A 56,345-nucleotide genomic window follows, 5' to 3' on the forward strand; every position below is an offset into this window, starting at 1 on the left:
GGCCTGCCGCTAGTGAGTGTGGGGGGCCAGGCCCTTTCAATTCTCCCACAATTCAATTATATAAATGTAGTTTTTTACTTATTTATCCATTTATCTGGTGGAGTTTGGCGATAAAGATGAAGAATAGGAGCTGTGTAAAGATCAGCATAAGTGGGGAGCGTCCTGTCATTTCCCCAAGCATTGGGGCCATGATGCCCATCATAACTCCACTCATCGCGCCGCTCATGGCATAGTGGTAATGAAAGAGGCTCCCAAACATTAATCCTGAGGCTGCTCCGATACCAGCTGTGGCAATACTTGTTTCTATTAAAAATCCAGAGTACATATTAGTCCATATCAATCCAGTGCAAAGTGCAAATAAACTTGCCGGAGTCATTGCTATATTCATGTGAGATCCAGGTAGATTTTGAGTTGTCCTATGTTCCGCCATTCGAATGTACAAGCTCGCAATCAATATCGTATTACCGGTAAAAACGATCCATAGCATCATCCGGCGTACCCCCTGTATTTTTTTCTTTGTATTATTTATTCTATGCAGAGAGGAGAGGATGTACCACTTTTAGAAAACAAGCATGACCTACAGCCCCCGGACATATAATTCAGCAGGTAAAGAATGTTTCGAAAGCGGGGAAACTCAAATGAAAAAACCAACTGAAAAACCAGTAAAAGAACCTTTATACTATATTGAACAGCCTGCATTTGAACCGAAACCAGGGCCAAATCAAAGTATTGCTGTTTCCAAAGTGAGTTCAAAACAGAGAAAACCAAAGAGAGAAAAGCAAGGCACCTCTGCTTCACAGAAATTTGACAAAAAGAGCGCACCTCCTGTCTCGGAATCGGCCGTTTCTGCCAGTGAAGAAAAAAACATAAAGGAAGCTGCGGTTATTGAGCCGCCGAATACCAATGTCAAAGAAATGCTCCGTTACGTTCAGTCCCTGCCTCATTTCATCCAGCCGGTTATTGCATGCGAAACCGAGGAAAAGTCGTATCAGGGTTACTTCATTGCGGTTGAGAACGGAGAATTAAAACTGCGCAACCGCCGCAACCGCAATCACGTTTCCATTAAAATTGAAGAAGTCATTGATATCTATGTAGTTAGTCTTTAATATTTTCACAAAAAAAGGTCTTTCGGATGGTGTCCGAAAGACCTGTCATGATTAGCGGCAGCCTCTATTATTGTCGCCACTGACGAGGTTAGGATTCAGGCACTGAATCGCGCAGAAGCAAGTAAGATCTACCTCAATGCAGTGTCTGGTCCGTTCAAGCTCATCTACATCACAAAGTGATTTTGGATCAACGCAGCATTTATCAAAATCAAGATGATGGTCTGGTTTTAATAATGACAGCGTAGCGCAGCATTTATCCTCGTGAATTTCCTCAACGCGGAAAAATACAGTTTGGAAACAGTGATCCTTTCCGATTCCTCCCGTAGCAAAGAAGTAGTTACCGTCTTTGCCTTGCAGTGTAAAAGGAATAGTATCAAGAGGAGAAGTTCCTTCCGGGCTTAAAAGGTCTTCAAAACAACTATTCTTACAATTCCTGTTGTTATTGTCCACTCGATCCTGAGCTTCTTTTATTTCTTCGACCGCCTTGCAGACGCAGTGGCTGCTGAAGTCTTGAATATCATCATCGCGTTTTCCACAACCCATGTGTGTCACTCCTTTAGCATTTATTCTTTACTATCATATAGAAACAGGACGGAAATGGTGTTACTTAATAAGCCGAAAGTTTCGAATTGGGCACTTTGCCTATAAAAATTGGTTTAGCGACGCGGTTCAAGGGTATGAAAGCATTAATATACTAATGATAAAGGGTGGTAATCATGGGCTATGTCCCTCCAGTCAAAAACGAAACGGCACTTAACTACGGAAGCCGAATCGTTGCAGAGGCAACAGGGATACAACGGATAACCAGAGTGCAGCCTCCTTCGTTGTATAAATTAAGTGAAAATGACAGCTGGAATACTTCTAAATCTGAAGAAGAACTGCTTTTGCAGTCCAAACGCAGAGAAATAGAACAAAAGCTTTACGGAAAAGGGAAGCGTTTTGACGCGCAGGCATAAAAAAGCATCGCTAAGCAGTCCGGGTAATGTAACCCAGGCTGTTTTTTTGTGAGACATATAAATTAAGAAACAGAAAATTCCACCTGATTTAATCTGGCCGCATACAATATTTCTATATGGTGATTTCTGGGACAATTACGTAAACTAAAGATAAATACAGTGAAAATGAGGGTTCATTTTATGGAATGGAAAAAAATAAAAGATGGATGTTTTTATTTTGACGCACCGGTCAACATTGGGTATATCGTTAAAGGAAAAACGGGCATGCTGGTCGATGCCGGCATCGATAAAGGAACAGCAAAAAAAGTAATGAAAGCCTTGGCAGAAAAAGAACTCCCTCTCACAGATATATTCATCACTCATGCTCATGCAGATCACTTTGGCGGTGCAGCCTGGCTAAAGAAACAGCAGAATGTCAAAGTTCACGCCCCGGAGCTCGAATCCGCCGTCTTAGAAAATCCACGGCTTGAGCCGATCTATTTATTTCACGGGGCAGAGCCGCCTGAGGGTATGCGAAGTAAATTTCTGGAGGGTCCGCCTGTCATGGTGGATCAGATCGTATCAGAAGGCGTATTTCAGGCAGGGGAAATCCAGGGGGAACTGCTCCGCGTCCCAGGTCACAGTCATAATCAGCTTGCGTTTATTTCCTATGGAGTACTTTATGGCGGAGACAGCTATTTCGCGCACGAATACTTACGGAAGCACCGGATTCCTTTTATGGTAGATGTAAGAGCAGCGGTCCAATCGCTGGAAAGACTTCTGGAGCTGGAGGCTGAAGGAGCAGTGCCTGGTCACGGGACCTACGAAGAGAATTTTAAAGAAACAGTTTCTGAAAATTTAAAATTCCACAATTCTCTGCTTAATGACCTTGCCCTTTTCATTAAAAAAGAAATGAACGGGATGAACATTGAAGCGCTGACGGCTCAATATTGCACCAACAATGGAGTTCAATTACAGAATATTGGCAGCTGGGCATTATACCGGACCGCGGTAACGGCCTATGTAATGGCACTGGTTCAAGAAAAAAGAGCAGCCCTTACGATCATGAACAATGAGCTGACCGTCAAAGAAAGTGATCTTCACCAGCAATGAAAAAAGATAGAATCGGTCGATGTGAGCTTTGCTGCAGGGAAGAAATTGAGCTTACAGCCCATCATCTCGTGCCGAAGGATAAAGGCGGAGTGCACGGGGCGACTGCGTTGCTCTGCCGGGCCTGCCACCGCCAGATACATGCCATGTACTCAAACAGTGAACTTGCTCTCCAGTTTTTTCCATTTAGCGGCTGCTCGCAGATGAGAAGCTAAATAAATTTCTGACATGGGTGCGAAAACAGCCGCCTGGAAAAAGGATTAGTGTCAGAAGAGCCAATAATAGAAAATAAAAAAGCCACGCTCTGCGTGACTGGAGAATCGATAATCGCTACAGCTTTTTTTTCATTTCTACATGGGGGATGCCGGCATCCAAAAATTCATCGGATGTAACGGAATATCCAAGTTTTTCATAAAAGCCTGCGGCCTGTATTTGTGCATTTAATTTCATCAAAGCATACCCTTGTCTTTTTGCTTCCAATTCAATTTCGTCCATTATAAATCGGCCGGACCCAGTGTGGCGGTGAGAAGCAAGTACGCATATCCGCTCTACTTTTGCATACCCATCTGCATCACGAAATCTTCCTGCTCCAATCGGAGTATTGTCATCGTACATTACGTAATGAATGGCAGTTTCTTCATATTGATCGAGTTCTTCCTCTTCCGGAACCTGCTGCTCGCGGACAAACACATCATACCGGACTTTATAGGCATCATGCAATTGCTGTTGTGAATCAACTTTTTTAACTTCTGGCACGTCTTTTAAACTTCCTTTCCGAGCCGGAATGTTTCGTAAACTGTCCAGGAACCATTATCGAGCTGATAAAGGAGCTGGATCCTGTCAATGATTTCTTCATGATGAATATCCTTCATCTGCAGCCGCCCGAGAACATCGAAGTGTTCGTCATCGGTTAAATCCTGGGCAATCGTTAAGTGCGGAGTGAATTCGTGCTGTTTTCCCAGGCTTGTTTTCGGTTCGTCATTCAGAGCGCTGTATAAATTCATTAACGTCTCATTCGGCTTGATTTTAAAAAATATTTTGTTTTCCTTTGGGTGAAAGGTATCTGCTTTATAAATAGTCATCGGAAATGGAGCCGCCGCAGCAGCGATCTCCTGGATATTGGTTATTGTTTCCTCTATACTCTCAGAAGCTTCGAATGGATAGCGAAGCGTAATATGAGGAGGTATCCAGGAATAGTGAGTGTCATAGCGCATGCGGTAGGAATTTGCTAAATCCTGAATTTCCTTTGAAGGGAAAAATGCGACACCATATTTCATAACTCATTCCTTCTTTCCGGCAATTTGAACAGATTTTTTAATTTTTTACCCGTTTTTATTCAGTATCAAACATAAAAGACAGGGATATTAAAAGATCCTTCTCCCAGTATTTCCAAAAATGACCGCCCTCAAATTCTACATAGCGGTAGCGTGCATTTCCCTGCTGAAATAATTGATGAAGCCTGCGGTTCGGTGTTAAAAAATCCTCCACTTTTCCCGTTGTTGTCTTCACTTTCGTTTCTTCTAAGCCGATAGTATGGTAAATATCAAAACTATTCCATACCTTCGACTGCCGGACTGCATTCAGCACCGTTTCATTTACAAACGGAGAATGCATCATCACCCTTGAAAAAATATTCGGATATTCAAGTGCTGTCATAAGGGAGACAGTAGCGGCAAGGGAGTCTCCCATCAATAAACGCCCGTGTGAAAGGTGGGAGACTGAGAATTCCTCCTCGAGAAATGGCAGCAGTTCATTTACAAGAAACTGAACATAATTTTTCTGTTGGTCACTGTCCGGGTGATACCAAACTCTTCTTGTATCGACATCCGGATAAGGGACGCCGACGACAATGGTTTCTTCGGCCCCGTCTTCAATTGCCGCTTCCATCTTTCTTCCAATGCGGCCGAATTGGAAATAATCCCTTCCGTCCTGGGCAATGGCAAGGTGGTATGTGTACAGCGGACTGTAGTTTTCAGGCATATATACATGCAGGTCAAACGTTTCTTTTAAAAGAGAACTTTGGAAAGTAATTGACCTCATCGTTCCTTTCATCAAAGACTTCCTTTCATATTCATCATGTATCGACATTTTCAGCTCAAAGGATATTGTAACATAAGCTGTAAAGAAACGAGTTTTTCCAGCATATGATAAAATAGAGGAGATAGGAGGCGTTATTCATGAAAAAACCTGTACCCTGCAATGAAGTAGAGCAAGCGGCACGAAAGGCGCTGCGCGATCGAGGTGTCAAGATAGAAGATATCGCCGAAATCGTTTATGAAATGCAGGCCCAATATGCACCCAACCTCACGAAGGAAGATTGCTACGAGAGTGCAGACGCAGTCCTTTGTAAAAGAGAAATTCAACACGCGATTCTCGTCGGGGTAGAGCTCGATAAGCTCGCGGAAAAAAATATGCTGTCTGAACCATTACAATCGCTCGTAGATACAGATGAAGGCTTGTTCGGCGTAGACGAAACGATTGCTTTAGGATCAGTTTTTGGATTTGGCAGCATTGCTGTAACAACTTTTGGTTACCTGGATAAAGAAAAAAAGGGTGTTATAAAAAGGCTGGATGAAAGAAAAGATCAGGTGCACACCTTCCTTGATGATCTCGTCGCAAGCATTGCATCAAGCGCTTCGGCAAGGCTGGCACACCGCATGCGTGACAGAGAAGAAAACCGGAGAAAAGATGAGATTAAGAAACGGGAAGACGAAGAACTCATTGGATAATATGATGAGGCTGAGTCACAGCGGTCTCTGAAAAAAAGCTATGGCTTGTCGTCAGGTCCGAAGGGCGAAAGCTATAGCTTTTATTATTTATTTTTCTTTTAGGGAGTGTAAAACTCGTAAGATTATATATAATGATAGTGAATTGCTCCTGAGCTGGTGGCGGAAGTGAGATCCGTTATTCTATCAATTGCCGCTGGTTGGCGGACATCAGCTACACTATTTGCCTGAATGGCACTGAAATCGGCTTTCTTTTTGAGTTATAGCGGAACCAATGTCCGGCTGAACCTGCCGGAATAACAAGTAGACTACTGAAAAAGAGTTGATGTTTCGTCTGTGCAGCTGATTTTCTTCTCAAAAAAGTGATTTTTTTCCGTAAATCGGATAAAATAAAATAGATAATCTGATAAAGGAGCTTGAGAGATCGATGGCAAGAAGAAGACCTCGCTGGATATACTGGAAACAGACATATCGCTCCAAGTTTCAAGCCGGCTGTCTAAAGGCGAAGCTGGAGGAAAACTGGCGTGAAGGCTATGAAGTCGGCCCGCTTGTGGAAATTCGCAAGTTAAAAACAAATAAATACGTCGTACGATATACATACGACGAATAGAACCCCTCTATACTTGGGGAGGAGAAAATATATTCATGAAAAAAAGCTGACAACGGACGGTTCCGCTGTCAGTTTTTTTATATTATTCCTTCGGAGTGACCATTTTGGCCGGGTCCACAATTTCATGGAACTGTTTTTCATCAAGCAGGCCACTTTCCAAAACGGCTTCTTTCAAGGTCTGCCCTTTTTCATGAGCGGTTTTTGCAATTTTTGCTGCATTTTCATAACCGATATGAGGGTTAAGGGCGGTAACAAGCATTAACGAGTTACGAAGATGCTCGTCAATTTTCTCCTGGTTCGGCTCAATGCCGACCGCACATTTGTCATTAAAGGAAATCATGGAATCAGACAGCAGGTAGGCAGACTGCAGGAAATTATAGATGATTACCGGTTTAAAGACATTCAATTCAAAATTACCCTGGCTGGCTGCAAATCCGATGGTTGCATCATTGCCGATTACCTGGGAAGCGACCATTGTCATTGCTTCACTCTGCGTCGGATTAACTTTTCCGGGCATAATTGAACTTCCCGGTTCGTTTGCCGGGATGGAGATTTCACCAATGCCGCAGCGGGGGCCGCTTGCAAGCCAACGGACATCATTTGCAATTTTCATTAAATCAGCTGCAAGACCCTTCAGGGCGCCATGAGCATAATTAATTTCATCATGACTCGTCAGAGAATGAAATTTATTCGGAGCGGAACGGAACGTTTTACCCGTAATTTTACTGATTTCTTCAGCAACGTAGTCCCCGAATTTTGGATGGGCATTAATTCCGGTACCTACCGCGGTTCCGCCGATTGCCAAGTCTTTCACGTGATCAATACTCTCGCTGATCATTTCACTGCTTTTTTCCAGCATGCGCTCCCAGCCGCTGATCTCCTGGCCGAGGGTGAGCGGAGTGGCGTCCTGCAGGTGTGTTCTGCCGATCTTAATGACATCTTCAAAATCATTTTTCTTCTGGGAAAATGTTTTCTTCAGTACCTCGATGGCCGGAAGTACATCGTTTTGCACCTTTTCTACAGCCGCAATGTGCATGGCGGTAGGAAAGGTATCATTAGAGCTCTGAGAGCGGTTAACATCATCGTTCGGGTGAACAGAAAGCTCGTCCCGGCCTTTTTCTTTTAAAATTTCTGTTGCACGGCGGGCGAGAACCTCATTCATGTTCATATTGGACTGAGTGCCGCTTCCGGTCTGCCAAACGACTAATGGAAAATGATCATCCAGTTCGCCGCTTAATACTTCATCTGCAGCGGAAGAGATCGCATCAGCTTTCTCTGCTTCAATTTTTCCAAGCCGTTTATTGGCCAGAGCAGCAGATTTTTTTAAAATAGCAAACGCGTGAACGACTTCAAGCGGCATCGTCTCTTTGCCGATCTTAAAATTTTCAAGACTTCTCTGGGTTTGTGCACCCCAGTGCTTATCCTCCGGCACCTGCATTTCTCCGAGTGTATCTTTTTCAATTCTGTAATTCATCACAATTCCTCCTGCGCGTTTGTCTTTAACATATTTGTCCCACTTCTAGAGTAGAAAAAAAAATCGAGAAAAGGAAGGGCTGTGGTTTTCTTTTTTCATTTTCTTTGTATTTTATTGAGCATTTAGTCTGATGAACAAGGTTTTGAAATAATTGATAAATAGTTAAAAATTTCGTAAATTCAACCGATATTAAGAAAAAGGACTTGCTTAATTTCATAAACAATCCAAGTAACAGCTGCTAAAAATGAGCAATAAGTCCTTAAAAAATGAAAAATGAGGTGGAGTTTTTGAAAACAATTCGTGCAAAGCTTCTTGGAGGATTTGCTGTCATTATTTCTCTTTTACTTGTTTTCACCGGGGTGGTTTATTATTTTTCCCGTGATATTAACGATACTATTACTACGGTGACCCAGGAAGATCTCAAAAAAATTTCTGCCTATGAAGACCTTGCTTATAATATAGCAGAGCGGAACTCCCACGTGAATTTTTATGTTCTATCGAGCCAGTATGAATACAGACAGCGGTTTGATGAATTAACCGAACAGTCGTTAGAGATTGAGGAATCATTGCAGAGCATGGTAAATGATGAGCGGCTCGATCAAATTATTGAAGCATCAGCCGGGTGGAGAGAACAGGTAGAAACTGACGTATTGGAGAATTTTGAAATGGGAGTGGTTGCTACGGCTGAACAGTCACTTGAAAGCGAAGCAGGTCCGCGGGCCGATGAAATTAAAACAAGCCTGCAGGAATTAATTGAAGAGGAACGGGCGGTAGTGAATGCCGATGCCTCCGATTTGGATACAAAAGGGGCGGCGCTTGAGGTGACGACAATCATCACAGGAGTTGTTATAGCAGTACTTGGCCTGATTATTGCGATGGTAATTTCAAGAAGAATGTCAAAACCGATCCGGGAGGTTTCAAGAAAAGCAAGGCAGATTGCGTCAGGGGATTTAACAGTAGAAGCGATACAGGTGAAATCAAAGGATGAAATCGGTGAACTTGCCGAAAATTTTAATGTAATGGCTGAAAACCTCCGCTCGCTTCTTGGCAAGACGAGAGAAGCTGCAGAGCAGGTAGCCTCTACCTCAGAGCAGCTGTCCGCCAGCTCCCAGGAAACCTCTGCGTCTACAAACGAAATTGCCTCTACGATTCAGGAAGTGTCAGAATCCTCGGATCGGACGAAGATAAGCTCCAGTGAAAGCCTTCGAGCTATGAATCAGCTTTCAAGCAATATTGAGCGTGTCGCAGATGCTTCCGTGCAGGTGTCTAACAAGGCGAAAGATACAGAAAACGCAGCTCAGAACGGGAATCAGGAAATCATTCGTTCCTCTGAACAGATGACAGTCATCAACTCACAGGTTCAGGATGCAGCAGGAATTGTGGAGGTTCTCGGAGAACGATCCAATGAAATCGGGACTATTATAGAAACGATCACAAATATTTCAGAACAGACGAACCTGCTTGCTTTAAATGCGGCCATTGAGGCAGCACGGGCCGGAGAACACGGAAAAGGCTTTGCCGTAGTAGCTGATGAAGTCCGCAAGCTTGCCGAAGAATCGAAATCCTCAGCAGATAAAATTACCAGGCTGATTCAAACGATTCAGGAGGAAACGGAAAAAGCCGTGGTTAAAATGAATCAGGGCCAGCAGGAGGCGGAAGAAGGGGTGGCCGTCATAAAGCGGGCAGGAAGTGCTTTTGAAATAATTCTAACCTCGATAAATGATGTAACCTCACAGGCTGAAACGGTTTCGAGCATTGCCGAGGAAATGACCGCAGATTCTACACAGGTAACAGCAGCAGTGGAAGAAATGAGCAGTGTCGCTGCTGCTACGGCAGAAAATACACAAAATGTTGCTGCAGGGGCAGAAGAACAGCTTGCGGCGATGGAAGAAATATCAAGCTCCTCCGAAGAACTGAGCAGAATGGCACAGGATCTTCAAGAGGAAGTGGGAAAATTCAAACTTTCCTAATAATTACTCAGCCGTCTCTGCAAAAGAGACGGCTTTTTATGTCAGCATATGATAAACTAACAGAAAAATGAAAGAAGGGGAGGACTATGTGGAAAATTAAAATTCCGAATGGAATGGAAGAAGAATGGACGCTGCGCCTTTATGAAAAAGGGTGGTTTTCTTTTTACATAGAAGAGGCGATTGAGCAGATTACAACAGACGAGGGTTACAGCTATCAGAAAAATCCAGCCGAATCATCTCTGTTGTTTCTATCTGCAGAAGAAGGGCAGCGTGCAGAAGATGCAGCTGCACTGCTTGAAATATTTGTCTCCGATGTCGAAGAAGCAGAGCCGCCCGCTCCTCCTGCCCCTTATGAAAACGTCGAACTAGGCAGCGGCTGGACGCTCGTATATCCCCCCTTTCAAGGGGAAAAACAAAAAAAAGAAATTCGAATTGATCCTCAAGGAGCATTTGGCACAGGCGTCCACATGACTACGAGAGATGCCCTGTCACTGCTGGCCGGACGGGATTTCACCGGTATGGCTGCTGCTGACATAGGGACAGGCTCAGGCATATTAGCGGTCACTGCCGCATTGAAGGGGGCAGCGGTGGATGCTTTCGACATTCAGCCGGTATCGCGCGAGGTAAGTCTTCAGGCAGATCTGAATGGGGTGAAAGACCGTATCAGAGTCTTTGAACAAAATATTCTCGAAACTTCTCTGCCCGAAAAAGCTTATGATTTGTATATTATTAATATTGGAGCCGCCGCCACGAAGAAATGGTTGAAATCTGCAGGGGTCCTGCCCGGCCGCCCGGACAGCGTACTTCTTGTATCCGGTATCGTCGACTGGGCTGAAGCGGAAATACGCCGGATCTTCGGAGAATATGGATTTTATCCAATGGAACACAAACAGACAAAGGAATGGCATACGTTTTTATTTGCAAAAGGAGAGAGACACGAATGAAGCCGTACGTGTTTATTACAAGAAGAATGCCGGACGAAATCATAGAAAAGCTGGAGGAGACGTGCACCGTTTCTATGTGGGAAAAACAGGAGGAACCGGTGCCGCAGGAACGGCTTGAAGAAGAAATCAAACAGGCGGACGGGTTGTTCTGTACTGTGACAGAGCCGATAGACAGACCATTAATAGAATCAGCAGAAAATCTAAAGGTGATTGCGACCATGGCCGTAGGATATAACAACATTGATGTGGAGGCTGCAGCTGAAAAAGACATCACCATTGCTCATACTCCCGGCGTCCTCTCGGAAACTACAGCTGATCTGACATTTGCACTGCTCATGGCGGCAGCAAGACGTCTGCCTGAGGGCATAGAGACTATTAAGAATAATGAATGGAAGACATGGTCTCCGTTTTTTTTGACAGGCCAGGACATTCATCACGCGACTCTTGGTATTATCGGGATGGGACGAATCGGAGAAGCGGTGGCAAAGCGCGGGACAGGCTTTGACATGGAAATTATTTATCATAACCGCACGCGTAAGCAGGAAGCGGAAGAAAAACTTGGTGCCCGATATGTGGAAATGGATGAGCTTCTTAAAACATCAGATTTTATTTGCGTCATGACCCCTTATACGAAAGATACGCACCATTTAATCGACAGGGAAGCTTTTAAGAAAATGAAGAATACAGCCATCTTTATTAACTCCTCCCGCGGTGGTATCGTTGATGAGGAAGCTTTATATGAAGCGCTTAAAAACGGGGAAATCCGCGGAGCAGGCCTTGATGTTTTCGAAGGGGAGCCTGTCGGTGCTGACCATCCGTTATTATCTTTACCACAGGTGACAGCGCTGCCGCATATTGGCAGTGCAAGTGAAAGTACACGGATGGCGATGGCGGACATGACTGCGAACCATATTTTACAGGTGCTGAGTGGAAAAGAAGCTGATCATGAGGTGAAGCTGTAAAAAAAGTAATTTCTAAACGATGCCTGCTCGAGCATCTGAAAATGAATAAAAGCATCAGCCCCAGAAATTCTGGAAGCTGATGCTTTTCTTGTGAATCACTGTGGCCGATTGAGAAGGATCAGGAAAGCCCCTGCTGTTTTTCTTCTCGCATTTTCTTCAGGAAGAGGGTCGTTTCAGCCACTACAACTCCGGACAAGCCGAGAAGAGCAATTAAGTTCGGAGCGGCCATTAAACCGTTCATAATATCAGCGATGGCCCAGACTGTATCAATTTCAAGGATGGCTCCGATAAACACCGCTCCTACAAATACGAGCCGATAAATGAGGATAGAAGTTTGATTTTTAAATAAATAATAAACACAACGCTCGCCGTAGTAGGACCAGCCGAGCATCGTGGAATACGCGAATAAAATCATCCCCAGAGCTACGATAAATGCTCCCACCGGTCCGATAAAGTGGGAAAAGGAAGCGGAAGTAAGAGCAGCTCCATCAAGCTCACCAGTATACATATCAGCCATGACGAGCGTGATACCTGTAATCGAGCAGATAATAATCGTATCGATAAATACCTGTGTCATTGAAACAAGCGCCTGACGGCCAGGATAGTCTGTCTTAGCAGCAGCAGCCGCAATCGGTGCAGAGCCGAGACCAGCCTCATTCGAGAATACGCCGCGGGCCACCCCGTATTGAATGACCACGCCGATGGCACCACCAGCTACAGCCTGTCCGGTAAAAGCATCCGTAAAAATAAGTCCGACTGCCGCAGGCACAAGATTAAAGTTAGTAATAATAATCGTAAGCCCGCCTAAAACGTAGAAAACGGCCATGATAGGTACTAGAAAAGCAACTACCCTCCCGATGGACTTAATTCCACCCAGGATAACGACAGCCGTTAACAGTGCCAGCACAATTCCAGTAATCAGTTCTAAATATGGAATATTCAAGTTTTCAGTAAGTACGCTTGATACTGAGTTGGACTGAACGGTACTGCCGATTCCAAATGATGCAACGAAGGCAAAGACGGCGAAGATAACGGCGAGCCATTTCCAGCCCAAACCTTTTTCAATATAATACATAGGACCGCCGGCCATTTTTCCTTTTTCATCCTTGATTCGGTATTTAACGGCGAGAATGGCCTCCGCATATTTTGTTGCCATCCCAAATAGGGCAGAAATCCACATCCAGAAGACGGCACCAGGACCCCCGATGACCACAGCGGTTGCAACCCCGGCAATGTTACCGGTTCCTACCGTCGCAGCTAGCGCGGTCATCAACGATTGAAAGTGGGAGATATCCCCTTCTGACTTCTTATCCTGCCTTTTTGTAAAGGCAAGCTTCAATGCATACGGAAGCATAGAAAATTGTAAAAATGAGAGCCTGACAGTTAAAAAGATCCCCGTTCCCACTAACAGGATTAAAAACGGCGGACCCCACACAAAACCGCTGATCTCTGCTAGTAATTCATTAAAAGCTTCCATACTTTTCCCCCTTTTCTAGTTCAGCCTCGAAAAAATTCCCATTTTTCTGATAAAATGGGAATATACACATTAGTATAGCAGAACAAAAACTAGTATAACAAAATATTTTTTAAGAAATGTTTCGCTTTGTCAGTTTTTCTTTCAAAGATTTTTTTGCACCATAGTCCACAGTAAAGGAGAGAATAAAATGAACCAATCACCGATCCATATTCTCGGTATCGCAGGGAGTCTCAGAAAAGAATCCTTTAATCGAAAAATCATAAGAAATGTGGCAGACCAGGCTGCTCCAGAAATGGAATGCAGTATTTTTGATTTGCAGTCCATCCCGTTATTTAATGGGGATTTAGAAGCAGGGGGAGACCCAGCAGAGGTTGCCGAATTTAAAGAAGCCATCCGCAGGGCTGACGGTCTCTACATTGTTACGCCTGAATACAGCCACGGAATTCCAGGTGTTTTAAAAAATGCACTTGATTGGGCAGGAAGCATGACGAATGAAAATGCCCTGGACGGCAAGCCTGCATTTGTTATCGGTGCCTCTCCATCCATACTTGGAACTGCCTTCGCTCAGGTTCAGGTCAAACAAACACTCGCTGCAGCTGGTGCCATCGTCCTGCAGCAGCCGGAGGTCTACATCGGCCAGGTGCCGAAAAAATTAAATGACCACGGCCGGCTTACAGATGAAAGAACAATACGAGCCGTGGATAAGTCACTTGCGGCTTTTTCAGATTGGATTAAGCTGCACGGAAACAACCGCTAATATATAGAGAAGAGCCTGTTGGGCCTGTGTGATCTCCCAACAGGTTTTTGTTCTCTTAAAACTTCCATTTGTTCAGACACTGCTTTTATCACGCTGACGCAGTTCGACCCGGCGGATTTTTCCGGATGTCGTTTTTGGCAGCTCTTCGATAAACTCAATACTGCGCGGATATTTATAAGGAGCTGTTAAATCTTTCGTATGCTCCTGCAGCTCTTTCACAAGACGTTCCTTTTCTAAAATGCTGTCTGGATCCTTTAGTACAATATAGGCTTTGACGATATTTCCTCTCACCTTATCGGGACTGGCGACCACAGCACATTCTTTGACGGCATCATGCTGAGTCAGCGCATCTTCCACTTCGAATGGTCCAATCGTATAGCCGGAGCTGATAATAATGTCGTCACTTCTTCCTTCAAACCAAAAGTAGCCGTCGTTGTCCTTTGAAGCAAGGTCGCCGGTTAAGTACCAGTCCCCGCGGTAAGCAGCCTGATAGCGCTCCGGATCACGATAGTATTCTCTAAACAGGGCAGGGCAGTCTTTATGAACGGCAATTGCGCCGACTTCACCGATGGCTGCAGGTTCGCCCTCATCATTAATAATATCTACTTCGTTCCCTGGAGTCGGGCGTCCCATCGAGCCTGGTTTAATTTCCATATCGAGCATGGTGCCGACAAGGAGGGTATTTTCTGTCTGGCCATAGCCGTCGCGGACGTCCACCTCAAAGGCTTGTTTGAATGCTTCAATGACCGGGCTGTTTAACGGCTCTCCTGCAGACACCGTGCTTCTCAGGGCAGGGAGGTCATAGGAGCCAAGCTCGTCCACCTTGGACATAAGCCTGTATTCTGTCGGCGTGCAGCACAAGACGTTTATTTTTTCCTTCTCCAGCAGGCCAAGATAAGTATGTGGTTCAAATTTCCCTTGATAGACAAACGCCGTAGCTCCAAGAGTAATCGTTGATAAAAAAGGACTCCAGATCCATTTCTGCCAGCCTGGAGCGGCCGTTGCCCAGACAACATCTCCGTCGCGGACATCGAGCCACTTCTTCGCCGCGGTGCGGACGTGGGCAAAAGCCCAGCCATGGGTATGCACTACTCCTTTTGGATTACCGGTAGTGCCGGAAGTATAAGAGAGAAAGGCAACGTCGTCCCGGGTCGTCTGTTCCCCTGCATAATTCGTGCTCTGTGTTTGGGCAAGGTCCTCAAAAGAGTGCCAGCCATCTTTTTCCCCTCCAACAATCAGCTTTAATTGAAGAGAAGGAATGCTTTCTGTTATTTTGTCCGTTTCTTCCGTAGCCTGATGAAAAGCAATCACCGCTCTGGCTTCTGAATGGTTGATCCGGTATGTTAAATCCTTGGCCCGCAGCATTTCCGAGCATGGAACAGCAATAATTCCGGCTTTTAAGCAGGCGAGGTGTGTCATATAAGCTTCAGGGATCTTTGGAAGAATTACGAGCACGCGGTCCCCTTTATTAAGGCCGGAAGCAAGCAGAGCCTGTGCATATTGATTCGTGCGGCGGAGCAGTTCAGCATATCCTACTTCCCGGCGGTGTCCATCCTCACTCAGCCAGCGGACTGCCACTCTTTCTTCATCATCTGTAAACGCTTTCAATTCATCAGCGATATTATATTTCTCTGGTGCGATTAAATCCTCTCGATTCATATCGGTCCCTCCCAAAAATTCAGCAATCTGTCACTATTATACTAAAAATCAAGAAGTCTTTGAAAGTTTTTATGAAAAGCTTTCATGATCAGACAGAAGAAATTTCCTTGTGAAGCATCCGCTGCAACGTATTCTCCGCTATCGCGTCTTCCAGAACAAAAATATAAATAATTGCAACGAAATGGAAATGGCTCTCGTATAAATGTATAACGACGACGAATGGCGGGAGGAAATGAGAAGATGGGTCTGATGCTTGATGGTGTGACAAAAACATTCGGTGAAAATATGGCCGTAAAGCGGCTGTCGCTTGAAATACCGGAAGGGGAAATATTCGGTCTGCTCGGAGCAAATGGCGCAGGAAAAACCACGACGTTTCGAATTATTATTGGTCTCCTCGATGCAACGGCCGGGGAAGTCAGCTGGAATGGAAGCAGAGTGGAAAGTAAAAATAGTGATGAAATCGGCTATCTGCCGGAGGAACGCGGGCTGTATCCAAAGCTCAAAGTAAAGGAGCAGATTATTTACCTTGGCAGGCTGCGCGGGATGAAAAAAGAACATATACTTACAGAGCTTGACATGTGGCTCGATCGTTTTCATGCCACTCAATATCTCAATACAAAAGTAGAAGAACTATCCAAAGGAAACCAGCAGAAAATACAATTCATTTCTGCCGTTCTCCATAAGCCAAAGCTGCTGATTCTTGATGAGCCGTTTTCCGGGCTTGATCCGGTAAATGTAGAGCTTTTAAAGAAAGCAGTGCTTGATTTGAAAAATGATGGGACTTCGATCGTATTTTCCTCCCACCGGATGGAACATGTAGAGGAGCTGTGTGAGCATCTCTGCATCCTTCAGCACGGCGCTCCGATCGTGCAGGGAGAGCTGAAAGAAATCAAGCGGTCCTTTGGACGTAAAAATATTACCATCTTCGCTGATTTTAACCTGGAGTATTTGAAGGACATTCCGGGGGTCCTCTCTTTTAAGAAAATGACGGAGGGATGTAAATTACAAATTTCAGAGGAAGGTGTGTCCCAAACAGTATTTGATGCTGTAAAGGACCGTGGGTTTATCCGGAAATTTGAGTTAGAAGAGCCGTCTTTGCATGACATTTTCGTAGAGAAAGCGGGGAGCTCCCTATGAATAAATTCTGGATCATATTAGCTCATACATTCATAACGCGGGTGAAGACGAAATCCTTTTTCTTTACGACCTTTCTCACGATTGTGCTCATAGTGGCGGCTGGTAATTTTCAATCCATTTCCAATCTGTTCGGAGGAGGGGGAGAGGGTGCTTCTGTTGCCGTATATGATGAAAGCGGAGAAGTTCTTGGTCCGCTGAACCAATCCCTGGCTTCTATCGATGCGGATATTTCGCTGGAATCCTTTTCCGGCCCGCCGGATCGTGCAGAAGAACAGGTTCAGGACGGTACATTTGACGGCTATCTTGAAATTCTTTCGAATGAAGAGACTACGATCGAAGCTGCCTATTATTCGGAACAGGGGAATGCAACAAATACGACAAGAACGATTGCCCAGGCCCTGCAGCCTGTGAAGACTGAGCTTGCTGCTGAGCAGGCCGAGGTCGATCCGGCTGCTGCCCAGGCAATCACCTCACCTGTTGCCTTTGAAACCATTGCTCTGGAGGAAAATGCGATCAGCGAGGCGGAGCGGAGCAGTGCTGCAGGTCTCGTCTACGGGATACTGTTTTTGCTTTATTTGTCCGTCATTATATACGGCAACATGCTCGCGATGGATGTGGCCACCGAGAAATCCTCGCGCGTGATGGAAATTCTCGTCTCCAGCGCTTCGCCGGTTTTGCAGATGTTTGCGAAGATCTTTGGAATCGCGCTGCTTGGGTTGACTCAGCTGCTTGCGATTTTAATTACTGTGCTGGTTGTTATTCAAACCAATCAGAATGAAACGTCGCTGTTTCATACCTTTGGGTGGCAGGACGCGAGCTTTTCAATTTATGTATATGCGGTTATTTTCTTTCTGCTCGGTTATTTATTGTATGCAACACTTGCCGCCATGCTAGGCTCGATCGTCAGCAGATCGGAAGATGTTAATCAGCTGATTGCGCCGATGATTTACCTGATTATGATCGCGTTTTTTATCGCTATTTATGGGTTGAGTGCTCCTGATTCAACGATCGTCACGGTCACCTCGTTTATTCCATTTTTCACTCCTATGCTGATGTTTCTGCGGGTCAGCCTGCTTTCCATCCCGGCCTGGGAAATCGGGATCGCCATAGCGCTGATGGTCATGGCCATTGTGCTGCTTGGGATTATTGGCGCGCGTGTTTACCGCGGCGGGGTGTTAATGTATGGAAAGTCCAATTCGTTAAAGGATATGAAGGAGGCCGTGCAGCTTTCAAAAAAAGAGTGAAGTCTGCATCTGCATGAGTAAGGGGCTGTATCATAAATGATACTCGCCCCTTTTGCACATGGTAAAAAAAGCAGGGGACAAGTCCTTCGCTTTCCGTGGGAAGCGCTTCAGCTAACCGGGCGAAACCCGCGCCCGGCGGATCTTCAGCCGCTGCTCTTCCACTGGAGCCTTCGGACTTGTCCCCTGCTATTTAGGATATTACTTTTTCTATAAACAGGGGCTTTTGCTGCAGCCCCTGTTTGTTAATTATGAGTTTCATATTTGCTCCGTCAAAACGCTTCGCTTTCCCAGGGCACGGCTCAAGCCTCCCCGGCAGAAAGAGCACTGCCTGGGGAGTCTTGAGACTCGTGCTGTTCCTCGACGCACAGGACGTGCTAGTGTCGATGTTGGCCACAGGACGTGGCCAACATCGACTAGGAGTCTCGCATTTTGACTACGCAAATGACCTGATTTCTCCTTCAAAGAAAATATTATTCGTCTATCAAGCAGCTATTATTGATTTGTCCCATCCACTTCGTAAGGTCATTCTTTGACTTGTATAATGTCAACACGAGAAATAAATGCAAAGTCACGCTTTTTGTGTATATTCTTCGATTGAAGAACGGAAGGCGGCGACTCCGTCGGGATCAGCGAAGTCTGAAAATCCATTCTGACGAAGCTTCGCTGAGACAGAATTAGTTGAAGACAAGCCCCGCGGAAAGCGCCCGCCTGCAGGGATGAAATCAACAAAACCCATACTTTCTCTGTTTTAAAAAAGTGGATGGGACAAAAGTAAATTATTTATAATGGCCGCCGATTTTTTTAGCGCGCAGCTGCGCCTGGCCAGCCGCTGTCAGAGAAGAAGCACGCAGCAGCGTGTCATTGCCGTAGCGCTTTTTCAACTCATCCATAGTCCGGTTTAACGTATCACGATCCTGCACAGGATGAAACAAATTCAGCTGCCGAAACGCATCCGATGTCAGTTGATCAATGGCAATGCCGACACTGCGGAGTGGATATCCACCCCAGTGCTCCTGAAATAAGGCGGCCGCCGCCTCGTAAATAACCGCCCCGTCATTCGTGTAATCCTCCAGCTTACGCTGACGGTGAAATCCGGCAGGATGGTCGAAATCATGACCGCCTGCCCCGGTGGAAACCGTCATCCCCATATAGCCATTTGCGCGGGCGCGGCGTGCCACCTCCTCGCTCAGTTCAAGCAGAACGACCTTCACTTCATTCCATGTGTAGTAATCGCGCGGCAGCGTCATATGATGTCCTATCGCTTTGCGGCGGATATGGGTATTAACTGTAACCGGCGCCGGATCCCAGCCGTAAGCTGTCCGCCAGAGCAGCTCGCCGTTTATGCCCCAGCGTTTCTTCAGCGGATCGAGCGGGAAAGCCGCTAATTGACCGATCGTGCGGATGCCCATGTTCCGAAAGTGGTCATTCATCCGCCTGCCGACCCCAAACATGCTTCCGACCGGGAGCCTCCACAGCGTCTCTCGGAGATTCGCTTCAGTCAGTTCAAAAAAACCATCCGGATTCTTTTTGGCAAAATGGTCACATGCCATTTTAGCAAGCACCTTTGAAGGGCCGATCCCGACGCGGGCATTGACCCCGAGCATCCGCTTGATCGTCCGCTGAATGCAGCGGGCACCGCCGGCTGCATCGATGCCGAGAAGCTTGAGGGTATGCGTCATTTCCACAAAAATTTCGTCGACACTGTACGGTTCCACTTCATCACTGAAATCCTCAAGGGATTGGGCGATTTGTACAGAAGCGTCCAGATAAAACTGCATCCGTGGCCGCACTACAATCAAGTCCGGGCATTTTCCCTCCGCCTGCCAGAGAGGCTCAGCTGTCTGAACACCCCACTTCTTTGCGACAGGACAGGCAGCAAGAATAACCCCGCTGCGGATTTTCGGATCTCCCGCCACGACCACTGGCTTTTCAGCAAGCTCAGGCCGGTACACTTTCTCGAGGCTGGCATAAAAAGACTGCATATCCACTAAAAAAATCGTGCGGTCCATCGATCATCTCTCCGTTGCTGAGCCGGGTTTGGTACTTTTAGTATAATCGAACATAAGTTCTTTTATCAATAGTTATTGTTTTCCAAAAGAGAAAAACGTATACAAGATGACCATCTAAAAAATACTACGAAAAAAGGAGCGATACGATGAAAAAAACAGATCCCGCCGATTCGCACAGAAATCAGGAAGACTCCCTGGAGCAGCAGAGGAAAAAGCAGGAGCACCAGGACATAGACCCGCAGACCCAGCCTGATCAAAAGGTTCACGAAAAGGGCCCGGATGATTTTGAAGAAGGATAAAACTTTTTACAGAAAAACCAATGTGGAGGCGAAACGAATGAATGTAGCAATTATGGGGGCTGGCCTGGCCGGTTTATCCTGCGCGCTTATGCTCGAACGGCATGGTATTTCACCGGCTATTTTTGAAAAACGCAGCATGCCGGGAGATCGGTTTATTAACGGAGAAGCTTTTATATCCTTACTTACCTCCCCGGTTACGGACTGTTTTCGTTACTTCTCAGAAGAATTCAACCTTCATTTAAGACCGAGCAGTCATATAAACAAAATCTCTTTCTTATCGGAAAATAACCAAGCGGTTATTAAAGAACCGGCAGGAACTATGAATCTTCGGGGAAGGCACCGCCTTGCACTGGAGAATCAATTAGCGGAACAAATTTCTTCAAAAATTACATTTCATTCAGAAGTATCTTATGAAGAGTTAATGAAGAACTTTACACACGTGATTCTTGCGACAGGTGATGCTTCATACGCGCTTCAAATGGAAAATTACACGAAAGATTTTTCTGTCTCGTTGAAGGGCGCCACCGTGGAGGGAGAGTTTGAACCAAACGGGGTAATGGTCTGGCTGAATAATGATTTTGCACCAAAGGGATACGCGTACCTGATGCCTTTTTCTAAAAGAGAGGCAAACATTGTGATTGCTTTTCCGGACTCCCCGCAGCTTTCACAAGAAAAGGTGGCAGTGCAGTGGGACAAATTTTACAAGGCGGTCTGCACGGAGCTGCGGCAGGATTTAAAGATTACTGATCAATTTCACATTCATGACTATGAAATCGGAATATGTAAGTCACCGCGTCTCGGTAATACATTTATGACAGGAAATTGCTTTGGCGCTGTAATGCCGTTTTTAGGATTTGGACAATTCGCCGCTCTCTTAACTGGTATTTACGCCGCCTATGATATTTGCGGATTTGGGAAATACGAAGAATATACAAAACCACTGCGAAAAAGCTACTTTGATTCGCTGACGCTGCGGCGTGGCATGGAAAAGCTCGACAACCATTCTTTTGATCTAGTCGTTCACCAGCTCAATGGCTGGCTAGGGAAAAAATTATTTCAGACGGATAAGAATGTGGTAAAAATGATGAGTATGCTGCTCAATCCGTTCGTCCGGGATTAAGCTGAATTCTCTTCATTTTTGTTCCCTCCAGTCTCCCGGATCCAATTCACTTTTACATGGTTCCCATTATTCCCCTTCTAAATCCCGATGTTGACTTTAACATGCAAGTGGAAAAACAACTATAAATTAAATTTATTTTTACCAGAACAGAAGTGGTTTAAAGAAATAGGGAGAGGGGAACGTGTCAGATGTGAAAATGATAGATAACAGGAGGATGTAAATAATGAAAGTTGATCAATTATTTAATGAGCAAAAGGAAAAAATTCGTTTTGATACAGGAGAATTGAATGTTACAAATGACGATCCTGAACAGTGGCATGTGAAGCTGTACGGTGTTGAAAATCAGCGTTACTTTCAAGAAGCGCTTCGTGATAACCGCAAGGAGCATTTTACCTTTGAAACGAGTGAAGGCACAGTGAACGGCCTTGCGGATGTGGAAACTTTTGATTCAGCAAATGCCGAGGAAAATGTAATTACACTGATCGGTTCAAGCACGTTGAACGGATACAGCGGCGGATAACTTTCCTTCCCCCGGAGACTAAGCGTCCCGGGGGTTTTTTTAAGAAAAAGTTACCAGAAGGCTCTGAAGAAAAATTCTGGCCGGCGACCGCAGTCGGTTCTCCGGACACTGGTTCCGCTATCTGCTTCACACAGCCCGGTTTTATGAGTCTGCCGGACATGGGTTCCGTTATCAGCCAAAAAGAATGCTGAATTCCCCGTCATTCAGGCAAATAGCGTACCTGATGTCCGCGAGTCCTTCAAAAAAACAGATTTTTACTCAAATAACGGATCTCATGTCCGCGTCCAGTTTACGGCGAAGCAGTTCTACGCTCCATTGGCAGCTGAAAAGCTGCAGCGTCGACAGGGAAAATCGAATGATATGGATAAAATATATATTGTAAACAAAAAAGCCCGGCATCTGCTCCGGGCTTTCAGTCTGTATAAGCTTGCTTTTCTATTTACCCGCAGTGGGCCTTCACCGGCACTTCCCTGCCTTCATCCTGCAGCACAGTAAATCCAGTTACTTTAAAACCATTCTTGCGTAGCAGGCGGATGCTGAGATTGCGCGAAACCTTATCAGGTGCCACTAAAAAAACCTGTTTCGCCTTCACCGTGCTGATGTGGCGCTTCAAGTACGGATAAGGAAGTGTCTGGGCGTGCTGGACTGGACGACGGTCCGCATCCTGATAATCACGGATGTCAAGGACGACTGTATCCTGAGGCAGCGGTTGTTCGGGTACAGGAGAGCATCGTATACCTAGGACGGGGAACCAGCGATTATAGCTGCTGAGAAACACGATAACCCCGAGTAAAGCAATAAGCCACGTCAATATGAGTCCCTCCTGCACTTCTTCATTTTCTTTGTTTATTGTATTATATAGAGTACGTTTCATGAATACAATTGATTTGCCTGAAATACACAAAGAAAAGTATACTATAGAGACAAGGGGTTTGAACACCAGAAATGTAAATATATAAAAACCTCTTCCCATTCATAATTGAAAAAGGAGGATGTCATATGACCGATGAAACACAAGAATTAATCGACCGGATATATGCGGAATTAGAAACGGTGATTGACCCGGAGCTTGGTGTAGATATCGTAAACCTCGGACTTATCTACGGGGTCGACCTTGATAACGAGAAAAATGTTCAGGTGACGATGACGTTAACCGCAATGGGCTGCCCACTCGCCGGCACAATAGTGAATGATATCAAAGGGGCGTTAAAGGATCTTCAGGAATTCGGCGAAATAAAGGAAGTCGATGTAGAAATTGTCTGGAATCCACCGTGGGACAAAAGTAAAATGTCCCGGTACGCGAAAATTGCCCTCGGTGTTCATGAATCATAAGGAAAAGTAAAACCTGGAGCAGGAGCGCTTCAGGTTTTTTTCACGTATGAATAGCTTTTGATTGTATGTTTAGTGAAATCAAAAATAAGGAAATATATAAATATATTACGAACACAGGAGGATACTAATTAAATGTCAGATCATGACAAAGAAACCACCGAAAATATTGAGAAATCGATGCAAGAATCTCACGGGGTTTCCAAGGAAGAATATGAAAGAAGCGTTGATAAGAAAATTGAAGTAGAAAAGAAGCGCGAGAAGGATCACAAAGAAAATAAAGATCTTACAAATGAAATAAATACGAAAATAAAAAAATAACGGAAGCAGGTGAGCGTGAATGATAAAAAAGCTCATAAAAACTGCCGTCGTCGGATATTTATTTAAACAGGGAAAACGAATGCTCAGCCGCCGGATGACCAGCAGACGATAAAGAAGATAATAAAACCGTTCTCCAATATGTAGGGAGAGCGGTTTTATTATGGCATGGATTTATGCTTCTTAAAAAGGATACCGACACCGAGAATCGTAATAAATATCACATACGCCGTCAGCCAGTACAACGTCCAGTTTATTGCGACAAAGTCTGTGAAATCAACGAGATCAGGATGCAGGTGCTCGCTCATTGTCCAGACCAGGATAGCTACAGGCAGCACATAGCGTGTATAATCCGCTCCCTTCGTATAATGAGAGAGACCGAATTGAATGGCAAGAAAGCAGACGGTAATTTTCACAAATAAAGCCACAATCCATAGTATACCAATGACTGCTTCCAGACGCTGAAGTATAATTCCTAATTGGATGCTTCGTGCCATGCTGTAGGCAGCGTAAACCTCTCGGTCAACTACAGACGGACCTTCCACTCCTATGGTCACGAATATTGCGATACTTAATAAGACTCCTCCGACCGCGGTTCCGATTAAATAGAAACGGTAAATTTTTGTTTTATTAGTTATGAATGAAAGTAAAGCTGTGAATACCAGCATTTCTATAAAGGGAAAACCGATAATTGGATAGGCTCCTTCCATAATGCTTTTCCAGGATTCATCGGTAACAGGTGTCACATTCTCTAATTTGAAATTATTTGAAACCAGCAGTAATGCAAGAGATATTAATATTATCAAAAAAGGGGCAAACAGTTGACTTATGCGCGCTAAGTTCTGTAACCCTTTACTCGCAGAGAAAATAACTAATATCATCATCATTACCACAAACACATCGCTGTTTATCTCCGGAATTGCAACACTGATCATGAAATTGCTATAGTTTCGCATGACTAAGGCAGCCAAATGGAGCGTTATAAACATAAATAGGAAGCTAAAGAAAGCACCGCCAATTTTTCCTAAAATTCTGTCATAAATATCATAAACAGAGGCATAGTTGTACATCGATAACAGCTTCAGCATCAGTAGATTTAACAGAAGACCAACGAATGTAGCAAGCAGCATTGAAATCCAGCCATCCTGGTCAGCCGCTGCGGCAGTTATATTCGGTGCCATCAGCAGTGAACTGCCAACCGTAAAGCTGATAACAATGGCGGTCAGCTGCCAGCGACTAATAGAATGATTCATAGTCAGCCTCCTCCGAACAAAATATTGTAACATGGTTCATAGATAACCTTGAGCATAGCTGTAAGCGGAAACCACTGCTGATTAAAATAATAGCTCCCCGCATAAAAGGCAGTAAATGACCACACAGAAGCAAGTAATAGAACAGAGGATTTATCTTTGCGTTTTTGCACTGTTATACCTCATTCCAGGAGTTTCAATAGTGAGTTCACTCTTAATATGAAGGGTGGAATCTTCTATGTGCTCATACCAATTTTTCTTCCATTTCTTCCATTTATCGGGGTGCTGGCGGTGAAAACGAGCTGCGAGACCATTATAATTCGTTTTCAATTCAACCGTTTCATAAACTGCTTTTTTTACTTCCTGTTCAACAATTTTTCTCAGTGTTTGTTCCAACTCATTAATTCCTTCCGGTGATGCAATGTCAGCCTTACAGCTACTTGATACAAGACTGGAGGTCCCTTGTATTGTAATATCAATAAGCAATTGATTGTTTTTAACATCTGTATTTATATCTGAAGAGACACCTTTAAGCATAATTCCAAAGGTCCCTCCTTCACATTCCACCGTATGAAGTGTTCGTTCTTCTACATAATCATTCATAAAGAGCCAGCCTGTCGCCGTTTCTTCATTTAACCATTTTAAAAATTTACCATTTTTAAATACACCCATGCTGTCTAGTTTAAATGCATATGCCTCTATGTCCTGCAGGGCGCCAGTATTTTTATTTTTATCCTTGGCCATAACTTCAAGTCCTAGAATGATAGGAGTCCGATCTTCTTCCCCTTCCCAATTAATAAGATCATTGATACGTACCGTTTTTTTAACCCCAATGTAACCAGAAGAAAGCTCTACAATATCAAGGATTGCTTTTGTAGGAAATTGATCTAACGGCGTAACCACGGTGAGTGCCTCTTTTCCGGTCGAATCTTTTATAACAAATAAGGGAAATTGAGACCTTAATTCCTGGTCTCTCTCCACATACGAAAAGATTTCAGACACTCCTTCTTTTCTTGCATATTTTTCGCCAAGCATCATGACGTTAATGTGAGAGAAAAATAACTCTCTTGGAACAACGTTCTTTACTCTATTAATAGCGTCCGTAACGCTGTCGCCTTTCGCAGAAAACGTAAAAACCGGTGAAGAGCCATCACCACTTCCTCCACTCACTACATTTGGAGAGGATCGTGGATTTGCCACCTGCACTGTGACTTCTGTTTTATTATCATTCGTTATATCAACACCCATCCCAAGCACAATAGCAATTTCATCAAGTTCAGATTTCGCTGCACAGCCGCTTAGTATAAAAATTAAAAAAAGAAGCCACACCCATTTATTCATTCCACATTCTCCCTATATTTATTAGTTTTCCCTTTGAAAATAGGTGCATTACGTAACCAAAAAGGAAGTCGTAATAATGTATCCTTTTGCCCTTTCAGGTCAAATGGAGCTAGTGGAGACATATAAGGTTTTCCCATGGAATCAAGAGAAACTAAATGAATCAGCAAAATTAATGAAAAAAATAGTATACCAAACAGCCCGTATGAAGCAGCGAATAACATCATGAAAAACCTCAGCATTCTTGCAGAAATAGAAAAATCATACGAAGGTGCGACAAAGCTCGAAATCGCTGTTAATGAAACGACAATTACGACAGCCGGCGAGACAAGACCCGCCATAACGGCTGATTCTCCAAGAACAATTGCTCCCACAATGGATATCGCAGGACCAATCGTACGCGGCATGCGAATACCGCCTTCACGCAGGATTTCAAAGGTTATTTCCATCAGCAGTGCTTCGATAAAAGCAGGAAATGGAATCCCTTCCCTCTGTGTACTTAAGCTGACAAGCAGGTCAGTAGCAATAAGTTCTGGATTAAAAGTAGTAATTGCTACATATAGAGATGGCAGGTACAGGGAAATAAAATAAGCTAAAAAGCGCAGCATTCGAATCAAAGTCGAAAAGTCAAACCGCTGATAGTAATCTTCGGCCGATTGAAAAAATTGGAAAAAAGTGGAAGGATAAATAAGCACAAATGGAGTGTTATCCACAAGAACCGCAATTCTGCCCTCCTGGATAGCAGATGCTACGGCATCCGGCCTTTCCACTGATTGTGCTAGTGGAAAAGGGCTGTACCAGCTGCCTTTGCGCCCAAAGGTTCCTAAATATTCTTCCAGCATGCCACTTTCATATATTTCTTCGGCTCGAATAGCATGGAGCCGTTTATACAATTCTTTTAGTACATTTTCATCGACCTTCCCAGTAAGATAACTGATCTGCACTTCTGTCTGTGTGTCACTGCCGATGTACATCGATTGAAAACGCAGGTTTGTATTTCGAATTTGTCTTCTCAGCAGGGCCGTATTAATTTGCAGCGATTCGACGAAGCCCAGCCTTGGACCGCGAATCACCGTTTGACTGCTTGGCTCCGTAATTTCTCGTGTGGGAGAACCCAGTCCGGAAATGCAATAAGCTGTTTTGTCTCCTTCAAGCCAGACGATCACATGACCGTGGATCAGGGATTCTGCTGCTTCTTCAATAGAATCGGTTATTTTATGGTAAGGAGCGCTGATACTGTCCGCCAATTCGACAGGTGATTTATTTTCTTTATCGGAATCTGTATTATTAACGAGTGGGTGAATCACCGATTCATTCACTTTTTGATTATCCACGATTTCCAAGAGCCAGCAGATCGCAAAAGGTACAGGCAGATCGAGAAAGTAGCTGACCTTGACATCGCTGCTGTGGTGCAGTACGTTCAGCGTCTTTTTAATATTTTCCTCACAGCTTGCTTCAATGGCTGTTTTTGGCTGCTGCTTACTCTCCGCAGATGATGAAGGCGGAGTAGTAAGAGCTCTTTTCTTCCAGCGTTTTCTTCTCATAGCCTTTTCACCCTCTTTCTTCTAGTATTGCTGAAGAAAGCCAGGTTATTCACACGAGAAGAATGTTAAGGTAAGTAAGGAAATTCGAGAGAAATGTGATACAATCGGAGAGGAAAGATGTGGAAGCTACAGTCTTTTTAATGTCCGCCGTTCTGCGTATTCGAGGCATTTTTCGCATACATAAACTTTTTCATTCTTGTCATTAAGGTATGGGCGCATGTACGGCGTTTTGGACCTGCAGAAAACACAGCGTTTTTTATGTAAAAAGGAAAACATGCTGAGTAGCACGATGATGCCTCCTTCGTGATGTTTTTGCTTTACTTTATCATATTGAAATGAATTTTTTCGAGAAGGAGGATGGTGATGAAGCTTGTGAATCTGGCTGTCGGTACACCGCAGCATCTCTCTTATCATGGAACGAAGAAAATGAAAACCGGCATTCAAAAAGAGTCTGTACAGGAAGTATACCTGTCTGTGGATGGATTTGAACTGGATGATGTCGCTGATAAGCAGCACCACGGGGGCCGGGACCGGGCGGTATGTGTTTATCCTCACGAGCACTATGCGTTTTGGGAGAAGGAATTCGGAAAAAAATTGGAGAAAGCAGCCTTTGGTGAGAATGTAACAGCTGCAGGAATGACAGAAAAGGATGTCTGCATCGGTGACCAGTTTCAGATTGGGGATGCGGTAATAGAGGTGACCCAGAGCAGAATACCGTGTGACACGGTTAATAAAAGAAATAAGCTGCCTCAGCTTTTGAAGCGTATGATCGAAACCGGGTATACCGGTTTTTTATGCCGCGTTTTAAAGGAAGGATATGTCCGGGAGGAGTCTGAAATAGAGAAGGTGTTTACACACCCGGACGATATCAAGCTTTCGTTTACACATTCTGTTTATTTTGAGCACCCTGGAGCAGTCGAAGCCATGAAAGAAATAACAGCAGTGGATGCGCTGGCAGCTAATTGGCGCACAAAGCTGCAAAACCGGATTGAAAAAGCCGGGATGAAGTAATAAATAAGACTTCACCTTTGAAAATCCCCACTTTTTCCGCCGGTTTTTTTCAACAGCATCGTCTCCTTAATGATGATCCCTTTGTCAACAGACTTGCACATATCATAAAACGTGAGGGCGGCCGTAGTTACCGCAGTTAAAGCTTCCATTTCCACCCCGGTACTGCCTTTACAGGTGACTGAAGCTTGAATAACGAGCTCATAGCCGTCGTCTGCTTCTTTATAATCGAACTGAAAATCAGTACCCTGCAGGGGTATCGGGTGACACATCGGGATAATGTCCGGTGTGTTTTTTGCACCCATAATACCGGCAATCTGAGCGACCTGGAGCGGATCTCCTTTTTTCAGGCGCTGCTGCTGGATGGCTTCATACAAGTCCGAACTGATGGACAATGTGCTTTGGGCGACGGCTGTGCGTGTTGTTTCCTGCTTCGAGGAAATATCCACCATACGTGGTCGTCCTTCTTTGTTCCAATGGGAAAATCCACTCATTCTTCCTGCTCCTTTTCTGCTGGCGGCCAGTCCTCGGGCCGGTTAATATTAATAAAGTCTTTTTGTTCGTCCGGGAATGGTACATAGGAGGTGCGGACTTTCTGCAGCAGCGGATACATACCTGCTTTTCCTTCCCCGATAAGCATGAGTGCAGAAGAAAGGCAGCACTGATGGTACAGGCCGTGAAGTGGATGTACCCGGCCGCCGCTGACAGGTATGACGGCATCTATTTCACCACTATCTGCATTTTCAATTAGCTTCTTAACAAATTCAGCGCTTATAAACGGAATGTCTGCAGCGAGAAGAAAGACCCAGCTATCCTTCTGCAGCTGCTTCAGTGCCAAAGCTAAGGCAGGAAGCGGTCCCTGGTATGGAGTGTCCTCGAGTAATATCTCTCCTTCATTTTCGGCAAAGCGGGGGGCGAGCTTTCGATTGGTAACAATATAAATGGAATCCGCTCCACCCTGCTTCAAAGCCTGGACACTGTATTGATATAACGGAAGCCCGTGGTAGGCTTCAAACATTTTCTGCCTGCCATAGCGTGAAGACTTCCCTCCGGCAAGAACGGCTCCGTGAATGTTCATTGTTTTTTCAGCTCTTCTGTAAAGTGGGAGATTGTCGGCAGAATTAATTTTTCCATCCCAAGCCTCACTGCATTGGACGAGCCTGGCAGGGCATAGATGGCAGTCGCATCCGAGCTTCCGGCAGCGGCACGGCTGAACATTGCCTTTGCCCCGATTTCGTCGTAGCTCAGCATGCGGAATAATTCACCAAAACCATCCATCTTTTTATGTAGTAGGCCGGCCACAGCTTCATACGTGACATCGCGGGGAGAAAAACCGGTGCCGCCGTTTATGATCACCGCATCAATAGAGGCATTATCACGCCATTGAATGATGTATTTCTGAATGCTTTCTACTTCGTCACGGACAATCGCATAGCCAGCGGTCTCGTGCCGGCTCTGCTGTAAGGAAGTCTTGATTATACGTCCGCTTTTATCCTCAGCTTCAGTCCGAGTATCCGATACAGTAAGAACCGCGGCACGTACGGACAGGCTGTCATTTGTAAGATGCATTTTTTTCCTTCCCCTTCTTTCCTGTGTTAGAATGAAAACCTATATAGAGTTTCCGGAACCAGCTAATATTAGTGTAACAAGGATGACCGTCATCATGCCAGAGAACACCGACGAAGAACCAGGAGGGAAGAAGATGAAACAATCTGCCGTGCAGGATGTATATCAGCGTCCACTTCAGGATCTGCGGATTTCGATCATGGACAAATGTAATTTCCGCTGTTCGTACTGCATGCCTGCAGAGATTTTTGGCGATGATTACGCCTTCCTGCCAGAACACGAGCTTTTAACTTTTGATGAGATAGAAAGAACGGCCAGGCAGTTTGTGAAGCTGGGCGTGAAAAAAATACGTCTGACGGGGGGAGAGCCCCTGCTGCGGAAAAACGTTCCTGAGCTGGTGGAGCGGCTCTCTCATATAAAACAGATTGAAGATATCGCGCTGACGACAAATGGAGTTTATCTCGTGAAGCAGGCAGAAAGCTTAAAAGCTGCCGGGCTGGATCGAGTCAATATCAGCCTCGATGCACTGGACGAAGAAATCTTTCAACAAATGAACGGACGCCGGGTGAAGCCTCAGATCGTTTTAAACGGCATTGAAGCAGCTATTGAAGCAGGTCTTGGTGTGAAAGTGAATATGGTCGTGAAAAAAGATGTCAATGATAATCAAGTTGAAAAGCTTGCAGACTATTGCAGGAAGCTTGGTGTGACGCTGCGCTGTATCGAATTTATGGATGTCGGGCAGACAAATGGCTGGGATTTTTCGCAGGTTGTTCCGAAAAAGGAACTATTGAAAAAATTTGAGGCGGTAGCCCCGGTAGAAGCAATGGAAAAGAATTATTTTGGAGAAGTGGCCTCACGATATCGATATGCAGGCAGCGATACGGAATTTGGAATCATATCGTCCGTTTCCGATACGTTCTGCGGGAGCTGCACACGGGCCAGAATTTCGGCGGACGGCAAGCTGTTCACATGTTTGTTTGCAGAAAGCGGACATGATTTGAAGGAGATTCTTCGAACCGGTGCCACTGATAAAGATATAGAGGATGTAATCTGTGGAATTTGGAAAAATCGGACGGATCGGTACTCGGAGGAACGTACCGAGGAAACGGTGAAAAATAGAAAAAAAATCGAAATGTCCTACATCGGTGGATAGAAGGAGAAAGCCATGAACGAAAGGTATTCGAGACAGCTGCTGTTTCCGGGAATCGGCAGAGAAGGACAACGACAAATAAATAAAAGCCATGCCTTTATTCTCGGAGTCGGTGCTCTCGGCAGTGCAATAGCGGAAACACTTGTCAGAGCGGGTATTGGCAGGCTGACGATTGTGGACCGCGATTATGTGGAATGGAGCAACCTTCACCGCCAGCAGTTATATGGCGAACGCGAGGCAGAAGAAAGTATACCCAAAGCCATCGCCGCCAAAAGCAGGCTGTCACAGATAAACTCTGAAACAGATATTGACGCACTGGTAATGGATGCCGTGGCAGAAGATATTGATCCATATATTTCACAAGCAGATGTAATTCTCGATGGGACAGATAACTTTGATATTCGTTTTATACTCAACGATTTTTCGCAAAAATATGAAATTCCATGGATATTCGGAGCATGTGCAGGAAGCTACGGAATGTCCTATACGATTATGCCGCCGGAAACACCTTGTCTCTCCTGCATTATGCCGGCTATTCCAGCGGAAAGTATGACGTGCGAAACGTCCGGTGTGATTGCACCGGCCATCCAGGCAACGGCGGCCCACCAAACTACGGAAGCTTTGAAAATACTGACAGGAAATACGCAGAGTCTTCGAAAAAAACTTGTACTATTTGATATGTGGCAGAACCAGCAGCAGGCACTTGATGTACAGGGAATCAAAAAAGATGGCTGTCCTTCCTGCGGAAGCTCTGCTGATTTTCCTTATCTGACCTCGGCAAATGAAGCGAAGCTCGAAGTACTGTGCGGCAGAGAAACTGTGCAAATCAGGCCGGCATCGAAAAAATCCTATGATTTTACTTCACTCGAGCAGAAGCTTAAGGAGTACGGAGCTGTCAAAAAAAATTCGTATCTCCTTTCCTGCACAACAGAGGAATACAGGCTGGCTGTATTTAAGGACGGCCGCGTCCTCGTGCATGGCACGAAAGAAATTGAGAAAGCAAAATCAGTATATGAGCGATTTTTTGCATAAGGAGGCATTCCTACAGTGGTAGAAAAACGTGATCCAATTCCGGTAGCACAAGCAGTAGAAGCAGTAATAAAACAGGCTGCACCAGGTGCTGCCACTCAGATAAACATTAAAGATGCACCAGGACAGTTTCTTGCGGAGGATATCATTGCAGATCATGATGTGCCTGGCTTTGACAGGTCCCCTTATGACGGATTTGCCATCAGGGCAGAAGACAGCGCCGGCGCTGCCAATGAGAACCCATTAACATTTTCCGTTATTGGTGAGATAGGAGCAGGATCTGTTTTTGAAAAGCCGGTCGGCAGCATGGAAGCGGTCCGTATCATGACGGGGGCAAAAATCCCGGAGGACTGTGATGCGGTAGTGATGCTCGAGCTTGTACAAGAAAAGCACGACCACGGACAGCCGCTTTTCGAATTGAAAAGGTCATTTCAGTCGGGAGATAACATTTCCAAACAGGGCGAGGACACGACAAAAGGCAGCGTACTCGTCGAGAAGGGCTCAAAGATCAACCCCGGAGTAAGCGCGCTGCTTGCAACCTTTGGCTATGATCGTGTAAAGGTTACTAAAAAGCCGGTCGTTGGAGTTATAGCGACCGGCAGTGAGCTGCTTGAAGCAGGCGAAGCTCTGCAGCCAGGTAAAATCCGCAACAGCAATGCCTATATGGTGATGGCACAAATTGAGCGGGCTGGCGCAGAAGGGCGTTATTTTGGAAAATTCAATGATGAACTTGAATCATGCTTTGCAATCACGAAAGAAGCACTCCGAGATGTAGATATTTTAATTACAACCGGGGGCGTTTCTGTCGGAGACTATGATTATATTCCGGCCATACTTGACAAACTCAAAGCAGAAGTCTACTGTAATAAAATTGCGATGCGTCCCGGAAGCGTCACAACGATCGCAAAGGCGGACGGAAAAATGATTTACGGGCTTTCTGGGAATCCTTCTGCCTGTTACGTAGGCTTTGAATTATTTGCCCGCCCGTTTATCCGAAGAGTGCTCGGGCAGACACGGCCGCACCTGCGCAAAGCTAAAGCCCTGCTGGGCGCTGATTTTAAAAAGGCTAATCCGTTTACGCGCTTTGTTCGTTCTAAGGTAGAGTATGAGGGAGACAAGCTGGTCGCATATCCATCCGGTCTTGATAAATCAGGGGTCGTAACCTCGCTGGCATCAGCCGATATCCTGACGGTTCTGCCAGGCGGGACCCGTGGGTATAAAAAAGGGATGATGGTCGATGTACTTTTACTAGAAGACAATCAAGGAAGTGAGTGGCCCTGGAACGACATTGTCCCATCTTACAGATAGTAGGCTATCAAAACAGCGGTAAAACCACTGCAGTGGAAGCATTGATTAAAAGCCTTTCCGGCCAGGGCTTTCGGGTGGCGGCCATTAAGCACCACGGCCACGGCGGCCGGCCGGACCCCGGAATGAGAGGAAAAGACAGTGAACGGCATGAAGGAGCAGGGGCCATTGCTGCAGGGGTGCACGGAGAAGACCGTCTTCAGCTCAGCCTGCCCGGCAACTGGGCGTTATCGAGTATAATAACCTTTTACGAGGCTCTTTCACCAGATTTCATTGTGGTGGAAGGCTACAAAAAGGAGAAATATCCGAAGGTGCTGGTACTTGGCAGCGCAGCTGACAAAGATCTTCTCAAAAGTGCGGTAAATGTGAAGGCTGTGATCGTCTCTGACAGAGAGCTGTTGAATATTCATTCAGACAGTCCAGTGTTTATGTTATCAGATAAAACCATTTATGTTAGATATTTACAAAAAGTAATGACAGAGGAGAACAAAAAATGATTGACGAAATGTTTGAAGTGATCGGGCAGCCGATTTCCGTGGAAAAAGTAATGAATAAAGTAAGAAGGCGGGATTGCGGAGCTATTACAACATTTATAGGTACGGTCAGGGAATGGACAGGCGAAAAGCGGACCATGCGCCTTGAATATCAGGCTTACGCTCCCATGGCGGTTAAAAAAATGGCCGAGATCGCGGAAGAAGTAGAAGAAAAATGGCCGGGGGCCGAAACCGCCATCACCCACCGCACCGGTACCCTCGAGATTTCTGATATCGCCGTTGTAATCGCGGTCTCCTGCCCGCACCGAAAAGAAGCATATGAGGCAAATGCATACGTCATGGAACGAATGAAGGAAATGGTCCCAATTTGGAAAAAGGAATATTGGGAGGACGGCACGGAATGGGTTGGGGATCAGCTCGAGACGAAGCCGTATCCAGAGGGGAAACCGGAAAGGAGAACATAACGTAATGATAAAGATATTATTTTTCGCCAGTCTGCAGGAGAAGGTCGGCAGGGAGGCATTAGAAGCAGATAAAGCCGGTCTTTCTATTGCCGAATTGAAGTCATGGCTCGAAGAAGAATTCAAGCTTGCTTCACTTGCCAACACAATGACTGCCGTAAATGAATCATATACGGAAGAGGATGTCTTATTGAAGGACGGCGATACCGTCGCACTTATCCCGCCGGTCAGTGGAGGATAATACTATGCGGCGAATCGCCGTACAGAAAACAGCATCAAAAAGGATAAAGCTACAATAACAAGCACCCACGCCCAGGCGATTTCCATTCTTCCTCCTTCAAAGGCAGTGTATACCGCAATTGGAATCGTCTGAGTTATACCGGGCAGATTCCCCGCAAACATGAAGGTGGCTCCAAACTCCCCGAGTGCCCTCGCAAAGCTTAAAATTACCCCGGACACAACCGATCTTATACAGAGTGGCAGCGATACAAAAAAGAACAACTTCCATTCTCCCGCACCGTCTAAGCGGGCGGCATGCTCAATATCGACCTCCACCTGCTGAAGGCCTGTTTTCACCGATTGATACATAAAAGGAAACGCCACTACAAAAGCAGCGATAACCGCAGCAGTCCAGGTGAACATCACCAAGCTTTGAAAAAGAAAGTTAATGACGCGGCCCAAAAAACCGTTTGTGCCAAAAGCGATAATTAGTAAAAAGCCGATAACAGTCGGCGGGAGTACCGTTGGAAGCAGAAGTATTGTTTCAATAAATATTTTCCCCTTAAAACTGCGCCGCGCCATAACGCGGGCAATTATTACTCCAAAGATGGTCACAAATATTAGTGCCGCTGCAGCTGTCTGGAGGGAGAGGAGGACAGGATTCCAAAAAGAGACAGGCATTTACTTCTCCTCCTCTGCATATCGAAATCCATACGATTCTATATCTTCGGCATGTTCCTCTGACAGGAGAAATTCATAAACATCGACAACACTGCGGGTCTGTTCTGATCCTTTGACAATTCCGGCAGGGTAGACAATCGGGTTATGAAGTGATTGGTCGATTTCTTCTACCACACGTACCTTTTCAGAAGTTAATGCATCCGTTAAATAAACGAAGCCCGCATTGGCATTTTCACTTTCTACGTAAGTGAGGGCCTGGCGGACATTTTTTGAAGGGATGAGTTTGTCTTCCAGGCTGTACCAGAGACCAGAATTTTCTAATGTTTCTTTGGCATAAGCACCCGCCGGCACGCTGTCTGGTGTCCCGAGTGCAATCTTGCTGATTTTGGTTTCTCTCAAGTCCCTTATTTCAGAGATCGAATCCTTTGTGTTAACAGGTTCTATTAAAACTAATTGGTTGGAAAGCCAATTCTGATAATAGTCGTCCGCCATTTTATTTTCGCTGACAAGCTCCTGAAAGATAAAAGGAGAAGCAGAAATAAATAAATCAACCGGAGCTCCCTGACTGATCTGCTGTTTCAGTGAACCGGAGGAGCCGAAGTTGAAGACAATATCAATATGGGGATGTTTTTCTTCAAATTCTGCTGCTGTCTCTTCTAAGACATCCTGAAGACTGCTTGCCGCTGATATGTAAACTTCCTGATTCTCAGATGTGGAAGGACCTGATTCCTCTGCTGCGCCGCACCCTGACATTGTAAAAATGGCAGCAGCAGAGATCAGGAGTAAGCGAAATGACATTGATTTACGTGCTCCTTTAGTTTCCTACTGCTCGTTATGAAGCAGCTGCTGCATGGCTGCATTTCTTTTTTCCTGTTCATCCTGATCGGCAAGGTCGTACTTTTTCAGGAGATGAAACAGCTCATTGAGTGTTTCCTGTGTTTGGTTCTCATGAAGCGCAGCCTCCGCGTCATTGTATATAGCCTCTGGAAGGGAGGCTTTCTGGCTTTCTAGTTTTTCCTGTACATTATTGACAGAATGATCGATATTGCATTCACCCATAACTTATCGCTCCTTTTCTTCTATAATTCTTTCAGGATGAGAATACACATTAAAGGATGAGCCGCGGACGAAACCAACAGCCGTAATGTTCAGGTCTTCTGCAAGTTCGATGGCGAGATCAGTCGGGGCAGATTTGGACAGCACAATGCCGACTCCTATTTTTGCGGCCTTTGTCAGGACCTCTGAGGAAATTCTGCCGCTGAAGACGAGAATTTTACTGCGGATGGCGATGTCATTAAGCAGACAATATCCATACAGCTTATCAAGTGCATTATGACGCCCGATATCAGTCCGGACAGCGATGATTTCCCCGGCAGAGCAGAGTGCGGCATTGTGAACACCGCCTGTTCCTTTGAAAAGCACACTTTCTGCCTGCATGCTCTTCATCAGTTCTACGCACTGCGAGGGGGTCAAGTGAATGTCAGCCATTGACGTTTTGGCGGTCTTCACATCATGCTGAAAATAAAACTGCCTGCTTTTCCCGCAGCAGGATCCGATAAAGCGTTTAGAATAGGCCAGCGGACTGGTGTCTATCTGCTTTGTCAGCTCAACATAGGCAAAACCGCGGGATTCATCTATTTCCAATGATTTAATATCCCTTTTAAAAAGAATCACACCCTCTGATGCAAGAAAGCCGACGACCATTTCTTCGAGCTGGGCAGGAGTACAAACCATTGTAGCAAACTCTTCCCCATTTACGTAAATAGTAAGCGGAAATTCTTTTACAATTTCATCTTCCGCTTCCTGAAGACGGCCGTCGGAGAACCTGACAATCGCCCGTCTGCCGCTCATCGAATGTATCATGTTAATCACCCATCTCTGAAAATACTCTCTCCCACTAAACTTAATCATAATATTTAAAGTCAAACAAGTTATTTGCACAATTAGGGAGCGCGCTGCGATGCACACGATCTGCTAGCGTCACCGTTCGCCTGCAGTGTAAGCCTTTTCAGCATGGTAGATAACCGGGCAAAATCGGGAATTATGTCGGATTTTTATTGAAAAATCAAATAAAACGTTATAAGATGAATGTGTTCATCAGTTGGTAACATTTAAGATACGGGATAGCGACCCTGTTTCCGGTCTTACCTGTCACCCTCAATGAAAGCGATTTCTTATGGTCAGAAAGCAGCGGCCCTGCTCGATACTATAACGTCGTTATTTCCTGCTGCAAAGGGAATTCTCTCTTTGTGCGGGAAGACGGCGTTTTTGTTTTGACATAAAGGGTAAGTTTGTAAACTAAAGCGAAATTTGGCAAAGGAGTGAACAAATTGGAGAAAAAATTAAAGAACAGATGGCTGATTGCTCTTGCAGCAGTGGGAATACATATTTCCATCGGTTCCGTATATGCATGGAGCGTATTTACGAATCCACTCCAGGAGGAATACGGTTGGAGTTTAAGCTCGGTATCATTTACCTTTAGTTTAGCTATTTTATTCTTAGGACTATCCGCAGCTTTTATGGGTCATTTTGTTGAAAAATACGGACCGCGTATTTCCGGACTTGTGTCTGCTTCTTTTTTCGGTGCCGGGATTTTAGGATCCGGTCTTGCCGTTACGGTAGAATCTATCTGGCTGCTTTATTTTACCTACGGCGTGCTAGGCGGAATCGGGCTCGGTATTGGTTATATCACCCCGGTATCGTCGCTTGTCAAGTGGTTTCCGGATCGACGTGGCTTAGCTACCGGACTGGCGATCATGGGTTTTGGTTTTTCGGCGACGATTTACAGTCCAGTTAAAGGTGCGCTGATTGAATCTGTCGGCATTGCAAGCACATTTCTCATTCTTGGCGGAATCTTTCTTGTCATTATGATCCCTTCTGCACTCTATTTAGAAAAACCTCCGGAAGGGTTCATGAAAGAGAAAATGGCCAAGTCAGAAAAGAAAAATATTGATTTGTCTCAGCTTACAGCCAACCAGGCTGTAAAAACGCGAAGGTTCTGGTATTTGTGGATCATGCTGTTTATCAACGTTACATGTGGAATCGCTATTCTCGCGGTAGCTTCTCCGATGGCACAGGAGATTACCGGCATGACTGCGGCAGCAGCGGCTACTATGGTTGGTATTATGGGATTCTTTAACGGAGTCGGACGGCTCGCCTGGGCTTCCGTCTCGGATTATATTGGACGAGCGAATGTTTATACTGCCTTTTTCATTATTCAGACAGGTGCCTATTTTGTTCTGCCGACCATTACACAGGCAATCTTATTTCAGATTTTGCTTTGTTTGATACTTTCCTGCTACGGAGGAGGCTTTGCTTCAATACCTGCTTACATTGGGGATTTATTCGGCACGAAACAGCTTGGCGCCATCCACGGGTATATTTTGACAGCCTGGGCGGCGGCAGGACTTGCCGGGCCGAATATCGCATCAACGGTGCGGGAAGCGACGCAGAGCTACACCGCGACACTCTATATTTTTGGTGTAATGATTGTGATCGCTCTTGCTGTATCTCTTTTAATTCGTAAGGATATCAATCAGTTGAAAAAAGAAAATGAACAAAGACTTGCCGGTTGACATATCGAAGAACCAATCTTAATGTTTATAACTAACAGCTGTCATGATCAAATGGGAAAAGGTTGAAGGATGATGGATAAATACGAAGCAGAATTTAGTAATCTTGTCCGTGCTTTCAGAAAAAAGCACATGGGAAAAGGCCCGAGCCGCATCAACACGACCTTTTGCAAGAATTGGGCTATCTGCGAAATGGAAGGCAATTTGTCTCCGGTGGAGAAATTCATTGCCAGTGAAAAAGACGGGCGTCAAATGCTCAGGGAAGCCCGCACTCAAATGGTGAAAGAAATGTACCGCAGGCACAGGCCATTTGAAATGGAAGAATTGCTGCAATGTAACTTTGTAGAAGTCTTTGTTGATATTGAAATTGAACGGGATTTCGGAATGTCTGTATTTGTGTTCGATCAAAATATCGAAAAAAAGTTTAAACCATAGGTTAGGCACTTGGCAGCGTTCCTGTTAAAGACTCAACCACCGTGTTTTTCTCCTCCCACTTGGAGAAAATGCGGTGGTTTTTTTCGAATAAGGGGTCCATATAAGCCAGAGTAATTAAATAGAAAAATGAAAAAAGGAGCAAAAATAGATGGGGAAAACCAAACATACAGGACCAATCAAACTTGACAAAAAACCGGCTCCGGAGCTTTGGGCCGGCAAAACTCCAATGGGGCTCGGCAAAGTAAAGCCCAAGCATATCCGCGATACGATGAAAGTGGCCTGGGACAATAAAGACAACGCCGCTTATGCTTACCGGATTCTTACGCAGGGTGTATGCGACGGCTGCGCACTAGGCGTCTCCGGGTTATATGACCAGACACTGACCGGACCGCATCTTTGCACAACCCGCCTCAACGTCCTTCGTTTAAATACGATGAAGGCAATGGATCCGAAATGGTTGGAAGATGTAGAGTCACTCAAAAAGATGAACAGCACCGAACTCCGAAAGCTCGGCCGCATTCCTTACCCGCTTTCCCGGAAAAAAGGGGAAAACAAATTTACTAGAATTTCCTGGGACGAAGCGCTTGAGCGGATTACCACCAAAATCAAATCGATAGATCCAAAGCAGCTTGCTTTTTATTTAACAGCTCGGGGCATCACGAATGAAGTGTATTATACCGGAGCGAAAATGGCCAGGTTTCTTGGCACCAACAACATCGATAACGCCTCCCGAATTTGTCATTCCCCGAGTAAAACGGCGTTGAAGCGTTCGCTTGGTATCGGGGCATCCAGCTGCAATTACAAAGACTGGATAGGGTCTGATATATTAGTGTTTTGGGGAAGTGTTGCTGCCAACAATCAGCCGGTCTCCACAAAATATATGTACGCGGCAAAAAAAGCCGGCACAAAGATTATTATGATTAACCCATACCGCGAGCCGTCCATGGAAAAGTACTGGATCCCATCAATTGCCGAGAGTGCCATTTTCGGAACAGAAATTGTCGATGATGTGTACCAGGTAAATATTGGCGGTGATATCGCCTTTATGAATGGCATCATGAAGCATTGGATTGAAATGGAAGAGGAGGAGCCGGGTTCAGCTGTAGATCATACGTTTGTGGAAAAGCATACGAATGGATTCAGTGAGCTGAAAGTGCATCTACAGGCGCAGGACTGGAAGGCGTTAGAAACATCCTCCGGGCTGTCAAAGCAACGGATGAGGGAATTTGCAGGGCTACTCGCCCGATCAACGTCGGGAATTTTCATCTGGAGTATGGGCCTGACCCAGCATCGATTTGCGACCGACAATATTTCTCAGGTTGCTAACCTCGCCATGCTGCGCGGATTTCTCGGCCGCGAGAACTGCGGGGTAATGCCGATCCGCGGGCACAGCGGTGTACAGGGGTCCGGAGAAATGGGAGCCGATCCATTTGTGCTGCCGGGAGGCGACTTTACCGAAGAAAACCGTCAGCGCCTGGAGAAGCTTTGGAGATTTAACATACCAGACTGGCAGGGTGATACGATCGGCCAGTCGCTGGAAAACAGTCTGCTTCCAGAGGACCACGAACGAAAGCTAAAGCTGTTTTATACGAGTGGAGGTAATTTCCTGGAAACCATGCCAAATCCTGATTTCATACAGCAGGTTCTCGAAAATGTGGACATTCGAGTGCATCAGGATATTATTTTCAATACTTCTACGCTTGCTGAAGCGAAGGAGGAAGTAATAATACTTCCGGCGATGACACGCTATGAGCAGCCTGGCGGCGGCACGTCCACCAGCACGGAAAGAATGGTTTATTTTAGCCCGGAAATCAAAGGGCCGCGCATCGAAGAAGCAAGATCTGAATGGGAAATCTATGTGGATCTTGCAAAACGGGTCAAACCAGAGCAGAAAGAGCTTATTGACTTTCAGGACGCCGCAGAGATTCGATCAGAAATTGCAGAAGCAAATCCTAATTATGACGGCATCCAGTTTTTAAAAAACAAGGGCGATGTATTTCAATGGGGCGGGGCCTGGCTCTGCGAGGACGGTGTATGCCCGACAGCAGACGGGAAAGGCCGTATGATCAGCATTGACATTCCAGAAAACAGACGCACCGAAGGGCAGTTTTATGTGACTTCGCGGCGGGGCAAGCAGTTTAATTCTATGATTTATAGCAAAAAGGACCCATTTAATGCTGCAGACCGTTATGCTGTTATCATGAATCCGCGTGATGCAGAAAAACTGAATATCAATGAAGGTGATGCCGTTGTCACTTATAACCAATTTGGCACCTATCAGGGAACAGCTCTATTTGAAGATATCAGCTCTACGAATATTGCAGTTTACTGGCCGGAAGGCAATGTCCTGCTTCCGAAGGGAGTATACGAGGAGCATGCGCAGATACCTGAATATAATACAGCAGTTATGGTAGAAAAAGCGGAAACCTTTCATGCACAAAAAGACAATCGTTATGTGGAAAAGCGTGTCGAAGAACTTGAAATGACACCGGAATGAGGAAGAGACCGGGGAATTTTGGAATAAGAAAACAGATTTTAAGCGTAGTCAAAATGCGAATGCTCCAGGTCGACTAAAACCGAAAAGTACTGATGTGGAAAGAAAGACTGTTCATTTAAAGGGGGAGGTTGTTTAAAGAAGGTTGTTCAACTGGATTTTGCAATAAATAATATGCATTTGTCCCAGCCACCTTTTGTCATATTCATTGAATCAATTTCATAAATGCTATTTTGAATATAAAATACGAACATTCGATTGTAGCGTAAGGCGACGACTCCAGGTCGATTAAAATCGGCCACGTCCTGTGGCCAACATCGACACTAGCACGTCGTGTGCGTCGAGGGATAAGCTTGAGCTGAAGACTACGAAGGCAGCTTGCTGACGAGAAGACTGAGGCCAAGCCCTCGGAAAGCGTTCGCCTGAAGTGAATCGAATGATATATAGAAAATATATATTTTTGTTCGTATTTTCTGTTTCGATATGGACTTATGAAATTCATTCTCATTACATTAATACAATATTGTGATAATTAAAAATAATCATTGTAATATTAAGCAATAATATGTAAAATGATGGCAGAAGGGACAGAGAAAATACTTAAAAAAGGAGACCATGTAATGTTGATGAAAGTTTGGAAATATTTCTTCATTGCAAGCTTCGTATTTCTATTTTCATTCAGCGGAACACAGTCGGTCAGTGCAGAACATGGAGATGAGGATCGCGACTGCGGAGATTTCGAAAGCGGCGAAGAGGTCATGGACTTTTGGGAAGAGCATGACTACAGTGCTGATAATGATCCAAGCGGTCTTGACAGAGACGGAGACGACATGCCTTGCGAGGATTTAACAGCAGGGATGGAATCTTCAGTTGATAGTAATATGGACGAGGGTAGTGATTCAGAATCCTCCAGTGAAGATGAAGCAGAAGAAAGCAGCTCTGATTCCTCAGAAGAAAGCAGCTCCGATGAAGAAGGAGATGAAATGGCTGATACTGCAACGAATTATCCAGCCATGATGCTGCTCGGCTTAATTGCAGCTGCCGGCGGCGGTATGTGGATGCTGAGAAGGAAGTCTGCGTAAATACTAAAGTATTCTCTGTCCCCGCAAGAGTGGAAAAAAATGAATTAGTGACAGTTTTTACTCACCATGAACGTATGGTGAGTATTTTCTATAGAATAAAATAATTTGAACACTATTTTATTCTAAAGGAAAATAGCGGAAGATATGTTTGGGACTGGGGGATAACGGGAAAAAACAACCAAGTATAAAGTATATAAATCGATAAAACAGATTGGTTATCATGTATGACCAATCTTTTTTCTTACCTATTCCTATCTATTTATTTTTAAGGAGAGTGAGCTGATTGTCTGAAAAATTGCGGCTGAAAGTGAATGGCAGGGAGGTGTCCGGCAGCAGGGATCAATCGGCACTTAAGCTTCTGGAAAGCAGTAATATTGAAGTGCCGACTGTGTGCTATCACCCGAGTCTTGGTGCTATCGAAACCTGTGACACCTGTATGATTGAAGTGAATGGTGAAATGGTACGTGCCTGTTCGGCGCCGGTGCAGGAAGGGGACGAAATTAACACGGAGTCACAGGATGTCCTTGATGCAAGGAAGATTGCTATGGACAGGATTTTATATAATCATGAATTGTACTGTACAGTTTGCGATTATAACAATGGCGGCTGTGAAATACATAATGCGGTGAAAGATATGCAGGTAGAGCACCAGAGTGTTCCTTTCGCTGAGAAACCATATCCAGAAGATAACTCCAACAGCTTTTACAGGTATGATCCGGACCAGTGTATTTTATGCGGTCGTTGTGTAGAAGCCTGTCAGGATGTACAGGTTACAGAAACCTTGACGATTGACTGGGAGCGCGAGCGTCCTCGTGTTATTTGGGATAATGATGTACCGATTGATGAATCCTCCTGCGTGTCGTGCGGGCACTGCTCCACCGTATGTCCGTGCAACGCAATGATGGAAAAATCGATGGTGGGGGAAGCGGGCTATATGACGGGGATGAATCAGGATACGCTGCGACCCCTTATTGAAATTACAAAAGGGGTGGAAACAGGCTACAGTTCCATTCTTGCAATTTCAGATATGGAAGCTTCCATGAGAGACAGCCGTATTGAAAAAACGAAAACGGTCTGTACTTACTGCGGAGTAGGCTGCAGCTTCGATATATGGACAAAAGGCAGGGATATATTGAAGGTAGAGCCGCAGGTGGAGGCTCCGGCCAACGGGATTTCCACCTGTGTCAAAGGAAAATTCGGATGGGACTATGTAAACAGTGAGGAGCGGATTACCCGTCCGTTGATCCGCAGCGGGGACAGCTTTAGAGAAGCTTCCTGGGAAGAAGCTCTTCAGCTCATTAAAACAAAATTTATGGAAATAAAAAATACACATGGACCAGATGCGATGAGCTTTATCAGCTCCTCAAAATGCACGAATGAAGAATCGTATCTCATGCAGAAGCTTGCCCGCGGAGTAATTGGGACAAATAATGTCGACAATTGTTCTCGTTACTGCCAGAGCCCGGCAACGGCGGGACTTTTCCGGACGGTCGGCTATGGAGGAGACGCCGGCTCTATTACTGATATTGAGCAGGCCGAGCTTGTGCTGGGAATTGGAACCAATACTTCTGAATCCCACCCAGTGCTTGCCACCCGTGTAAAAAGTTCTCATAAGCTTCATAACCAGAAATTAATTGTTTCCGACTTGAGAAAGCACGAAATGGCGGAGCGTTCAGATCTCTTCATTCGTCCTAGTTCCGGAACAGATCTCGTCTGGCTCTCAGCTGTAACTAAATACATCATAGATCAAGGCTGGGCTGATGAGAAGTTTCTTGCTGAGCGGGTAAATGGAAAAGATGATTACCTGCCGTCGCTTGAAAAATTCACAATGGACTATGCAGAAGAGGTTACCGGAGTGGACAAGTCTGAGCTTATTCAAATTGCTGAAATGATTCATAATGCAAAATCTGTAGTGGCTTTATGGGCTATGGGTGTAACCCAGCACCTTGGCGGAAGTGATACAAGCACTGCCATCTCCAACCTTCTGCTTGTGACCGGTAATTATGGAAAACCAGGTACTGGAGCTTATCCACTGCGCGGCCATAACAATGTTCAGGGAGCAAGTGACTTCGGCAGTATGCCGAACTGCTATACCGGCTATCAGGAAATAAAAGATGAAACAGTACGCCGTCGTTTTGAACAAGGATGGGGTGTAGAGCTTCCGGCTGAGATTGGGATGACAAATCATGAAATGGTCGACGCCATACATGAAGGCCGGTTGAAATCGATGTATCTAAAAGGGGAAGACATGGGCATTGTGGACTCCAATATAAATTATGTACAGGAAGCATTCGAGAAGTTAGACTTCTTTGTTGTCCAGGATTTATTTTTGACGGTAACTGCACAGCATGCTGATGTAGTACTGCCGGCGAGTCCGAGTCTTGAAAAAGACGGAACCTTTACGAACACAGAACGCCGCATCCAGCGAATTTATCAGGTACTGGAGCCTCTCGGAGATTCAAAGCCTGATTGGGAAATCATCATGAACATTGCAAACGAGCTTGATGCAGACTGGAGCTACTCCCACCCGAGTGAAATTATGGAGGAAGCAGCCGGTCTGACACCACTGTTTGCGGGTGTCACTTACGATCGCCTTGAAGGCTATAACAGCCTGCAGTGGCCGGTGCACGAGGACGGGACGGATGAACCATTATTATTTGAAAAAGAGTTTCCGTTTCCAGATGGAAAAGCGAAGCTGTTTGCTGTCGACTGGACCAGGCCTCTGGAATATGAAGAGGAATTTGATCTGCATGTAAACAATGGCCGTCTTCTTGAACATTTTCACGAAGGGAATATGACGTATCAATCCAAAGGCATTACAAGAAAAACGCCTGGTAATTTTGTGGAGGTTTCTCCAGAGCTGGCTGAAGACAGAGGATTGTCCGACGGGTCATTAGTAAAACTGACCTCTCCCTATGGATCCGTGAAAATAAAATGTCTTGTGACAGACAGGGTTCAGAAAAAAGAAATCTATATTCCAATGAATGACAATGACGAAGCTGCCATTAACCGTTTAACGAGCAGTAAGGCTGATAAAGACACCGATACTCCGGCTTATAAAGAAGTAAAGGTTAAAATGGAAATTTTAAAGGATAAAGGGGATTCACCTCTTCCTAAAATCAACCACCGTTACGGCAATCCCCAGCCACAAATAGGCGTTCAGGTCCAGAAAAAATGGGAACGCTCTGACTATACCTTTCCAGGTGATGCCGTAAGAAAGGGGGAGAAGCAGTGGCAAAACAAATAAAGTCTATTGAGAGACTGGAAATTCCCCAGGAAGAAAAAAGGGCGGAGGATCTTCGTGAAATTGAAGATGCGCTTATTGATAATAAGGATGTTATTTTAAAGTCACTGGATACGCTGCGGCACGCTGACGACAGAGGCGTTGTTTCACTTGTACATGGGTTATTCGCAGACGGCGATAAAGTATTAAAGGTAATCGCTGAAACGCTTGATAATGAGGATAATACAAGATCAATTAAACATCTCCTCCTTCTCCTTGGTATTGCCGGCAGGATGGAAGTGGATAAGCTGGAGCCGATCCTTCTTAAAATTAATTCCGGCCTGCGCAGGGTTGGGGAGGAGACAGATACCGAAGAAAAGACGGGATATGTTGATTTGTTAAAAGCATTGAAAGACCCGGAAGTAAACCGCTCAATCACGCTTCTGCTGACCTTCCTGAAAGGCATGGGGACAGACACAGAGCATGAAACGAAAACCGATGAGGATCCACCGGACCAAAAAGTATAAAACAAATAAAAGACCGTCAACTTGGCCGGTCTCTTTTTCCGATGCGCGTAAAATCGGGAACGTGGCTGTCTGCTGGCGGCGCCGTCTAATCAATCGAAAGCAAGCGATGAAAACCATAGAAATGAGGAGTTACGGTTACGATGACGCCTTCCTTCTCGAACTGCTGCAGACTCTTCATGACAATTTTATTCGGCTGACCATAGATGTCGAGACGCATTGGGGTCATATGCTTATTTACCTCACGAATATAGGGGTCAGTCATCTGCCAATGGGAAATAATGGACTCGGAGTCAGGTTGAATTTGAAAGCTGTGGGCTCTCAAATGTTCTTCATCAATGTACACTTCTACCAAAAGCTGGGGTCCATTTTCTCTGACGAAGGTTACCGATTTTTTCACACTCTCCTTGAAATCATCTAACCTGCCGTCTTTTATTTCCATTGTCATGATTTGCAAAATAGGCTCTGACATGCTGGAGTTCCTCCTTTAATATGTGTAATACTAATTTATATTGTACATTCTGCTTTTTCATTTTTTACCCGGCGCTGGTCTAAATTTCGTATACAAAAAAGGTCTTAGTGATACTAAGACTTTAACTGTTCATTTATAAGTGAGTTGGTATATAAGAGGTTGAACATCGCTTCGTAAGCTATTGCCTGGAAGGGCACATACAGATTACGAGGGGGGAGACATCGTAAAAGGAAGGCTGTTTGAATTGTGAATGAAGAAGTTACATTAGAATTCCGATACAACCACGTTAACATCTCCTATGAAATAAGAGGAGGGAACTGTATGTACACGCTGGTAATAACGGATATTGGGAAAATCGAGCACCATGAAAAATGGCAATGGATATGATGTAGAACAGACAGAAGGTGATGCATTGATTAAAGGAGTGTAAATAGAAGGGGCTGTAGCAATAGCCCCTTTTTTTACCATGTAAAAGGGGCGAGTATCATTTATGATACAGCCCCTATTTATTTTATATTTTTATGATTTTACCATATGTAGATTTACATCAAAACGCTTCATGGCCTCTTCAAAGTCAGCCGGTACATGATTGTCTACGATACAAAAGTCTACCTCCGCCAGATCAGCTACTTTTGCAAAATTTACTTTGCCAATTTTACTATGATCGGTCAATAAAATAGTGTGCCTGGAGTTCGTTATCATCATCCGCTTAATCCGAGCTTCGGTAAGATTAGGAGTGGTTATAATCCCTTCTTTCATGTCCAGTCCGTTCGTCCCGATAAAGGCTTTATCAATTCGAATCATATTGAGGGACTGCTCCGCAAAAGGACCGACTAATGCCGATGTTTCCCTTCGTAAATTTCCGCCTAGTAGCATTACCTCTAATCCCGGAATGTCCGCAAACTCCTGCATGATAATGATTGAGTTCGTAACGATAGAGAGATTAGAGAAGGATTTTAATTCTTACACAAGTTCATATGATTGACAGTCACCGCTTACTTACATTTTTAAAAAATTAAAGTTATTGAAGCAATCACATTTTTTCCGAAGGTGTTTTCTATTCGTGGAAGATACCTCCCTTTAAAAAAAGCTTTGTCAGTAGTGACTGTCATTAATTTAAAACATTTTATTTATTTAGTCAAGGTATTTTTTCAACAAACTGAGTGGTGACTAATCTCCAAACATGAAGAAGGGCCCGTTATCATGACGGGAATAGGTTGGGGGAACCTTCAATATATCGCAACGATTCTGATGCCTATTTAGGGTTTTAGCACCATTGCTTACATCCAGATTGAAGTATAAATAATACCCTTTTAGGAGAAGAATAGATGGAGAGTGAACTAAGTTTTTAGGGGCGAAAATAGTGAGTTTTTATTGGAAACGGTATCGAAAAAAGAATCAGTATGATTATACGGATGAGAAGCAAAATGTCTCCCTTCATAAGGATATTTCAAAGAATATTTCAAAACTAGCCGACGAATTCGGGGAAAACTCTGAAATCATCATAAGAGAGTTTAACATGGGCAGACAAAAAAATATAAAAGTAGTTTCCATTTATATGGACGGGCTAGTTGACCAAACATTTGTAAATAAATTCATAATGGAATCTTTAATGTTAGACAAAGCCGATCATGATGAGCATTCTTCTAAAGAAGCAGTTTTAAACTACATAAGAATGAATGCGTTAACGTTATCCAATGTAAAAGTGATCAACGATTGGGAGGAATTGGTTCTCTCTATCCTGTCAGGACATACTCTTATTATGATAGATGGTTGGGACGAGGTCATTAGTGGTGAAACCGAAGGCTGGGAAGAGCGTCCGGTAAGTGAACCGACTTCTCAAACAGTGATTAGAGGACCTAAAGATGCGTTTACTGAGTCTCTAAAGGTAAACGTAACCATGATAAGGAAAAGAATAAAAAATGCCAATCTGAAGCTGGAAACAATTCAAATGGGAAAAGTATCCAGAACCAAAATCGCTTATATGTATATACAGGGTATAGCGAAACAAGAGTTAGTGAGGGAAGTAGAAAGCAGGTTAAGGAAGATCGACACGGATTCTATTCTTGAGTCAGGAAATATAGAGGAATATATTCAGGATGACACCCTGACTCCCTTTCCACAGTTAATCAATTCAGAACGCCCAGATGCGGCAGTCGGAAATCTGTTGGAGGGTAGAGTAGTTATACTAATCAATGGAACACCATTTGTATTAATTGCTCCTGCTACATTTTTTCACTTTTTTCAGTCACCAGAAGATTACTATCAAAGAGCTGATATTTCGACTCTTCTGCGCTTATTAAGGTTTTTTGTATTTTTTATTTCAATGTTTGCTCCTTCCATATATATTGCGTTAATTACCTATCATCAGGAAATGTTACCTTTTCCATTACTGATAAATATTGCTGCTCAGCGCGAAACCGTACCTTTCCCCGCTTTCTTTGAAGCTTTACTTATGGAAATAACATTTGAAATTTTACGAGAAGCAGGGGTACGAATGCCCAGAGCCGTGGGGCAAGCCGTATCTATTGTGGGTGCAATTGTTATTGGGGAAGCGGCTGTTCAGGCGGGGTTTATTTCCCCAGCGATGGTTATTGTAGTGGCGATTACAGCTATTTCAAGCTTTGCCATTCCATCATTTAATATTGCCATATCTGCAAGAATCCTTCGATTTACCTTAATGATATCTGCTGCTATAGCAGGGTTTTATGGGATGACATTAATGTTCATATTGATTGTGGGACACTTGAATAGTTTGCGATCGTTTGGCATTCCATATTTACAACCTCTGGCCCCCTTCAATCTTTCCGACCAGAAAGATACGTTTATTAGGTTGCCAAAAGTTTTTAATAGAAGAAAAAAATTACTGACCACTGGAAAAATAGAAAGCCAAAACAATGTAAATAAAGCTGGTGATTCGAATGGCAAATAGATATTCTGTTGTTTCCCTCCTTTTGACGATCGCTATCGTAATCCTGACGGGATGTTGGAATAATAATGAATTAGATGATTTTGCTATTGTTACAGCATTAGGCATTGACCAAACGGAAGATGCGGAGAGAATTGAGGTTACCATTGAAGTGGCCAACCCCATGGAGATTGCGGGAAGACAGGACACAGCTACAGGAAGTGGCGCTACGACTACTCTTTATTCCGCTGAAGGAGATACGTTAATATCAGCTATTAGAAGGATTTCTCAGCAAACACCACGTGAAGCCTTCTTTCCTTATACCCAAACGATCATATTTGGTGAGGAATTAGCAAAGAACGGTATTAAAGAATTATTTGATTACTTGGAGAGAGATCAAGGGTTTCGATCTACCCCCAGGGTTTTAATAGCTAGAGACACTACAGCGAAAGAAGTAATCAGTATTCTGTCACCACTCGAAAAAATTCCTGCTCAAAAATTAGTGAATATTGGGGAAGTCTCAGGAAGAACATTAGGAGAGACTATGCCTGTAAAAATTATGGAATTCATAGAGAAAATCACAAGTGAAGGGGTAGAACCTATTGTAAGTGGGGTTAGTGTTACAGGGGCTCCCTTAAAAGGGACTGGGACTTCTAATATTGAAGATACGACTCCCCATGCCCTCCTTAAATCTGAGGGGTTAGCGATCTTTAAGGACGGGCAGTTAGAACGATGGGTGGACAAGGAAGAAGCACGTGGTGTACTATTTGCGATCAATAAAATTGATAGTACAATTATTGACTTAGACTGTAATCAAGAAGCTAATGCCATTTCGTTTAATATTAGTAATACACATTCGTCTATAAAAGCTACGATTAATAATAAGATGCCGACTATGACTATTTATGTAAAACAAGTAGGAGAGATTGAGGAAATTCATTGTAATGCGGATTTAACTAATCCTGAAACAATTAATAAATTTAAAAAACAGATGGAAGAAAAGACAAAACAAGAAATAGAACGTGCGGTCCAAATAGCCAAGGAAGAAAATAGCGATGTTTTTGGATTTGGTCAAGTTATTAACAGGGAAGACCCAAAAAAATGGAGAGAAATAAAGCAGGAATATAAGGATAAATTTCCTGAAATAGATGTCCGCGTAAAAGTAGATGCTTATGTAATCAGAACGGGTATGAGAAGGGAATCATACAATCAAGACTAATATAAGCCAAGCAGGAAGGATCACTGCACAGTGTAGATAGAGGGTGAAAAAATAATGATTAACGAAAGAATCAATTTACTTCAATTTTTTGTTCTGCTTCAATTATTTTTGTTTGGTACAAATTTAGTAGTAGGAAGTGGATTAGATGCGAATAAGGACGCTTGGATGGCCATTTTACTCGGTACTGTCGGAGGTGTCTTGTTATTTTTGATTTACTTTTATCTTTATACCCTTTATCCTAGTCTCTCTCTAGTTGGATATTCCAAAAAAATATTAGGTAAACACATAGGGGGCTTCCTCAGCCTGCTCTATATCCCCTTTTTCATTTATGCAGCAGCACGGGATTTACGTGATATTGGAGGGTTAATGTCGGCTTCGGTCTATGATAACACCCCTATTGTTTTTATTAATGTATTAATGATATTATCGGTTGCTGCTATCCTCTATATGGGAATAGAAGTGTTTGTTAGAACAGCTGAAGTGTTTTGGATCGTAGTCATTGGACTAGCAATGATCGGGAGTTTATTAATATTCATATCCGGACTGGTAAATATCAACAACCTACTCCCCCTGTTAGAATTTGGATGGAAACCTGTTATAAACGCCACCTACACTCATACCATCATGTTTCCCTATGGGGAAATGGTGGCTTTTACTATTATCCTTCCTCATCTAAAAGATACAAGAAATGTTCTAAAAACAGGGATTTTCGGAATTTTAGCAGGCGGGATTTTCCTCGCCTATTCGATGGCCTTAAATATATCAGTCCTTGGGCTAGATGTCACAAATCGTTCACAATTCCCTTTATTAAGCGCCATTCAAGGAATACAAATCATGAATTTAATTGAACATTTAGATGTAATGGCTCTTCTCACCTTAATCATTGGCGTCTTTTTCAAAATAGCTGTATTTTATTATGCAGCAATTGTTGTAATGGCAGACCTTTTTAAAGTGGATGACAAGAAAAAACTCGTAATGCCGACAGCTATTGTTATCTTATATATTTCCATCATCATTGCTGAAAATTTTTCTCATCATTTGGATGAAGGAAAATTTTCTCTTAAAACTATTTTCCCGCTTTTTGCTGTCGGTATTCCTGCATTTTATTGTTTCATTGCTTTTATTAAAGAAAAAATAAATAAGAAAAAACAAGGGAGCACTAGCAAAAATACAATAGCATAAATCGGTCTATAACTTTCAAAAAATACATTTCTCAATGGAATTCCTTGTAAATAATCCATTATAAGGGCAGTAGTTATACTTAAGGCTAAGGTTAAAAAGAAAATGAGCCATATTTTAATTTTTATCCCTCCCAAAACTAAGTTGTGGTTCATGTTGTATCTATAATTCCTACAAAATCAGAAAAATATACTTTTACCCGTACTATTCGTAAGAAAAGGAATTTACCTAGTACCATGAGAAATAATTCTTATTGATTGATTTTTCCGAAAATAAGAACGTTGTTCGCTCCATAAATGTTAGCGCTACTAATTCAAATACACCACTTGCTAAAATTCGGAGGCAGCGTTCGCATCGAGTGCTTACGGAAACTCCAGAGCAGATCACCGATAATCTCATTCAATAGTTTAGTCACGAAGGATGTGACGGCTTTAATATAATGACTCGTTATTTGTCCTTAGAACTCCAGGAATTTACTGAAAGCGTTGTTCCTATTTTGCAGGTTAGAGGGGTCTTTCGAAAAGATTACTAATGAAATCACGGTCTATCAAAAAAGGTTTTTTCATTCTATTGTTGAATTTAGCTTAGTATGAAGACTATATCTGCAAAGGAGAAAGAGTATGCAAAAAAAAGGCCAATTAGAAGTTTTTAACCTACACGAATTGATAAAAGACCAAAAGGACTATATAAATTTTATCGTAAGTGAAGTAAATGACCATGTTCTTTGAATTGCTGTGATGAATGGAGAATATCACTGGCATAAACACGATGATTGCGATGAATTGTTTTATGTATTAGAAGGTTAACTTTTTATTGACTTGGAAACCAATGAAACAGTTTCGCTAAAACCGGGTGAAAATTTTACTGTTCCAGCTAATACAATGCATCGAACTCGCTCAATAGAACGGACAGTTAATTTATGTTTTGAAAAAGCAAGTAATGATATAAGAGGAAGTAGGCGGCATGATATATAACTTCCGTTGCTTGTAATACTCCACCTCTCATTATTTGTTTCTGAAAATTCTAGACAGCTGATGGAATTAGCAAATAGCAGAGTCTTCGAGGAGATGCCCCGGGGTTTCTGCGGGAGGAGAGGGAATTTAATCCAGATTCGAACATCCACTTCGTCGAACCCCCGGATCAGGTTCATTTTGTACAGATGAATGAAAATTTGTATATTTCTTAATTAACTATATTATCTATTTTAAAGGCGGCTCTTTCTTCAGGTTACATTGCGACGGAAATGAATGATGCACTGTTAAATGATTCTGTCCAGTTATTTGTAATAAAATTCATCTATTTTTCCCCCTGCACACAGCTTCGCTAGTTATTCCTCATTATTAAATATTCCGTAAATAATTTTCCGCTGACATTAATATTAATTGTATATAATGACCGTGATTTTTTAAAATTTATCACTCTAACATCATTCGTTTTGCTTCAAAATATAAAGCTTGAATATATTTTTTAATATTAATTCGTGTAGAAGTGTACACTGGTTTTGATTCGTTTTTTAACTCTGACATCTTTTTATGAACAATAGTAAAGTCAAAAAAATGAGAAGCATACTTTTCAAATGTAAAATTTGAAAAGTCCGTAATCCCCAGAGAAGCTAAGTGCGTCAATGACTGATAAACAGTTCTGCGAACCCGTTGTTTAGCAGCTTTTGCCTCCCTTCTTACATCCGCTTTGTCTGCTTCAGCTCCAAGCTTTTTATTTGCCAAAAACTCATAAATGTTATTAAGAGAGGGGATTCCGTGTTCAAACGTGTACCTCTTCTCATAGTTAAATAAGAAAACTAATATCTCTATTAAATTTTTGCTGCCATATTCTCCGGAAATACCTAATTCTGATATCAGGAACTCCCCATAATACTTAATATTATATTCATTAAAAGACGTCCCCTTTTGATTTAATGCAGTATCCATTTGAAGTACAGTATTTAATGACTTTTGAATGTCACATATAGATTTTTCTAAGTTAGTATGTTTCATTACTTTTTGGATAACTGCTAAAACTTCGATTTTATTAATCGGTTTTATTATGTAGTGTTCAACCTCAAGCAAGTAAGCTTCACTAATAAGTTCCTTTGATTCTATTTGAGAAATCATAATGATTTTACCCTTAAAAGTAGGTTTAATCGTTTGAATTGTTTCCAGGCCATCACGATGAGGCATTAATAAATCAATTAATAAAATATCGACTTTTTGCATATTTAATGTTTCCCCATCTAATGATAATCCATCATCAGATTCACCAACAACTTGTCCTAAATTTTCATCCTCAATTATTTGAGCTAGTACGGAACGAACCGTTTCATCATCATCTGTTATATAAAAGTTCATGAAGAATCCTCCTTTCCAACTAAATTCTCAACGGGCAAACAAATTGTAAAAACTGTCCCTTTTTCACTTGAGTCACTTTGGAAGGTAACGTTTCCATTGAGTTTTGTGACGATATCTTTTACAAAGGTTAAACCAATACCTGTTGAGGGAACGCCCATACTATCAAATTTAGAAGTGAAACCAGGTTTGAATATTAATTTCCTATACTTTTGTGGAATACCAGGTCCGTCATCTTCAATACGAAAGTCAACAGAATTCGGCTGAGAACCTACCTCTATATTAATTTTTCCTCTATTTTGAATGGATTCTACAGCGTTTGCGACTAAATTATTGATAATCGATAGGATGATATAAGTATGGTAATGGGGATGCTCCCCTTTAATGGTAAAACTAAAATGAATATCTTTTTTTAATAAACGGGCATACTTTTCATTAGCTTGAACAATTATATTAATTAGTTCAGTAATATTTATATAGTCTATAATTCCTTCATTTGAAATAAGTGTTGATAATCCGGCAAAAATTCTTTGATTGTCTTTTTTAATGTCGTGTACTTCACCAGCAATTTCTAGCAATTGTTGACGGATTTTTTTTAGGAGATTGCTGTTTGTAGGATCACTTTGATTTAGCCCCCTATATAGTTCGTAAGCTTTTTTTGTGATGGCTTCAGAATTATAAAGTGTCTTTTTCAAGTGAATTGTTTCTTCATATAAATTAGAAACGTGTAATAACATATGTTCATTTCGCTTTCGAACTTCTATTTCTCGGGATTGTGCTTCATATAGTTTCATCATACTAAAAATCCCTAATACTATAAAACTATGAGAAAGAGCAATGAATACCAATTTAGACAACGAAACTAAGGTAATGGAGAATTCAAATATCATATATTGTATAAGCAACTCTGCACAGTTGGACAATATTTCAATAATTATCCCAAGTAAGCCAATGATTATAAATCGATGATGGAAACGATTAACCTTTGCCAAATTAAAAAGGCAAGTATAGGTGAAGTAAAAGAAAAAAGTGGGATAATGAGTTTCGAACGAATGTACCAAGCTAAAGTCAGCGTGCATAAGTAAATCTAATAAAACACGAAAAAATACAACAAGTACAGCTGTTAAGAAACCTGGAATAATTG

The 56,345-nt window shown here is 43.6% G+C and carries 59 protein-coding genes and 2 pseudogenes (1 of these 61 only partly in view); 35 read left to right on the top strand and 26 right to left on the bottom strand.

Annotated features, from left to right (window positions below; all coding sequences use genetic code 11):
- Positions 1-82: 82 nt before the first annotated feature.
- The gene (locus ACE4RR_RS06250) at positions 83-490 is read right to left on the bottom strand and encodes a hypothetical protein (protein WP_375534547.1); all 408 of its coding nucleotides are present in this window, start codon (positions 488-490) and stop codon (positions 83-85) included.
- Between the two features lie 148 nt (positions 491-638).
- Here ACE4RR_RS06250 and ACE4RR_RS06255 point away from each other — a divergent pair, with 148 nt between their 5' ends.
- Positions 639-1,106: a hypothetical protein gene (locus ACE4RR_RS06255; RefSeq protein ID WP_375534548.1), complete on the top strand. Its 468-nt coding sequence runs from the start codon at positions 639-641 to the stop codon at positions 1,104-1,106.
- 51 nt (positions 1,107-1,157) lie between these two features.
- Here ACE4RR_RS06255 and ACE4RR_RS06260 read toward each other — a convergent pair whose 3' ends face one another.
- Positions 1,158-1,649 carry a CotY/CotZ family spore coat protein gene (locus tag ACE4RR_RS06260; protein WP_375534549.1) on the bottom strand — a complete coding sequence of 164 codons (492 nt, stop codon included), beginning with the start codon at positions 1,647-1,649 and terminating at the stop codon, positions 1,158-1,160.
- 173 nt (positions 1,650-1,822) lie between these two features.
- Between ACE4RR_RS06260 and ACE4RR_RS06265 the strand changes: the two genes are divergently transcribed.
- The 3 genes from ACE4RR_RS06265 to ACE4RR_RS06275 all read left to right on the top strand — a co-directional run bounded on the left by ACE4RR_RS06265 (position 1,823) and on the right by ACE4RR_RS06275 (position 3,366).
- Positions 1,823-2,062 carry a hypothetical protein gene (locus tag ACE4RR_RS06265; protein ID WP_375534550.1) on the top strand — a complete coding sequence of 80 codons (240 nt, stop codon included), beginning with the start codon at positions 1,823-1,825 and terminating at the stop codon, positions 2,060-2,062.
- A gap of 180 nt (positions 2,063-2,242) precedes the next feature.
- The gene (locus ACE4RR_RS06270) at positions 2,243-3,154 is read left to right on the top strand and encodes an MBL fold metallo-hydrolase (protein WP_375534551.1); all 912 of its coding nucleotides are present in this window, start codon (positions 2,243-2,245) and stop codon (positions 3,152-3,154) included.
- Positions 3,151-3,366, top strand: a complete 216-nt coding sequence (locus tag ACE4RR_RS06275; protein WP_375534552.1) for an HNH endonuclease — start codon at positions 3,151-3,153, stop codon at positions 3,364-3,366. The genes ACE4RR_RS06270 and ACE4RR_RS06275 overlap by 4 nt, the downstream gene beginning before the upstream one ends.
- Positions 3,367-3,481: 115 nt before the next feature.
- Here ACE4RR_RS06275 and ACE4RR_RS06280 read toward each other — a convergent pair whose 3' ends face one another.
- Genes ACE4RR_RS06280 through ACE4RR_RS06290 form a run of 3 tightly spaced genes read right to left on the bottom strand, consistent with a single transcriptional unit; the run spans position 3,482 to position 5,203 of the window.
- Positions 3,482-3,907, bottom strand: coding sequence for a GNAT family N-acetyltransferase (locus tag ACE4RR_RS06280; RefSeq protein ID WP_375534553.1), 426 nt, complete (start codon positions 3,905-3,907; stop codon positions 3,482-3,484).
- Positions 3,908-3,912: 5 nt separating this feature from the next.
- On the bottom strand, positions 3,913-4,428 hold the full coding sequence (locus tag ACE4RR_RS06285; RefSeq protein WP_375534554.1) for a 2'-5' RNA ligase family protein: 516 nt from the start codon (positions 4,426-4,428) through the stop codon (positions 3,913-3,915).
- Between the two features lie 55 nt (positions 4,429-4,483).
- Positions 4,484-5,203: an alpha/beta hydrolase gene (locus ACE4RR_RS06290; protein ID WP_375534555.1), complete on the bottom strand. Its 720-nt coding sequence runs from the start codon at positions 5,201-5,203 to the stop codon at positions 4,484-4,486.
- 125 nt (positions 5,204-5,328) lie between these two features.
- On the opposite strand from ACE4RR_RS06290, the gene ACE4RR_RS06295 reads away from it, so the two are divergent.
- Both ACE4RR_RS06295 and ACE4RR_RS06300 read left to right on the top strand, forming a co-directional pair.
- Positions 5,329-5,880 carry a phosphatidylglycerophosphatase A family protein gene (locus ACE4RR_RS06295; protein ID WP_375534556.1) on the top strand — a complete coding sequence of 184 codons (552 nt, stop codon included), beginning with the start codon at positions 5,329-5,331 and terminating at the stop codon, positions 5,878-5,880.
- A gap of 424 nt (positions 5,881-6,304) precedes the next feature.
- Positions 6,305-6,487, top strand: coding sequence for a hypothetical protein (locus ACE4RR_RS06300; protein WP_375534557.1), 183 nt, complete (start codon positions 6,305-6,307; stop codon positions 6,485-6,487).
- 82 nt (positions 6,488-6,569) lie between these two features.
- On the opposite strand, the gene fumC is transcribed toward ACE4RR_RS06300, so the two are convergent.
- A complete protein-coding gene (gene fumC / locus ACE4RR_RS06305) occupies positions 6,570-7,961 on the bottom strand; it encodes a class II fumarate hydratase (RefSeq protein ID WP_375534558.1) in 1,392 nt (463 codons plus the stop codon).
- Positions 7,962-8,248: 287 nt separating this feature from the next.
- Between fumC and ACE4RR_RS06310 the strand changes: the two genes are divergently transcribed.
- The 3 genes from ACE4RR_RS06310 to ACE4RR_RS06320 all read left to right on the top strand — a co-directional run bounded on the left by ACE4RR_RS06310 (position 8,249) and on the right by ACE4RR_RS06320 (position 11,837).
- Positions 8,249-9,931: a methyl-accepting chemotaxis protein gene (locus ACE4RR_RS06310; RefSeq protein ID WP_375534559.1), complete on the top strand. Its 1,683-nt coding sequence runs from the start codon at positions 8,249-8,251 to the stop codon at positions 9,929-9,931.
- 86 nt (positions 9,932-10,017) lie between these two features.
- A complete protein-coding gene (locus ACE4RR_RS06315) occupies positions 10,018-10,875 on the top strand; it encodes a 50S ribosomal protein L11 methyltransferase (protein WP_375534560.1) in 858 nt (285 codons plus the stop codon).
- Entirely contained in the window at positions 10,872-11,837 is a 966-nt protein-coding gene (locus ACE4RR_RS06320) for a 2-hydroxyacid dehydrogenase (RefSeq protein ID WP_375534561.1), read from the top strand. The genes ACE4RR_RS06315 and ACE4RR_RS06320 overlap by 4 nt, the downstream gene beginning before the upstream one ends.
- Positions 11,838-11,955: 118 nt before the next feature.
- On the opposite strand, the gene ACE4RR_RS06325 is transcribed toward ACE4RR_RS06320, so the two are convergent.
- Positions 11,956-13,314, bottom strand: coding sequence for an alanine/glycine:cation symporter family protein (locus ACE4RR_RS06325; protein WP_375534562.1), 1,359 nt, complete (start codon positions 13,312-13,314; stop codon positions 11,956-11,958).
- Between the two features lie 187 nt (positions 13,315-13,501).
- Between ACE4RR_RS06325 and ACE4RR_RS06330 the strand changes: the two genes are divergently transcribed.
- Positions 13,502-14,071, top strand: a complete 570-nt coding sequence (locus tag ACE4RR_RS06330; protein WP_375534563.1) for an NADPH-dependent FMN reductase — start codon at positions 13,502-13,504, stop codon at positions 14,069-14,071.
- Between the two features lie 72 nt (positions 14,072-14,143).
- On the opposite strand, the gene mbcS is transcribed toward ACE4RR_RS06330, so the two are convergent.
- Entirely contained in the window at positions 14,144-15,730 is a 1,587-nt protein-coding gene (mbcS, locus tag ACE4RR_RS06335; protein WP_375534564.1) for an acyl-CoA synthetase MbcS, read from the bottom strand.
- Positions 15,731-15,970: 240 nt separating this feature from the next.
- On the opposite strand from mbcS, the gene ACE4RR_RS06340 reads away from it, so the two are divergent.
- Both ACE4RR_RS06340 and ACE4RR_RS06345 read left to right on the top strand, forming a co-directional pair.
- Positions 15,971-16,867 (top strand): ABC transporter ATP-binding protein, encoded by an 897-nt coding sequence (locus ACE4RR_RS06340; RefSeq protein WP_375534565.1) that lies wholly within the window; start codon positions 15,971-15,973, stop codon positions 16,865-16,867.
- Positions 16,864-18,111: an ABC transporter permease gene (locus ACE4RR_RS06345; RefSeq protein ID WP_375534566.1), complete on the top strand. Its 1,248-nt coding sequence runs from the start codon at positions 16,864-16,866 to the stop codon at positions 18,109-18,111. The genes ACE4RR_RS06340 and ACE4RR_RS06345 overlap by 4 nt, the downstream gene beginning before the upstream one ends.
- A 568-nt stretch (positions 18,112-18,679) precedes the next feature.
- Here the strand turns inward: ACE4RR_RS06345 and ACE4RR_RS06350 are convergent.
- Both ACE4RR_RS06350 and ACE4RR_RS06355 read right to left on the bottom strand, forming a co-directional pair.
- Positions 18,680-18,847 carry a hypothetical protein gene (locus tag ACE4RR_RS06350; protein ID WP_375534567.1) on the bottom strand — a complete coding sequence of 56 codons (168 nt, stop codon included), beginning with the start codon at positions 18,845-18,847 and terminating at the stop codon, positions 18,680-18,682.
- A gap of 40 nt (positions 18,848-18,887) precedes the next feature.
- The gene (locus ACE4RR_RS06355; RefSeq protein ID WP_375534568.1) at positions 18,888-20,120 is read right to left on the bottom strand and encodes a DNA polymerase IV; all 1,233 of its coding nucleotides are present in this window, start codon (positions 20,118-20,120) and stop codon (positions 18,888-18,890) included.
- A 146-nt stretch (positions 20,121-20,266) separates the two neighbouring features.
- Between ACE4RR_RS06355 and ACE4RR_RS06360 the strand changes: the two genes are divergently transcribed.
- The 3 genes from ACE4RR_RS06360 to ACE4RR_RS06370 all read left to right on the top strand — a co-directional run bounded on the left by ACE4RR_RS06360 (position 20,267) and on the right by ACE4RR_RS06370 (position 22,059).
- Entirely contained in the window at positions 20,267-20,419 is a 153-nt protein-coding gene (locus ACE4RR_RS06360; protein ID WP_375534569.1) for a hypothetical protein, read from the top strand.
- 37 nt (positions 20,420-20,456) lie between these two features.
- Complete coding sequence (locus ACE4RR_RS06365; RefSeq protein ID WP_375534570.1) at positions 20,457-21,539, top strand: NAD(P)/FAD-dependent oxidoreductase; 1,083 nt, start codon at positions 20,457-20,459, stop codon at positions 21,537-21,539.
- Between the two features lie 223 nt (positions 21,540-21,762).
- Entirely contained in the window at positions 21,763-22,059 is a 297-nt protein-coding gene (locus ACE4RR_RS06370; RefSeq protein WP_375534571.1) for a hypothetical protein, read from the top strand.
- Positions 22,060-22,498: 439 nt separating this feature from the next.
- Here the strand turns inward: ACE4RR_RS06370 and ACE4RR_RS06375 are convergent, their stop codons facing one another.
- Entirely contained in the window at positions 22,499-22,933 is a 435-nt protein-coding gene (locus tag ACE4RR_RS06375; protein ID WP_375534572.1) for a hypothetical protein, read from the bottom strand.
- Positions 22,934-23,058: 125 nt separating this feature from the next.
- Here ACE4RR_RS06375 and ACE4RR_RS06380 point away from each other — a divergent pair, with 125 nt between their 5' ends.
- Both ACE4RR_RS06380 and ACE4RR_RS06385 read left to right on the top strand, forming a co-directional pair.
- Entirely contained in the window at positions 23,059-23,391 is a 333-nt protein-coding gene (locus ACE4RR_RS06380) for a metal-sulfur cluster assembly factor (protein ID WP_375534573.1), read from the top strand.
- A 132-nt stretch (positions 23,392-23,523) separates the two neighbouring features.
- Complete coding sequence (locus tag ACE4RR_RS06385) at positions 23,524-23,709, top strand: YuzK family famiily protein (RefSeq protein ID WP_375534574.1); 186 nt, start codon at positions 23,524-23,526, stop codon at positions 23,707-23,709.
- 158 nt (positions 23,710-23,867) lie between these two features.
- Here ACE4RR_RS06385 and ACE4RR_RS06390 read toward each other — a convergent pair whose 3' ends face one another.
- Genes ACE4RR_RS06390 through ACE4RR_RS06405 form a run of 4 tightly spaced genes read right to left on the bottom strand, consistent with a single transcriptional unit; the run spans position 23,868 to position 27,838 of the window.
- A complete protein-coding gene (locus ACE4RR_RS06390) occupies positions 23,868-24,959 on the bottom strand; it encodes a GerAB/ArcD/ProY family transporter (protein WP_375534575.1) in 1,092 nt (363 codons plus the stop codon).
- A 2-nt stretch (positions 24,960-24,961) separates the two neighbouring features.
- A complete protein-coding gene (locus ACE4RR_RS06395) occupies positions 24,962-25,129 on the bottom strand; it encodes a hypothetical protein (protein WP_375534576.1) in 168 nt (55 codons plus the stop codon).
- Positions 25,110-26,297, bottom strand: coding sequence for a Ger(x)C family spore germination protein (locus tag ACE4RR_RS06400; RefSeq protein WP_375534577.1), 1,188 nt, complete (start codon positions 26,295-26,297; stop codon positions 25,110-25,112). Before ACE4RR_RS06400 ends, ACE4RR_RS06395 begins: the two co-directional genes overlap by 20 nt.
- The gene (locus tag ACE4RR_RS06405) at positions 26,294-27,838 is read right to left on the bottom strand and encodes a spore germination protein (protein WP_375534578.1); all 1,545 of its coding nucleotides are present in this window, start codon (positions 27,836-27,838) and stop codon (positions 26,294-26,296) included. Before ACE4RR_RS06405 ends, ACE4RR_RS06400 begins: the two co-directional genes overlap by 4 nt.
- Before the next feature lie 363 nt (positions 27,839-28,201).
- Here ACE4RR_RS06405 and ACE4RR_RS06410 point away from each other — a divergent pair, with 363 nt between their 5' ends.
- A complete protein-coding gene (locus ACE4RR_RS06410; RefSeq protein ID WP_375534579.1) occupies positions 28,202-28,849 on the top strand; it encodes an MOSC domain-containing protein in 648 nt (215 codons plus the stop codon).
- 11 nt (positions 28,850-28,860) lie between these two features.
- On the opposite strand, the gene moaC is transcribed toward ACE4RR_RS06410, so the two are convergent.
- From moaC to ACE4RR_RS06425, 3 genes are read right to left on the bottom strand one after another with little or no spacing between them, the layout of a single operon-like run.
- Positions 28,861-29,340, bottom strand: coding sequence for a cyclic pyranopterin monophosphate synthase MoaC (gene moaC, locus ACE4RR_RS06415; RefSeq protein WP_375534580.1), 480 nt, complete (start codon positions 29,338-29,340; stop codon positions 28,861-28,863).
- Positions 29,337-29,924 carry a molybdenum cofactor guanylyltransferase gene (mobA, locus tag ACE4RR_RS06420; protein WP_375534581.1) on the bottom strand — a complete coding sequence of 196 codons (588 nt, stop codon included), beginning with the start codon at positions 29,922-29,924 and terminating at the stop codon, positions 29,337-29,339. The genes moaC and mobA overlap by 4 nt, the downstream gene beginning before the upstream one ends.
- The gene (locus ACE4RR_RS06425) at positions 29,921-30,415 is read right to left on the bottom strand and encodes a MogA/MoaB family molybdenum cofactor biosynthesis protein (RefSeq protein WP_375534582.1); all 495 of its coding nucleotides are present in this window, start codon (positions 30,413-30,415) and stop codon (positions 29,921-29,923) included. The genes mobA and ACE4RR_RS06425 overlap by 4 nt, the downstream gene beginning before the upstream one ends.
- A gap of 94 nt (positions 30,416-30,509) precedes the next feature.
- Between ACE4RR_RS06425 and moaA the strand changes: the two genes are divergently transcribed.
- From moaA to moaD, 6 genes are read left to right on the top strand one after another with little or no spacing between them, the layout of a single operon-like run.
- Positions 30,510-31,565, top strand: a complete 1,056-nt coding sequence (gene moaA / locus ACE4RR_RS06430) for a GTP 3',8-cyclase MoaA (protein ID WP_375534583.1) — start codon at positions 30,510-30,512, stop codon at positions 31,563-31,565.
- Between the two features lie 12 nt (positions 31,566-31,577).
- On the top strand, positions 31,578-32,594 hold the full coding sequence (locus ACE4RR_RS06435; protein ID WP_375534584.1) for a ThiF family adenylyltransferase: 1,017 nt from the start codon (positions 31,578-31,580) through the stop codon (positions 32,592-32,594).
- 15 nt (positions 32,595-32,609) lie between these two features.
- On the top strand, positions 32,610-33,899 hold the full coding sequence (locus ACE4RR_RS06440) for a molybdopterin molybdotransferase MoeA (protein ID WP_375534585.1): 1,290 nt from the start codon (positions 32,610-32,612) through the stop codon (positions 33,897-33,899).
- Positions 33,863-34,393, top strand: coding sequence for a molybdopterin-guanine dinucleotide biosynthesis protein B (gene mobB / locus ACE4RR_RS06445; protein ID WP_375534586.1), 531 nt, complete (start codon positions 33,863-33,865; stop codon positions 34,391-34,393). The genes ACE4RR_RS06440 and mobB overlap by 37 nt, the downstream gene beginning before the upstream one ends.
- A complete protein-coding gene (locus ACE4RR_RS06450) occupies positions 34,390-34,854 on the top strand; it encodes a molybdenum cofactor biosynthesis protein MoaE (protein WP_375534587.1) in 465 nt (154 codons plus the stop codon). The genes mobB and ACE4RR_RS06450 overlap by 4 nt, the downstream gene beginning before the upstream one ends.
- Positions 34,855-34,858: 4 nt before the next feature.
- Positions 34,859-35,092, top strand: coding sequence for a molybdopterin converting factor subunit 1 (moaD, locus tag ACE4RR_RS06455; RefSeq protein WP_375534588.1), 234 nt, complete (start codon positions 34,859-34,861; stop codon positions 35,090-35,092).
- 2 nt (positions 35,093-35,094) lie between these two features.
- On the opposite strand, the gene modB is transcribed toward moaD, so the two are convergent.
- From modB to fdhD, 4 genes are read right to left on the bottom strand one after another with little or no spacing between them, the layout of a single operon-like run.
- Entirely contained in the window at positions 35,095-35,751 is a 657-nt protein-coding gene (modB, locus tag ACE4RR_RS06460) for a molybdate ABC transporter permease subunit (RefSeq protein WP_375534589.1), read from the bottom strand.
- A complete protein-coding gene (gene modA, locus ACE4RR_RS06465) occupies positions 35,752-36,549 on the bottom strand; it encodes a molybdate ABC transporter substrate-binding protein (protein ID WP_375534590.1) in 798 nt (265 codons plus the stop codon).
- A 24-nt stretch (positions 36,550-36,573) separates the two neighbouring features.
- Entirely contained in the window at positions 36,574-36,810 is a 237-nt protein-coding gene (locus tag ACE4RR_RS06470; protein WP_375534591.1) for a hypothetical protein, read from the bottom strand.
- Positions 36,811-36,813: 3 nt separating this feature from the next.
- Entirely contained in the window at positions 36,814-37,614 is an 801-nt protein-coding gene (gene fdhD, locus ACE4RR_RS06475; RefSeq protein ID WP_375534592.1) for a formate dehydrogenase accessory sulfurtransferase FdhD, read from the bottom strand.
- A gap of 458 nt (positions 37,615-38,072) precedes the next feature.
- Here fdhD and ACE4RR_RS06480 point away from each other — a divergent pair, with 458 nt between their 5' ends.
- The 6 genes from ACE4RR_RS06480 (at position 38,073) to ACE4RR_RS06505 (ending at position 47,084) form a co-directional block, all read left to right on the top strand.
- The gene (locus ACE4RR_RS06480; RefSeq protein ID WP_375534593.1) at positions 38,073-39,326 is read left to right on the top strand and encodes an L-lactate MFS transporter; all 1,254 of its coding nucleotides are present in this window, start codon (positions 38,073-38,075) and stop codon (positions 39,324-39,326) included.
- 72 nt (positions 39,327-39,398) lie between these two features.
- Positions 39,399-39,758 (top strand): Na-translocating system protein MpsC family protein, encoded by a 360-nt coding sequence (locus ACE4RR_RS06485; RefSeq protein ID WP_375534594.1) that lies wholly within the window; start codon positions 39,399-39,401, stop codon positions 39,756-39,758.
- A gap of 148 nt (positions 39,759-39,906) precedes the next feature.
- Positions 39,907-42,255 carry an FdhF/YdeP family oxidoreductase gene (locus ACE4RR_RS06490; RefSeq protein WP_375534595.1) on the top strand — a complete coding sequence of 783 codons (2,349 nt, stop codon included), beginning with the start codon at positions 39,907-39,909 and terminating at the stop codon, positions 42,253-42,255.
- A 617-nt stretch (positions 42,256-42,872) separates the two neighbouring features.
- The gene (locus ACE4RR_RS06495) at positions 42,873-43,334 is read left to right on the top strand and encodes a cell surface protein (RefSeq protein ID WP_375534596.1); all 462 of its coding nucleotides are present in this window, start codon (positions 42,873-42,875) and stop codon (positions 43,332-43,334) included.
- A gap of 283 nt (positions 43,335-43,617) precedes the next feature.
- A complete protein-coding gene (fdhF, locus tag ACE4RR_RS06500) occupies positions 43,618-46,581 on the top strand; it encodes a formate dehydrogenase subunit alpha (RefSeq protein ID WP_375534597.1) in 2,964 nt (987 codons plus the stop codon).
- Entirely contained in the window at positions 46,566-47,084 is a 519-nt protein-coding gene (locus ACE4RR_RS06505; protein WP_375534598.1) for a helical membrane plugin domain-containing protein, read from the top strand. The genes fdhF and ACE4RR_RS06505 overlap by 16 nt, the downstream gene beginning before the upstream one ends.
- Before the next feature lie 85 nt (positions 47,085-47,169).
- Here the strand turns inward: ACE4RR_RS06505 and ACE4RR_RS06510 are convergent, their stop codons facing one another.
- Positions 47,170-47,553, bottom strand: coding sequence for a hypothetical protein (locus ACE4RR_RS06510; protein WP_375534599.1), 384 nt, complete (start codon positions 47,551-47,553; stop codon positions 47,170-47,172).
- Positions 47,554-47,799: 246 nt separating this feature from the next.
- Between ACE4RR_RS06510 and ACE4RR_RS21540 the strand changes: the two genes are divergently transcribed.
- Positions 47,800-47,940, top strand: coding sequence for an avidin-fold protein (locus ACE4RR_RS21540; protein WP_483860823.1), 141 nt, complete (start codon positions 47,800-47,802; stop codon positions 47,938-47,940).
- A 132-nt stretch (positions 47,941-48,072) separates the two neighbouring features.
- Here ACE4RR_RS21540 and ACE4RR_RS06515 read toward each other — a convergent pair.
- Positions 48,073-48,501, bottom strand: a pseudogene (locus tag ACE4RR_RS06515) (DeoR/GlpR family DNA-binding transcription regulator); the annotation flags it as partial.
- A 415-nt stretch (positions 48,502-48,916) separates the two neighbouring features.
- On the opposite strand from ACE4RR_RS06515, the gene ACE4RR_RS06520 reads away from it, so the two are divergent.
- From ACE4RR_RS06520 to ACE4RR_RS06535, 4 genes and pseudogenes are all read left to right on the top strand, one after another.
- The gene (locus ACE4RR_RS06520) at positions 48,917-50,485 is read left to right on the top strand and encodes a spore germination protein (protein WP_375534600.1); all 1,569 of its coding nucleotides are present in this window, start codon (positions 48,917-48,919) and stop codon (positions 50,483-50,485) included.
- On the top strand, positions 50,475-51,680 hold the full coding sequence (locus ACE4RR_RS06525) for a Ger(x)C family spore germination protein (protein ID WP_375534601.1): 1,206 nt from the start codon (positions 50,475-50,477) through the stop codon (positions 51,678-51,680). Before ACE4RR_RS06520 ends, ACE4RR_RS06525 begins: the two co-directional genes overlap by 11 nt.
- Positions 51,681-51,734: 54 nt before the next feature.
- Positions 51,735-52,862, top strand: a complete 1,128-nt coding sequence (locus ACE4RR_RS06530) for a GerAB/ArcD/ProY family transporter (protein ID WP_375534602.1) — start codon at positions 51,735-51,737, stop codon at positions 52,860-52,862.
- A 617-nt stretch (positions 52,863-53,479) separates the two neighbouring features.
- Positions 53,480-53,833: pseudogene (locus ACE4RR_RS06535) on the top strand (cupin domain-containing protein).
- A gap of 441 nt (positions 53,834-54,274) precedes the next feature.
- Here the strand turns inward: ACE4RR_RS06535 and ACE4RR_RS06540 are convergent.
- Positions 54,275-55,204: a response regulator gene (locus tag ACE4RR_RS06540; RefSeq protein ID WP_375534603.1), complete on the bottom strand. Its 930-nt coding sequence runs from the start codon at positions 55,202-55,204 to the stop codon at positions 54,275-54,277.
- Positions 55,201-56,345, bottom strand: the 3' portion of a protein-coding gene (locus ACE4RR_RS06545; protein WP_375534604.1) for a sensor histidine kinase. Its footprint extends 175 nt past the window's final position; 1,145 of the gene's 1,320 nt are visible here — the last part of the coding sequence; the start codon falls outside the window, past its right edge; it ends in the stop codon at positions 55,201-55,203. The genes ACE4RR_RS06540 and ACE4RR_RS06545 overlap by 4 nt, the downstream gene beginning before the upstream one ends.

The organism is Alteribacillus sp. HJP-4 (assembly GCF_042139015.1).
Classification (GTDB): Bacteria; Bacillota; Bacilli; order Bacillales; family Marinococcaceae; genus JBHIKY01.

Bases quoted from the DNA above. Each gene is read 5' to 3' on its own strand.
- ACE4RR_RS06250 (WP_375534547.1), bottom strand. From the start codon at position 490: ATGATGCTATGGATCGTTTTTACCGGTAATACGATATTGATTGCGAGC.
- ACE4RR_RS06255 (WP_375534548.1), top strand. From the start codon at position 639: ATGAAAAAACCAACTGAAAAACCAGTAAAAGAACCTTTATACTATATT.
- ACE4RR_RS06260 (WP_375534549.1), bottom strand. From the start codon at position 1,649: ATGGGTTGTGGAAAACGCGATGATGATATTCAAGACTTCAGCAGCCAC.
- ACE4RR_RS06265 (WP_375534550.1), top strand. From the start codon at position 1,823: ATGGGCTATGTCCCTCCAGTCAAAAACGAAACGGCACTTAACTACGGA.
- ACE4RR_RS06270 (WP_375534551.1), top strand. From the start codon at position 2,243: ATGGAATGGAAAAAAATAAAAGATGGATGTTTTTATTTTGACGCACCG.
- ACE4RR_RS06275 (WP_375534552.1), top strand. From the start codon at position 3,151: ATGAAAAAAGATAGAATCGGTCGATGTGAGCTTTGCTGCAGGGAAGAA.
- ACE4RR_RS06285 (WP_375534554.1), bottom strand. From the start codon at position 4,428: ATGAAATATGGTGTCGCATTTTTCCCTTCAAAGGAAATTCAGGATTTA.
- ACE4RR_RS06290 (WP_375534555.1), bottom strand. From the start codon at position 5,203: ATGAAAGGAACGATGAGGTCAATTACTTTCCAAAGTTCTCTTTTAAAA.
- ACE4RR_RS06295 (WP_375534556.1), top strand. From the start codon at position 5,329: ATGAAAAAACCTGTACCCTGCAATGAAGTAGAGCAAGCGGCACGAAAG.
- ACE4RR_RS06300 (WP_375534557.1), top strand. From the start codon at position 6,305: ATGGCAAGAAGAAGACCTCGCTGGATATACTGGAAACAGACATATCGC.
- fumC (WP_375534558.1), bottom strand. From the start codon at position 7,961: ATGAATTACAGAATTGAAAAAGATACACTCGGAGAAATGCAGGTGCCG.
- ACE4RR_RS06315 (WP_375534560.1), top strand. From the start codon at position 10,018: ATGTGGAAAATTAAAATTCCGAATGGAATGGAAGAAGAATGGACGCTG.
- ACE4RR_RS06320 (WP_375534561.1), top strand. From the start codon at position 10,872: ATGAAGCCGTACGTGTTTATTACAAGAAGAATGCCGGACGAAATCATA.
- ACE4RR_RS06325 (WP_375534562.1), bottom strand. From the start codon at position 13,314: ATGGAAGCTTTTAATGAATTACTAGCAGAGATCAGCGGTTTTGTGTGG.
- ACE4RR_RS06330 (WP_375534563.1), top strand. From the start codon at position 13,502: ATGAACCAATCACCGATCCATATTCTCGGTATCGCAGGGAGTCTCAGA.
- mbcS (WP_375534564.1), bottom strand. From the start codon at position 15,730: ATGAATCGAGAGGATTTAATCGCACCAGAGAAATATAATATCGCTGAT.
- ACE4RR_RS06340 (WP_375534565.1), top strand. From the start codon at position 15,971: ATGGGTCTGATGCTTGATGGTGTGACAAAAACATTCGGTGAAAATATG.
- ACE4RR_RS06345 (WP_375534566.1), top strand. From the start codon at position 16,864: ATGAATAAATTCTGGATCATATTAGCTCATACATTCATAACGCGGGTG.
- ACE4RR_RS06350 (WP_375534567.1), bottom strand. From the start codon at position 18,847: ATGGGTTTTGTTGATTTCATCCCTGCAGGCGGGCGCTTTCCGCGGGGC.
- ACE4RR_RS06355 (WP_375534568.1), bottom strand. From the start codon at position 20,120: ATGGACCGCACGATTTTTTTAGTGGATATGCAGTCTTTTTATGCCAGC.
- ACE4RR_RS06360 (WP_375534569.1), top strand. From the start codon at position 20,267: ATGAAAAAAACAGATCCCGCCGATTCGCACAGAAATCAGGAAGACTCC.
- ACE4RR_RS06365 (WP_375534570.1), top strand. From the start codon at position 20,457: ATGAATGTAGCAATTATGGGGGCTGGCCTGGCCGGTTTATCCTGCGCG.
- ACE4RR_RS06370 (WP_375534571.1), top strand. From the start codon at position 21,763: ATGAAAGTTGATCAATTATTTAATGAGCAAAAGGAAAAAATTCGTTTT.
- ACE4RR_RS06375 (WP_375534572.1), bottom strand. From the start codon at position 22,933: ATGAAACGTACTCTATATAATACAATAAACAAAGAAAATGAAGAAGTG.
- ACE4RR_RS06380 (WP_375534573.1), top strand. From the start codon at position 23,059: ATGACCGATGAAACACAAGAATTAATCGACCGGATATATGCGGAATTA.
- ACE4RR_RS06385 (WP_375534574.1), top strand. From the start codon at position 23,524: ATGTCAGATCATGACAAAGAAACCACCGAAAATATTGAGAAATCGATG.
- ACE4RR_RS06390 (WP_375534575.1), bottom strand. From the start codon at position 24,959: ATGAATCATTCTATTAGTCGCTGGCAGCTGACCGCCATTGTTATCAGC.
- ACE4RR_RS06400 (WP_375534577.1), bottom strand. From the start codon at position 26,297: ATGAATAAATGGGTGTGGCTTCTTTTTTTAATTTTTATACTAAGCGGC.
- ACE4RR_RS06405 (WP_375534578.1), bottom strand. From the start codon at position 27,838: ATGAGAAGAAAACGCTGGAAGAAAAGAGCTCTTACTACTCCGCCTTCA.
- ACE4RR_RS06410 (WP_375534579.1), top strand. From the start codon at position 28,202: ATGAAGCTTGTGAATCTGGCTGTCGGTACACCGCAGCATCTCTCTTAT.
- moaC (WP_375534580.1), bottom strand. From the start codon at position 29,340: ATGAGTGGATTTTCCCATTGGAACAAAGAAGGACGACCACGTATGGTG.
- mobA (WP_375534581.1), bottom strand. From the start codon at position 29,924: ATGAACATTCACGGAGCCGTTCTTGCCGGAGGGAAGTCTTCACGCTAT.
- ACE4RR_RS06425 (WP_375534582.1), bottom strand. From the start codon at position 30,415: ATGCATCTTACAAATGACAGCCTGTCCGTACGTGCCGCGGTTCTTACT.
- moaA (WP_375534583.1), top strand. From the start codon at position 30,510: ATGCCAGAGAACACCGACGAAGAACCAGGAGGGAAGAAGATGAAACAA.
- ACE4RR_RS06435 (WP_375534584.1), top strand. From the start codon at position 31,578: ATGAACGAAAGGTATTCGAGACAGCTGCTGTTTCCGGGAATCGGCAGA.
- ACE4RR_RS06450 (WP_375534587.1), top strand. From the start codon at position 34,390: ATGATTGACGAAATGTTTGAAGTGATCGGGCAGCCGATTTCCGTGGAA.
- moaD (WP_375534588.1), top strand. From the start codon at position 34,859: ATGATAAAGATATTATTTTTCGCCAGTCTGCAGGAGAAGGTCGGCAGG.
- modB (WP_375534589.1), bottom strand. From the start codon at position 35,751: ATGCCTGTCTCTTTTTGGAATCCTGTCCTCCTCTCCCTCCAGACAGCT.
- modA (WP_375534590.1), bottom strand. From the start codon at position 36,549: ATGTCATTTCGCTTACTCCTGATCTCTGCTGCTGCCATTTTTACAATG.
- ACE4RR_RS06470 (WP_375534591.1), bottom strand. From the start codon at position 36,810: ATGGGTGAATGCAATATCGATCATTCTGTCAATAATGTACAGGAAAAA.
- fdhD (WP_375534592.1), bottom strand. From the start codon at position 37,614: ATGATACATTCGATGAGCGGCAGACGGGCGATTGTCAGGTTCTCCGAC.
- ACE4RR_RS06485 (WP_375534594.1), top strand. From the start codon at position 39,399: ATGGATAAATACGAAGCAGAATTTAGTAATCTTGTCCGTGCTTTCAGA.
- ACE4RR_RS06490 (WP_375534595.1), top strand. From the start codon at position 39,907: ATGGGGAAAACCAAACATACAGGACCAATCAAACTTGACAAAAAACCG.
- ACE4RR_RS06495 (WP_375534596.1), top strand. From the start codon at position 42,873: ATGTTGATGAAAGTTTGGAAATATTTCTTCATTGCAAGCTTCGTATTT.
- ACE4RR_RS06510 (WP_375534599.1), bottom strand. From the start codon at position 47,553: ATGTCAGAGCCTATTTTGCAAATCATGACAATGGAAATAAAAGACGGC.
- ACE4RR_RS06525 (WP_375534601.1), top strand. From the start codon at position 50,475: ATGGCAAATAGATATTCTGTTGTTTCCCTCCTTTTGACGATCGCTATC.
- ACE4RR_RS06530 (WP_375534602.1), top strand. From the start codon at position 51,735: ATGATTAACGAAAGAATCAATTTACTTCAATTTTTTGTTCTGCTTCAA.
- ACE4RR_RS06540 (WP_375534603.1), bottom strand. From the start codon at position 55,204: ATGAACTTTTATATAACAGATGATGATGAAACGGTTCGTTCCGTACTA.